Origin of the sequence: Streptomyces sp. HM190 (assembly GCF_009857135.1) — a bacterium.
Taxonomy (GTDB): domain Bacteria; phylum Actinomycetota; class Actinomycetes; order Streptomycetales; family Streptomycetaceae; genus Streptomyces; species Streptomyces heilongjiangensis.
Genome location: NZ_CP047318.1, coordinates 804356 through 860189, shown reverse-complemented (window position 1 = coordinate 860189; position 55834 = coordinate 804356). Strand labels below are relative to the sequence as shown.

Annotated in this window: 54 protein-coding genes (1 of these 54 only partly in view); 28 read left to right on the top strand and 26 right to left on the bottom strand. The window is 72.9% G+C overall.

The genetic code is table 11. The features are described from left to right. Positions 1-126: 126 nt before the first annotated feature. A complete protein-coding gene (locus GSY65_RS03170; protein WP_201452439.1) occupies positions 127-4740 on the top strand; it encodes a cation-translocating P-type ATPase in 4614 nt (1537 codons plus the stop codon). Between the two features lie 32 nt (positions 4741-4772). Here GSY65_RS03170 and GSY65_RS03165 read toward each other — a convergent pair whose 3' ends face one another. Continuing rightward, positions 4773-5852: an NADH:flavin oxidoreductase/NADH oxidase gene (locus tag GSY65_RS03165; protein WP_159765843.1), complete on the bottom strand. Its 1080-nt coding sequence runs from the start codon at positions 5850-5852 to the stop codon at positions 4773-4775. Positions 5853-5996: 144 nt separating this feature from the next. Here GSY65_RS03165 and GSY65_RS03160 point away from each other — a divergent pair, with 144 nt between their 5' ends. Then, a complete protein-coding gene (locus GSY65_RS03160; protein WP_201452438.1) occupies positions 5997-6353 on the top strand; it encodes an ArsR/SmtB family transcription factor in 357 nt (118 codons plus the stop codon). 12 nt (positions 6354-6365) lie between these two features. On the opposite strand, the gene GSY65_RS03155 is transcribed toward GSY65_RS03160, so the two are convergent. Then, positions 6366-7718 (bottom strand): FAD-dependent oxidoreductase, encoded by a 1353-nt coding sequence (locus GSY65_RS03155; protein WP_159765841.1) that lies wholly within the window; start codon positions 7716-7718, stop codon positions 6366-6368. A 124-nt stretch (positions 7719-7842) separates the two neighbouring features. Here GSY65_RS03155 and GSY65_RS03150 point away from each other — a divergent pair, with 124 nt between their 5' ends. Further along, positions 7843-8373: a DUF6214 family protein gene (locus GSY65_RS03150; RefSeq protein ID WP_159765840.1), complete on the top strand. Its 531-nt coding sequence runs from the start codon at positions 7843-7845 to the stop codon at positions 8371-8373. A 62-nt stretch (positions 8374-8435) separates the two neighbouring features. On the opposite strand, the gene GSY65_RS03145 is transcribed toward GSY65_RS03150, so the two are convergent. Further along, the gene (locus GSY65_RS03145) at positions 8436-9101 is read right to left on the bottom strand and encodes a DUF305 domain-containing protein (protein ID WP_236579683.1); all 666 of its coding nucleotides are present in this window, start codon (positions 9099-9101) and stop codon (positions 8436-8438) included. A 193-nt stretch (positions 9102-9294) separates the two neighbouring features. Here GSY65_RS03145 and GSY65_RS03140 point away from each other — a divergent pair, with 193 nt between their 5' ends. Then, on the top strand, positions 9295-10806 hold the full coding sequence (locus GSY65_RS03140) for an LVIVD repeat-containing protein (RefSeq protein WP_159765838.1): 1512 nt from the start codon (positions 9295-9297) through the stop codon (positions 10804-10806). 34 nt (positions 10807-10840) lie between these two features. On the opposite strand, the gene GSY65_RS03135 is transcribed toward GSY65_RS03140, so the two are convergent. The 5 genes from GSY65_RS03135 to GSY65_RS03115 all read right to left on the bottom strand — a co-directional run bounded on the left by GSY65_RS03135 (position 10841) and on the right by GSY65_RS03115 (position 14827). After that, the gene (locus GSY65_RS03135; RefSeq protein WP_159765837.1) at positions 10841-11491 is read right to left on the bottom strand and encodes a TetR/AcrR family transcriptional regulator; all 651 of its coding nucleotides are present in this window, start codon (positions 11489-11491) and stop codon (positions 10841-10843) included. Between the two features lie 224 nt (positions 11492-11715). Beyond that, entirely contained in the window at positions 11716-12414 is a 699-nt protein-coding gene (locus GSY65_RS03130; RefSeq protein ID WP_159765836.1) for an HAD family hydrolase, read from the bottom strand. Positions 12415-12446: 32 nt separating this feature from the next. Beyond that, positions 12447-13130, bottom strand: a complete 684-nt coding sequence (locus GSY65_RS03125; protein WP_159765835.1) for a phosphatase PAP2 family protein — start codon at positions 13128-13130, stop codon at positions 12447-12449. Positions 13131-13270: 140 nt separating this feature from the next. Then, the gene (locus tag GSY65_RS03120) at positions 13271-14206 is read right to left on the bottom strand and encodes a M56 family metallopeptidase (protein WP_159765834.1); all 936 of its coding nucleotides are present in this window, start codon (positions 14204-14206) and stop codon (positions 13271-13273) included. A 75-nt stretch (positions 14207-14281) separates the two neighbouring features. Continuing rightward, positions 14282-14827, bottom strand: a complete 546-nt coding sequence (locus GSY65_RS03115) for a DUF5134 domain-containing protein (protein ID WP_159765833.1) — start codon at positions 14825-14827, stop codon at positions 14282-14284. Positions 14828-15115: 288 nt separating this feature from the next. Here GSY65_RS03115 and GSY65_RS03110 point away from each other — a divergent pair, with 288 nt between their 5' ends. Beyond that, positions 15116-15664, top strand: coding sequence for a MarR family winged helix-turn-helix transcriptional regulator (locus GSY65_RS03110; protein WP_159765832.1), 549 nt, complete (start codon positions 15116-15118; stop codon positions 15662-15664). 39 nt (positions 15665-15703) lie between these two features. On the opposite strand, the gene GSY65_RS03105 is transcribed toward GSY65_RS03110, so the two are convergent. Together GSY65_RS03105 and GSY65_RS03100 are read right to left on the bottom strand one after the other, a co-directional pair. Beyond that, positions 15704-16468: a VOC family protein gene (locus GSY65_RS03105; protein ID WP_159765831.1), complete on the bottom strand. Its 765-nt coding sequence runs from the start codon at positions 16466-16468 to the stop codon at positions 15704-15706. Between the two features lie 173 nt (positions 16469-16641). Further along, positions 16642-17034: a VOC family protein gene (locus tag GSY65_RS03100; RefSeq protein ID WP_159765830.1), complete on the bottom strand. Its 393-nt coding sequence runs from the start codon at positions 17032-17034 to the stop codon at positions 16642-16644. Between the two features lie 237 nt (positions 17035-17271). Here GSY65_RS03100 and GSY65_RS03095 point away from each other — a divergent pair, with 237 nt between their 5' ends. Beyond that, positions 17272-17823, top strand: a complete 552-nt coding sequence (locus GSY65_RS03095; RefSeq protein WP_159765829.1) for a GNAT family N-acetyltransferase — start codon at positions 17272-17274, stop codon at positions 17821-17823. On the opposite strand, the gene GSY65_RS03090 is transcribed toward GSY65_RS03095, so the two are convergent. Next, positions 17813-18496, bottom strand: a complete 684-nt coding sequence (locus tag GSY65_RS03090) for a glycerophosphodiester phosphodiesterase (RefSeq protein WP_159765828.1) — start codon at positions 18494-18496, stop codon at positions 17813-17815. The genes GSY65_RS03095 and GSY65_RS03090 overlap by 11 nt on opposite strands. Before the next feature lie 409 nt (positions 18497-18905). On the opposite strand from GSY65_RS03090, the gene GSY65_RS03085 reads away from it, so the two are divergent. The 4 genes from GSY65_RS03085 to GSY65_RS03070 all read left to right on the top strand — a co-directional run bounded on the left by GSY65_RS03085 (position 18906) and on the right by GSY65_RS03070 (position 22854). Further along, positions 18906-20303 (top strand): DUF6421 family protein, encoded by a 1398-nt coding sequence (locus GSY65_RS03085; protein WP_159765827.1) that lies wholly within the window; start codon positions 18906-18908, stop codon positions 20301-20303. 47 nt (positions 20304-20350) lie between these two features. Next, positions 20351-21103 (top strand): SDR family NAD(P)-dependent oxidoreductase, encoded by a 753-nt coding sequence (locus GSY65_RS03080; RefSeq protein ID WP_159765826.1) that lies wholly within the window; start codon positions 20351-20353, stop codon positions 21101-21103. Next, entirely contained in the window at positions 21100-22170 is a 1071-nt protein-coding gene (locus GSY65_RS03075; RefSeq protein WP_159765825.1) for a threonine aldolase family protein, read from the top strand. The genes GSY65_RS03080 and GSY65_RS03075 overlap by 4 nt, the downstream gene beginning before the upstream one ends. Positions 22171-22260: 90 nt before the next feature. Next, complete coding sequence (locus GSY65_RS03070) at positions 22261-22854, top strand: transglutaminase-like domain-containing protein (RefSeq protein WP_159765824.1); 594 nt, start codon at positions 22261-22263, stop codon at positions 22852-22854. A 6-nt stretch (positions 22855-22860) separates the two neighbouring features. On the opposite strand, the gene GSY65_RS03065 is transcribed toward GSY65_RS03070, so the two are convergent. After that, positions 22861-23589, bottom strand: a complete 729-nt coding sequence (locus GSY65_RS03065; protein WP_159765823.1) for a lysophospholipid acyltransferase family protein — start codon at positions 23587-23589, stop codon at positions 22861-22863. Positions 23590-23776: 187 nt separating this feature from the next. Beyond that, positions 23777-24193 carry a DUF4395 domain-containing protein gene (locus GSY65_RS03060; RefSeq protein ID WP_159765822.1) on the bottom strand — a complete coding sequence of 139 codons (417 nt, stop codon included), beginning with the start codon at positions 24191-24193 and terminating at the stop codon, positions 23777-23779. A 75-nt stretch (positions 24194-24268) separates the two neighbouring features. Between GSY65_RS03060 and GSY65_RS03055 the strand changes: the two genes are divergently transcribed. From GSY65_RS03055 to GSY65_RS03040, 4 genes are all read left to right on the top strand, one after another. Beyond that, on the top strand, positions 24269-24682 hold the full coding sequence (locus GSY65_RS03055; RefSeq protein ID WP_159765821.1) for a thioredoxin family protein: 414 nt from the start codon (positions 24269-24271) through the stop codon (positions 24680-24682). Positions 24683-24889: 207 nt separating this feature from the next. Next, positions 24890-25399, top strand: coding sequence for a flavin reductase family protein (locus GSY65_RS03050; RefSeq protein WP_159765820.1), 510 nt, complete (start codon positions 24890-24892; stop codon positions 25397-25399). A gap of 244 nt (positions 25400-25643) precedes the next feature. Further along, positions 25644-26429, top strand: a complete 786-nt coding sequence (locus GSY65_RS03045) for an electron transfer flavoprotein subunit beta/FixA family protein (RefSeq protein WP_159765819.1) — start codon at positions 25644-25646, stop codon at positions 26427-26429. A 52-nt stretch (positions 26430-26481) separates the two neighbouring features. Continuing rightward, positions 26482-27444 carry an electron transfer flavoprotein subunit alpha/FixB family protein gene (locus tag GSY65_RS03040; RefSeq protein ID WP_159765818.1) on the top strand — a complete coding sequence of 321 codons (963 nt, stop codon included), beginning with the start codon at positions 26482-26484 and terminating at the stop codon, positions 27442-27444. Between the two features lie 55 nt (positions 27445-27499). Here GSY65_RS03040 and GSY65_RS03035 read toward each other — a convergent pair whose 3' ends face one another. Then, on the bottom strand, positions 27500-28405 hold the full coding sequence (locus tag GSY65_RS03035) for an endonuclease/exonuclease/phosphatase family protein (RefSeq protein ID WP_159765817.1): 906 nt from the start codon (positions 28403-28405) through the stop codon (positions 27500-27502). A 189-nt stretch (positions 28406-28594) separates the two neighbouring features. On the opposite strand from GSY65_RS03035, the gene GSY65_RS03030 reads away from it, so the two are divergent. Further along, positions 28595-29899 (top strand): DUF6986 family protein, encoded by a 1305-nt coding sequence (locus tag GSY65_RS03030; protein ID WP_159765816.1) that lies wholly within the window; start codon positions 28595-28597, stop codon positions 29897-29899. A gap of 115 nt (positions 29900-30014) precedes the next feature. Then, positions 30015-31868 carry a serine/threonine-protein kinase gene (locus GSY65_RS03025; protein ID WP_159765815.1) on the top strand — a complete coding sequence of 618 codons (1854 nt, stop codon included), beginning with the start codon at positions 30015-30017 and terminating at the stop codon, positions 31866-31868. Here the strand turns inward: GSY65_RS03025 and GSY65_RS03020 are convergent. Beyond that, on the bottom strand, positions 31814-32650 hold the full coding sequence (locus GSY65_RS03020) for a hypothetical protein (RefSeq protein WP_159765814.1): 837 nt from the start codon (positions 32648-32650) through the stop codon (positions 31814-31816). The genes GSY65_RS03025 and GSY65_RS03020 overlap by 55 nt on opposite strands. Before the next feature lie 3 nt (positions 32651-32653). Next, the gene (locus GSY65_RS03015; RefSeq protein ID WP_443043285.1) at positions 32654-33640 is read right to left on the bottom strand and encodes a LacI family DNA-binding transcriptional regulator; all 987 of its coding nucleotides are present in this window, start codon (positions 33638-33640) and stop codon (positions 32654-32656) included. Between the two features lie 545 nt (positions 33641-34185). Between GSY65_RS03015 and GSY65_RS03010 the strand changes: the two genes are divergently transcribed. From GSY65_RS03010 to GSY65_RS03000, 3 genes are all read left to right on the top strand, one after another. Next, positions 34186-35118, top strand: a complete 933-nt coding sequence (locus tag GSY65_RS03010) for an ROK family protein (RefSeq protein WP_159765812.1) — start codon at positions 34186-34188, stop codon at positions 35116-35118. Between the two features lie 248 nt (positions 35119-35366). Beyond that, positions 35367-35609: a hypothetical protein gene (locus tag GSY65_RS03005; protein ID WP_159765811.1), complete on the top strand. Its 243-nt coding sequence runs from the start codon at positions 35367-35369 to the stop codon at positions 35607-35609. A gap of 166 nt (positions 35610-35775) precedes the next feature. Then, positions 35776-36813 (top strand): NUDIX hydrolase, encoded by a 1038-nt coding sequence (locus GSY65_RS03000; RefSeq protein ID WP_159765810.1) that lies wholly within the window; start codon positions 35776-35778, stop codon positions 36811-36813. Positions 36814-36896: 83 nt separating this feature from the next. On the opposite strand, the gene GSY65_RS02995 is transcribed toward GSY65_RS03000, so the two are convergent. Further along, positions 36897-38252 carry a dipeptidase gene (locus GSY65_RS02995; protein WP_159765809.1) on the bottom strand — a complete coding sequence of 452 codons (1356 nt, stop codon included), beginning with the start codon at positions 38250-38252 and terminating at the stop codon, positions 36897-36899. 182 nt (positions 38253-38434) lie between these two features. Between GSY65_RS02995 and GSY65_RS02990 the strand changes: the two genes are divergently transcribed. Further along, on the top strand, positions 38435-39640 hold the full coding sequence (locus tag GSY65_RS02990; protein WP_159765808.1) for a geranylgeranyl reductase family protein: 1206 nt from the start codon (positions 38435-38437) through the stop codon (positions 39638-39640). Positions 39641-39755: 115 nt separating this feature from the next. On the opposite strand, the gene GSY65_RS02985 is transcribed toward GSY65_RS02990, so the two are convergent. Next, positions 39756-40205 (bottom strand): nitroreductase family deazaflavin-dependent oxidoreductase, encoded by a 450-nt coding sequence (locus GSY65_RS02985; RefSeq protein WP_159765807.1) that lies wholly within the window; start codon positions 40203-40205, stop codon positions 39756-39758. 199 nt (positions 40206-40404) lie between these two features. On the opposite strand from GSY65_RS02985, the gene GSY65_RS02980 reads away from it, so the two are divergent. Beyond that, positions 40405-41118, top strand: a complete 714-nt coding sequence (locus GSY65_RS02980) for a TetR/AcrR family transcriptional regulator (protein WP_159765806.1) — start codon at positions 40405-40407, stop codon at positions 41116-41118. Positions 41119-41317: 199 nt separating this feature from the next. Here GSY65_RS02980 and tgmB read toward each other — a convergent pair whose 3' ends face one another. From tgmB to GSY65_RS02960, 4 genes are all read right to left on the bottom strand, one after another. Beyond that, on the bottom strand, positions 41318-42301 hold the full coding sequence (gene tgmB, locus GSY65_RS02975; protein ID WP_159765805.1) for an ATP-grasp ribosomal peptide maturase: 984 nt from the start codon (positions 42299-42301) through the stop codon (positions 41318-41320). A gap of 17 nt (positions 42302-42318) precedes the next feature. Beyond that, a complete protein-coding gene (tgmA, locus tag GSY65_RS02970; RefSeq protein WP_055517641.1) occupies positions 42319-42510 on the bottom strand; it encodes a putative ATP-grasp-modified RiPP in 192 nt (63 codons plus the stop codon). Positions 42511-42688: 178 nt separating this feature from the next. Next, complete coding sequence (locus tag GSY65_RS02965) at positions 42689-43894, bottom strand: MFS transporter (protein WP_159765804.1); 1206 nt, start codon at positions 43892-43894, stop codon at positions 42689-42691. An 846-nt stretch (positions 43895-44740) separates the two neighbouring features. Further along, on the bottom strand, positions 44741-45424 hold the full coding sequence (locus GSY65_RS02960) for an alpha/beta fold hydrolase (protein ID WP_159765803.1): 684 nt from the start codon (positions 45422-45424) through the stop codon (positions 44741-44743). Between the two features lie 610 nt (positions 45425-46034). On the opposite strand from GSY65_RS02960, the gene GSY65_RS02955 reads away from it, so the two are divergent. Further along, complete coding sequence (locus GSY65_RS02955; RefSeq protein WP_159765802.1) at positions 46035-47018, top strand: hypothetical protein; 984 nt, start codon at positions 46035-46037, stop codon at positions 47016-47018. A gap of 60 nt (positions 47019-47078) precedes the next feature. On the opposite strand, the gene GSY65_RS02950 is transcribed toward GSY65_RS02955, so the two are convergent. After that, complete coding sequence (locus GSY65_RS02950) at positions 47079-47858, bottom strand: DeoR/GlpR family DNA-binding transcription regulator (RefSeq protein WP_159765801.1); 780 nt, start codon at positions 47856-47858, stop codon at positions 47079-47081. A 156-nt stretch (positions 47859-48014) separates the two neighbouring features. Here GSY65_RS02950 and GSY65_RS02945 point away from each other — a divergent pair, with 156 nt between their 5' ends. From GSY65_RS02945 to GSY65_RS02935, 3 genes are all read left to right on the top strand, one after another. Beyond that, positions 48015-48902, top strand: coding sequence for an SIS domain-containing protein (locus tag GSY65_RS02945; protein ID WP_159765800.1), 888 nt, complete (start codon positions 48015-48017; stop codon positions 48900-48902). Between the two features lie 96 nt (positions 48903-48998). Continuing rightward, positions 48999-49859 (top strand): class II fructose-bisphosphate aldolase, encoded by an 861-nt coding sequence (locus tag GSY65_RS02940; protein WP_159765799.1) that lies wholly within the window; start codon positions 48999-49001, stop codon positions 49857-49859. 171 nt (positions 49860-50030) lie between these two features. Further along, positions 50031-50804 carry an AraC family transcriptional regulator gene (locus GSY65_RS02935; protein ID WP_159765798.1) on the top strand — a complete coding sequence of 258 codons (774 nt, stop codon included), beginning with the start codon at positions 50031-50033 and terminating at the stop codon, positions 50802-50804. 75 nt (positions 50805-50879) lie between these two features. Here the strand turns inward: GSY65_RS02935 and GSY65_RS02930 are convergent, their stop codons facing one another. Further along, a complete protein-coding gene (locus GSY65_RS02930) occupies positions 50880-52034 on the bottom strand; it encodes a methyltransferase (protein ID WP_201452437.1) in 1155 nt (384 codons plus the stop codon). Between the two features lie 66 nt (positions 52035-52100). Between GSY65_RS02930 and GSY65_RS02925 the strand changes: the two genes are divergently transcribed. From GSY65_RS02925 to GSY65_RS34445, 3 genes are all read left to right on the top strand, one after another. After that, complete coding sequence (locus GSY65_RS02925; protein WP_159765797.1) at positions 52101-52823, top strand: alpha-ketoglutarate-dependent dioxygenase AlkB family protein; 723 nt, start codon at positions 52101-52103, stop codon at positions 52821-52823. Positions 52824-52874: 51 nt separating this feature from the next. Next, entirely contained in the window at positions 52875-54122 is a 1248-nt protein-coding gene (locus GSY65_RS02920) for an ROK family protein (protein ID WP_159765796.1), read from the top strand. A 343-nt stretch (positions 54123-54465) separates the two neighbouring features. Continuing rightward, the gene (locus GSY65_RS34445; protein WP_328707480.1) at positions 54466-54627 is read left to right on the top strand and encodes a hypothetical protein; all 162 of its coding nucleotides are present in this window, start codon (positions 54466-54468) and stop codon (positions 54625-54627) included. 95 nt (positions 54628-54722) lie between these two features. Here the strand turns inward: GSY65_RS34445 and GSY65_RS02910 are convergent, their stop codons facing one another. Both GSY65_RS02910 and GSY65_RS02905 read right to left on the bottom strand, forming a co-directional pair. Continuing rightward, entirely contained in the window at positions 54723-55256 is a 534-nt protein-coding gene (locus GSY65_RS02910; RefSeq protein WP_201452436.1) for an ATP-binding protein, read from the bottom strand. A gap of 272 nt (positions 55257-55528) precedes the next feature. Continuing rightward, positions 55529-55834 carry the 3' portion of a hypothetical protein gene (locus tag GSY65_RS02905; protein WP_159765795.1) on the bottom strand. 18 nt of this gene lie beyond the right edge of the window, so the window shows 306 of its 324 coding nt (coding positions 19-324); its start codon lies beyond the right edge, outside the window; it ends in the stop codon at positions 55529-55531.

Genomic DNA, 55834 nt, shown 5'->3' with positions numbered 1-55834 from the left:
CCCGTACCCCGTACTGCGCCCCATCCGTCCCATCCGTCCCTTCTGTCGCAGACGCATGGGTGACGGGCCGATTCGCGGGAACCCGGCTTCCCCGGAAGCGCATCACGCGTGAGGTGAGGGAAAGCCATGGCACGAGGTGGCCGGTGGGGTGATGCACAGGCGGAGCGGGGGAGCAGCGGGCGGTCGGGGTTGCTGACGCTTACGACGGCCGCCGCCACCGGGCTCGCGCTGGCCGGGCCCCGGCTCCTCGCCCGGGGAGCCGGCCCCGCCGTGGGCCTGGCCGCGGGAGCGGTGGCCGGAACGGCACGGGCGGGAGTCCGGAGCGCGGACAGCGCGGTGCGCGTCGCCCGCACCGCGCTGCCCCGTGACGCGCGCCCCTGGCGCTCCGGCGCGCGGGCCCACCTCGCGCTACGGCCCGAGACACCCGAACGGGTTCACCGCGAGGGCGGCACGGAACACGCGGCCCGCAAGGTGGCGGCCGCACTGGCCGAGCGGCCGGACGTGGCGTTCGCCTACTGGGACCGGGGCCTGGCACGTCTGGTGGTGGCCGCCGCCGAGGATGCCCTCGGTGACACGGTGGTGGACGAGGCGGTCGACCTCGCCGCCCGGCACGGGCTGCGGCCGGCCGACGAGGACGCCGACGAGGGCGACGTGGGATACGCCCACCCCGGCGACCCGGCCGCCACTCGGGCCGCCGCGGCGGCCCTCGCCGCCGACACCCTCGGCGCCGGCGTCGCCCTGGCCGGCTCGTTCCTGCGGCTGCCGCGCTCACCGCGCCTGGTCACGGCGGTGGTGACGCTGCTGCGTGAGAACCCCCGCTTCCGGGCCTTTTTGCGCGACCGGCTCGGCCCGTCCCGCATGGACGTGCTGCTGGCCACGGCCAACGCCGCCGTCCACGGTGCGGGCCAGACCCCGATCGCCCTGCTGCTCGACGGGGCGCTGCGCGCCTGCCAGCTGGGAGAGACCCTGGCCCGTGCGACCGCCTTCGACACCGTCCACGACCAGGTGTGCACCCCGCGGCGGGTCGGCCCGCCCCCGCGCCCCGCCGTACGGCCGCCCCTGCGCTCCACCCCCGCCCAGGAGTACGCCTCCCACGCCTCGACCGGGAGTGTGCTGGGCGCCGCGGCGACCCTGCTCGTCAAGCACGACGGCAAGGAGGCCGCCGAGGCCGTCCTCTCGGGTTCGCCCAAGGCCGCACGTTACGGCCCCGCCGCCTTCCACCACGTCCTCGGCGGGGCCCTCGCCCGGGGCGGCGTCCTGGTCCGCGACCCCGAGCGGCTGCGGAGGCTGGAGACCGTCGACACGGTCGTGCTGCACTCCAGCGCGCTGCGGGACCCCGGCGCGGGCGCGGACCCCTGGGCCGAGACGGTGCTCGACGCGGCCCGCCGGGCCCGGCTCGCCGTCGTCATGGTGGACGACCCGGCGCTGCGCGACTTCACGGGGCTCGCCGACCAGGTCGTGACCGGGGACCGCCCGTTGCGCGAGGTGGTCCGGGGCCTGCGCGACGAGGGCGCCACCGTCCTGACGGTCGCCCGCTTCCCCTCCTCCGCCCCCGGGACGGGCGCCGAGGACACCCGTGTACGGGACGACGCCACCCTCGCCCCCGACGACGGCGCCCCTGCCGGGGACGATGGCACGGACGTACGCGCCGGCGGCGCCCTCGACCAGGACCGGGACGGTGCCGTCCGGCCGGCCGCGCCCCCCGCGCCGGGCGGCACGGACCTCCTGGACGGTCTGCTCGCCGGGGATGTGGCCGTCGCCCTCACGGACCGGGACTCCGCCGTCGTCTGGGGTGCGGACGTCCTCGCCCTCAACGGTCCCGCCGACGTGTGGCGGCTGCTGACGGCCGTACCCGCGGCCCGTGCGGTGAGCCGGAGGTCGCAGACCCTCGCCCGGTCCGGCGCCGCCCTGTCCGGACTGCTCGTGGCCGTCGGCGAGACCCACGGGGCGCGCCGTCGCGCCCGCCTGCCCGGGCTGCGTCACGTCCCCGTCGACGTCGGCGCCGCGACGGCCCTGCTCAGCGGTGTGCGCGGTGCTCTCGGCGTGGCCCTGGCCCGGGCTCCGCACCCCCGGCCGCGGACGGCCTGGCACGCGCTCCCCCCGGACGACGTCCTCGACCGGCTCGACCACGCGGCCGACGAGGAGGAGAAGGACACCACCGTGGCCGAGCAGGCCGCCGGCCGGCTGCACGAGGTGGCCGAGACGGTGGGCCACACGCCCGCCGCGGCCCCCCTGCGCTGGACCGTCGATCTGGCCCGGGCCGTCCGGGGGGAGCTGGACGATCCGCTCACCCCCGTGCTGGCGGTCGGCTCGGCGGCCTCCGCGATCCTCGGCTCCGTCGTGGACGCCCTCCTTGTCTTCGGCGCGCTCGATCTGAACGCCCTGGTCGGCGGTCTGCAACGGCTGCGCGCCGAACGGGCGCTGTCCGGGCTGCTCGCCGACCAGCAGCGGAAGGCCCGTGTCGCGCCGCTGGGCCCGGAGGAGCCGACCAGCCCGCCCGCCGCCGACGCGTCGGCCGCGGCCGAGACCGTGGACGCCGCCGTGCTCGACCCCGGCGACGTGATCGAACTGGAGGCGGACGACGTGGTGCCCGCCGACGCCCGGCTGCTGTGGGAGGACGGCCTGGAGGTGGACGAGTCGGCGCTCACCGGGGAGTCCCTGCCGGTGGACAAGCAGACGGCGCCGACCCCCCGCGCGCCGGTCGCGGACCGGAGCTGCATGGTCTTCGAGGGCACCACTGTGGTGGCGGGCCAGGCCAGGGCCGTCGTCGTCGGAACCGGCGACCGCACCGAGGCGGCGCGCGCCGTCGCCCTGGCCGCGCGCACGCCCCCGTCCGCCGGTGTCCAGGCCAAGATCCATGAACTCACGCGCAAGGCACTGCCGTTGACCCTGGCCGGTGGCGCCGCCGTGACCGGTCTGTCGCTGCTGCGCGGTACCCCCATCCGGGAGGCGGTGAGCGGCGGTGTCGCGGTGGCCGTGGCCGCCGTCCCCGAAGGGCTGCCGCTGGTCGCCACGGTGGCACAGCTGTCGGCGGCCCGTCGGCTGAGCCGCCGCGGTGTCCTCGTGCGCACCCCGCGGACCCTGGAGGCACTGGGCCGCATGGACACCGTCTGCTTCGACAAGACGGGCACCCTCACCGAGAACCGCCTCCGCCTGGTCCGCGTCGGCGAGGCCGACGGCACGGTCCGCACCGTCGAGGACACCACCGCCGACGGGGCGGCCCGCACCCTGCGCGTCGCCGCCCGCGCCTGCCCCCGCCTGAACGGCGGCTCGAACCGCCCGGTGCACGCCACCGACGAGGCGGTGCTGGACGCGGCCGGCCCCGACCCGCGGTGGGCGCAGACCGAGGGCCGGCCCTTCGAGGCAGCCCGCGGCTACGCCGCCGCCGTCGGCGCGACCGGCGACGGCACCCCCGTGCTGGTGGTCAAGGGTGCCCCGGAGACGGTCCTGCCCGCCTGTCCCGAGCTCCCCGGCCACGCGTCCGGAACCGCGCAGTCGCTCGCCCGCGACGGTCTGCGCGTCCTCGCGGTCGCCGAACGCCCGCTGCGCGCGGGCGAGGAACCTTCGGCCGCCCTCGAAGCGCCGCTGGACGACCTGGAGTTCACCGGTCTGATCGCGCTGGCCGACGTACCGCGCGAGACGTCCACCGAGCTGGTGCGCGGGCTGCGCGAGGCGGGCGTACGACCGGTCATGCTCACCGGCGACCACCCGCAGACCGCCCGCGCGATCGCCGCCCAACTCGGTTGGCCCGAGGACACGACCGTCGTCACCGGCGACGAACTGGCCTGCGCCGACCGGTCCGTACGGGCGAGGCTGCTGCGGGACACCGGTGTCGTGGCGCGGGTCGCGCCGGAGCAGAAGCTCCAGGTCGTGGAGGCGCTGCGGGACGCGGGCCGGGTGGTCGGGATGGTCGGCGACGGCGCCAACGACGCCGCGGCCATCCGTGCCGCCGACATCGGTGTGGGCATCCAGGCCCGCGGCTCCGCCGCCGCCCGGAACGCGGCCGACCTGGTGCTGACCGACGACGACCTGTCGGTGCTGATCGAGGTGGTCGCCGAGGGCCGCTCCCTGTGGCACAGCGTCACCGACGCCGTCGCCATCCTCGTCGGTGGCAACGCGGGCGAGGTCGGTTTCGGCATCCTCGGCACGCTGCTCGCCGGACGTGCCCCGCTGTCCACCCGCCAGATGCTGCTGGTGAACCTGTTCACGGACCTGTTCCCGGCGATGGCGGTGGCGGTGACCCCCAAGGAGGAGCCGGGCACCGCGAACGGCGGCGGCACCGAGGGCGCCGCCCCGGGCACGGAGCCGCTGGGCACCGGCCTCCTCGGCGCGCCTCTCATGCGTCAGATCCGCCAGCGTGCCCTGACCACCTGTCTGGGTGCCACCCTCGCCTGGCTGGCCGGCCGCTTCACGCCGGGCACCGCGCGCCGGTCCACGACGATGGCCCTGTGCGGGGTGGTCGGCACCCAGCTGGCCCAGACCCTCGTCGACCGCCGGCACAGCCCGCTGGTCCGCACCACGGCCCTCGGCTCCGCCGCCGCCCTCGTCGTCCTCGTACAGATCCCGGGCGCCAGCCACTTCTTCGGCTGCACCCCGCTCGGCCCGCTCGCCTGGGCGGGCGTCGCCGCGGCGATCGCCCTCGCGGCCGCCGGCCAGCGGGCCCTGCCCGACCTGGAGAGGACGGTGCAGCGGCTGGTGCGGTCCCGGAGCCGCGCCGCGGCCGAGCCGAGCCCCGCCTGAGGCCCACCGCGTGCCTGCCGGGGCCGCGGAGGTCAGACCGACCGGTGGTACTGGTCGGGGACGTGCACCTCGCCGCCGAGTTCCCGGGCGGTCTGCCGGGCCCAGGAGGGGCTGCGCAGCAGCTCGCGGCCGAGCAGCACGGCGTCGGCCTCCCCGTTGGCGAGGATCTTCTCGGCCTGCTCGGGCTCGGTGATCAGGCCCACCGCCGCGACGGGCATCCCGGCCTCCTCCCGGACACGGGTGGCGAACGGCACCTGGTAGCCGGGGCCCACGGGGATGCGGACGCCGGAGGCGTTGCCGCCGGTGGAGACGTCGAGGAGGTCCACGCCGTGGGCCTTCAGCTCGGCCGCGAGCCGGACGGTGTCGTCCGCCGTCCAGCCGCCCTCCTCCAGCCACTCGGTGGCGGAGACCCGGAAGAACAGCGGCTTGTCCTGCGGCCACACCTCACGCACGGCGTCCACCACCTCCAGCGCGAAGCGGATCCGGTTCTCGTACGAGCCGCCGTAGGCGTCGGTCCGGCGGTTGGAGTGCGGGGACAGGAACTCGTTGATCAGGTAGCCGTGGGCGCCGTGGATCTCGACGACCTCGAAGCCGGCGGCGAGCGCACGGCGGGCCGCCTCCGCGAACTGCCCGACGACGGACCGGATCTGCTCGATCGTCAGCTCGTCCGGCACCGGGTGCTTCTCGTCGAACTGCACGGCGCTGGGCGCGACCGGCTGCCACCCGTGCGCGTCCGGGCCGACCGGGGCCCCGCCCCGCCAGGGCCGCTCGGTGGACGCCTTGCGTCCCGCGTGCGCCAACTGCACGGCCGGCACCGTCCCCTGCGTCTTCAGGAACCGGGTGATCCGGCGGAACGCCTCCACCTGCGTGTCGTTCCAGAGGCCGAGGTCGTAGGGGGAGATCCGGCCCTCGGGGGCCACGGCGGTCGCCTCGACGATGATCAGGCCCGTCCCGCCGGTGGCGCGCGCCGCGTAGTGCGCGAAGTGCCAGTCGCCCGGCGCACCCGTCCCGGGGCCCTCCGGCGCGGCCGAGTACTGGCACATCGGAGGCATCCACACCCGGTTCGGGATGGTCAGTTCACGCAGGCGGTAGGGCTCGAACAGCACGCTCACGGCGGACTCCGATCGTCAGGGATGCCGACACGGGTCGGGTAGGACTCGATGCTTCGTACGATAGCCATCGTAGTACGGTGAATGTCAAACTACGAGAGTTCTCGTACAATGGACCCCCCGAAGTACCGACGCAAGGGAGCCCTCGTGACCTCGCCCGCCGTCAGCAGTCGCGATCTCCCTCACCCGGAGGTCGCGGAGATCCGCCTGGAGTCCGTGCTGCACGCGCTCGCCGACCCCATGCGGCTGCGCATCGTGCGCGAGCTCGCCGCCGGCGGCGGCGAGCTGTCCTGTTCGTACTTCGACCTGCCGGTCACCAAGTCCACGACCACCCACCACTTCCGCGTGCTGCGCGAGAGCGGGGTGATCCGCCAGGTCTACCGGGGCACCGCCAAGATGAACGGCCTGCGCCGGGACGACCTCGACGGCCTCTTCCCCGGCCTGCTGGGCGCCCTCCTGGACGCCGCCGCCCGGCAGACCGCCCGGGACCTCGGCGACGGCTGAACCACTCAGCCCTCAAGGACTGTCCTGCGCCCCGCCCCGAGCGGCCGTCAACAGCGACTCCCAGTCCGGGAGTTTCACCACGCCGCGGCCCAGGGACGCCCCCAGGTCCGCCTCCGCCCGTTCGATCGCCTGCCAGCCCGACCACTCCACGGGGCGGACGCCCTCCGCGCGCAGTGCCGCCAGTGGATCTGCCGGGACCGTGCGGCGCAGGAGCACGGGCTTGTCCGCCAGCAGCGAGGTCACCGTCTCCTTGGCACAGGGACGGTTGGTGCCGATCACTCCGGTCGGGCCCCGCTTGATCCACCCGGCCACGTACTCGCCCGGAGCGGCCACGCCCTCCCGCAGGACCCGGCCCGCCGCATGGGGGACCGTGGCCCGCTCGGCGTCGAAGGGGAGCCCGTCCAGGGCCACGCCGCGGTAGCCGACCGAGCGGAGTACGAGCTGGGCCTCGATCTCCTCGTACCGGCCCGTGCCGACGAGACCGCCCCGGCCGTCCGGCCGCGTGCGCTCCAGCCGGACGCCGCAGACGTGGTCGCCGTCGGCGAGGAGCTCCACCGGGCGCAGGAAGAACCGCAGCCGGACGCGGTGGCGGCCGCCGGGCGCCGGCGCGGTGGCCCAGCCGCGCAGGACCTCGATGTTCCGGCGCTGCGCGGCGGGCAGCGCCGACGGGTCGACGTAGTGCGGGTCCATCTCCAGCTCCGCCGGGTTGACGGTGACCTGGGTGTCCGGGAGGGTGCCCAGCTCGCGCAGCTCCTTGGTGGTGAAGCGCGCCGCGGAGGGCCCGCGGCGGCCCACCATGTGGACGCGGGACACCTGGCTGGAGGCGAGCGAGGCGAGGGCGGACTGCGGCATGTCGGTCGGGCCGAGTTCGGCCGGGCCGCGCGCCAGCATGCGCGTCACGTCCACGGCGACGTTCCCGACGCCGATGACCACCGCGCTACGGGCGCCGTGGACGAAGCCGCCGGCCACGGCGTCCGGGTGCGCGCTGTACCAGGACACGAACTCGGTCGCCGACCAGCTGCCCCGCAGCTCCTCGCCCGGAATGCCGAGCCGGCGGTCCGTGGCGGCGCCCACGCAGTACACCACCGCGTGGTACAGCTCCCGCAGCCGCGCCACCGGAACGCCCCCCGGCCCCACCTGCACGCCGCCGAGGAAGCGCACCCGCTCGTCCTCCAGCACGGCGCGCAGGTTGTCCTGGAGCGATTTGATCTTCTCGTGGTCCGGCGCCACCCCGTACCGGACCAGTCCGTAGGGGCAGGGCAGCCGGTCGAGGACGTCGACCAGGACTCCGGGGTCCCGCTGGACGAGGCTCTGGGCGGTGTAGCACCCGCTCGGTCCCGAACCCACGACGGCGACACGCAGCACGGCGGAACTCCTTACGCGAGGAGATCGCTGATGCCTCCAGGATCGCACCGCGCGGGCCGCCGGGGGAGGGGGTGCTCGGCGTGGCTGCGCCGAACGATTGTGATCACTCCCTTACGTTTCGTGTGTGCTTGAAGCTTCCTTTCTCAACCTTTCTGATCGGCATTGGCAGGACGGTGCGGTCTCGGTGTGGCCCGCGTGGGAGGTGCAGGAAGGTGGGGGAGCCACCGCCTGGTTCAACGCCCGGCTGGACTTCCCGGACGGGGCCCGGGTGGACGTACTCGCCGTGGTGGCCGGGGGGCGGCTGTCCCTGGAGGACGTCCGGGCCCAGCCGCCGTTGTCCCTGGACGACCTGGCGGAACTGGCCGACTGGATCGAGGGCCCGCTCTTCGGGGCGTGCGGCACCGCGTCCGGCCCGGTCGAGGGCAGCGCGCCGGGCAGCCGGTACGCCGCCGCCCGCCGGGCCAGACCCGCCTGGCCGCGGGGCACGGAGGGGCGGCGGCTGGTCGCGGAGGAGTACCTCACCGCGCAGCGGGAGGGGTACGACCCGGTGCTCGCGGTGATGTGCGCGACCGGGCACAGCCGCCGCAAGTCGCTCCGCATGATCGCCGGCGCCCGGGACGCCGGCCTCCTGGCCCCCCGCCACGCCCGCCGCTGAGCCCGTCACGGCGAGAGCGCGTGCCGGGCGCCGCGAGGCGGGCGGGAGATCGACGGCACCCCCTAGGTCAGAAGGTCGCGCATCCTGCTGATCTCGGTCGTCTGCTGGGCGATCACGTCGTCGGCCATCTCCTCGACCAGGATGTTGTTGCCCTGGGTCTTCACGTCCGTGGCCATCGTGATCGCCCCCTCGTGGTGAGTGATCATCAGTTTCAGGAAGAGGCGGTCGAACTCCGCCCCGTCGAGCGTGCCGAGTTCCTCCAGTTGCGCCTCGGTCGCCATGCCGGGCATCTGCCCGTGCTCGTGCGACGCGCCCTTCCCGGCGCCGTCGTTGACCTCCAGCCAGCCCTCCATCGCCTCGATCTCCGGCTTCTGGGCGGCCGAGATGCGCTCCGCGATCCGCTTCACCTGTGTCGACTTCGCGTGCTTCGGGGCGAGTTCGGTCATCTTCAGGGCCTGGCCGTGGTGCACGATCATCATGCGTGCGTAGGCGAAGTCCGCCGAGTTCGGCGAGTCGTCCTCGGCGCGCCGCTTCTCCGCCTCCTCGGGGGACAGGGTGCGGGCCGCCTCGCCGGGTTTCCCGGGAGCGATCACCGCGGGGCCGCCGGACCGGGCGGAGGCGCCGTCGGGCTCGGTGTCCGACCCCGAGTCACAGGCCGCGAGCGCGAGGAGAGCGGCCGTCAACGAGGCCGTGACCAGCGACGCGCGGGATGTGCGGCGAACGAGCACAGTGACCTCCTGGGCAGAGCAACGGACGTACACCCAATGTGTGTTGGGATCTTCCCTCACACACATTCAGGTGCCGGTGATCAAATTAGTTTCGTTACACATACATGGCCACCTGTTGTTCTGTGCATGCTGAAGACGATACTTCGGAGGTGCCTGAACCGTTCGACTGCGAACGGCTACGAGGGAGGACACAGTGACCCTGTCGAACAACCTTCGGACGCGCCACAGACGGCTGGGGGTGGCCGCGACGGCGGCCGGACTCCTGGCCGCGCTGCTCACGGCCGGTCCCGCGGCCGCGACTCCCGACCCCGGGGACGGGCCCACCGTGCGCGAGAAGGTCTCCAAGAGCGACGCGGCCGAGGCGCGCGAGGCGATCGCCGCCGGCGAGATACCCGGCAAGGACGAGATCGTCCACTCCGCCAACATCGAGCACCTGACCAACATCCCGAAGGAGGCGCTGCCGGGCACCAACTCCGACCTCGCCTTCCAGGGGAAGTACGCCTTCGCCGGCAACTACGACGGCTTCCGCGTCTTCGACATCAGCAACCCCAAGGCCCCCAGGACGGTCGCCCAGGTCCTCTGCCCGGGCTCCCAGAACGACATCTCCGTCTCCGGCAACCTGCTCTTCCTGTCCACGGACTCCTCGCGCAGCGACAGTTCCTGCAACAGCACCACGCAGCCCGCGAGCGAGAAGTCGTCGTGGGAGGGCATGAAGATCTTCGACATCAGCGACAAGGCGAACCCGAAGTACGTCGCCGCCGTCGAGACCGCCTGCGGCTCGCACACCCACACGCTGCTGCCGAAGCGCAAGAACGTCTACATCTACGTCTCCTCGTACTCGCCGAACGCGGCGTTCCCCGACTGCCAGCCGCCGCACGACGGCATCTCGGTCATCAAGGTGCCGCGCCACGCCCCCGAGAAGGCGGCCGTGGTGGGCTTCCCCGTCCTCTTCCCCGGTGAGGGACCGGACGGCGGCGGCAACCCGGGCGGGCCCACGAACCCCGGCGTCTCCAAGACCACGGGCTGCCACGACATCACGGTCCTGCCGTCGAAGGACCTCGCGGCCGGCGCGTGCATGGGTGACGGCATCCTGTTCTCCATCGAGGACCCGGAGAACCCGAAGATCATCGACCAGGTCCAGGACAACGTGAACTTCGCGTTCTGGCACTCGGCGACCTTCAACCAGAAGGCCGACAAGGTCGTCTTCACCGACGAGCTGGGCGGCGGCGGCGCGGCCACCTGCAACGCGGAGATCGGCCCGAACCGCGGTGCCGACGGCATCTACGACATCGTCGGCCGGGGCGACCACCGCAAGCTCGTCTTCAAGAGCTACTACAAGATCCCCCGCCACCAGGCGAACACCGAGAACTGCGTCGCCCACAACGGCTCGCTGATCCCGGTCAAGGGCAAGGACATCATGGTCCAGGCCTGGTACCAGGGCGGTGTGTCCGTCTGGGACTTCACCGACTCCGCCAACCCCAAGGAGATCGCCTACTTCGAGCGCGGCCCCCTCTCCACCGACACGCTGGTCGGTGGCGGTTCGTGGTCGGCGTACTACTACAACGGCTACATCTACTCGAACGACATAGCCAAGGGATTCGACGTCCTGAAGATCGACGACCGGCGCACGAACCCCGCCCGCTGGGTCCACCAGCGTGAGCTGAACGTGCAGACGCAGCCGGACTACTTCGACTTCGGCTGGTAGCACGCCGGACCGACACCGCCGGGTACCGGCACCGTCAGGTGGCGAAGAAACGCGACAGATCCCGGTCGTGCGTCCCGCCGGTCCCCTCGGGGGCCGGCGGGACGCCCAGCTCCCCGTCGAGTCCGTACCGCCGGAACAGCTCCGCGCGCAGGGTGGCGACCGGCATCGGCGCGTTCGGCAGCACCATCGCGTACACCGCGCCCATCAACAGGGCCCGCAACAGCGGGTAGTCGGCGTCCGGGTCCGCAGAGCCGTGCCGGGCCACCGTGTCCCGCAGCAGCTCGCCCAGCCGCTGCTGCTCGGGGCACTGCACGAACCCCTCGGGCGCCTGGAGCAGCCCCGCCATGTGCTGGCGCATCAGCACCGGCCGGTCCAGGGCCAGTCGCAGGATCGCGTCGACCGCCCGAGCCATCCGCTCCCGCCCGTCCTCGCTGCGCGGCTCGCGCTCCAGCGCCTCCTCCAGCGTCCGGTGCATCAGCCGGTGCACCGCCGACTGGACCAACTGGCGCTTGCCGGGGAAGTAGTACGACACCAGGCCCCGGGCCGATCCCGCGCGGTCCGCGATGTCCCCGAGCGTCGTGGCCTCGTAGCCCCGTTCGTCGACCAACTCGACCGCGGCCTGCAGCAGTCGCTCGCGGGAACGCCGACGCAGCTCTTCATTGACCGAGGCGCTGCGCGGGGACATCCTGTAACTCCTGCGTTGACTGGCTGCCAGCCAACTATACTCAACGCTCCCGGGCGGCGACCCTGTGTGTCCCGTCCGGCCGCTGTCCGTCCCGGGCCGCACGGGGGACGGTCCGGGACGGACGGCGGGGGTGTAGGCGGACAGCGACCCGGGCGCCGGGAACCGGACGCCCGGCGTCGGGACGCACCCGACGGGACCGACGGACCCGCGACCGCACGCTGTCTTCAGTCCACCAGCCCCAGCACCGGGCGCAGCCCGTCCGGCCGGCTGTCCGCGGGCAGGTGGTCCACGAGGTGCACCGCGCAGCCCAGGGCCGCCGCGCCTCCGTCGGCGCGCCGGTCGTCACCGACCATCAGCGTGTCCCGCGGGTCGACGCCGAGCGCCGCGCAGGCCAGCGTGAACAGCCGCGGATCCGGCTTCTGGACGCCGTGCTCGTACGACAGCGCGTAGGTGCCCACGTACGGGTCGAGGCCGTGCGCGCGGAACACCGGCCGCAGGTCCCACCCGATGTTGCTCACCACGCCGACGGCCACCCCCCGCTGCCGCAGACCGGCGAGCACCTCGGCGGCGTCCGGGTACGGGCGCCACGCGGACGGCGTCATATGGCGCTCGTAGAGCGCGTCGTGGAGCGCGGGGTCGGGCAGGGAGACCCGCCGGGACAGGCCTGTGTAGGCCGCCCGGTGCTGCTCGGCGCTGCGGTCCCGGACGGTCCACAGCGCACCCAGCTCGCCGGTCGGCGGCTCCACGGGGGCGGGCCCGCCGGGCAGCGCGCCCGCCCGCTCCAGCGCCTCGGCGGCCCGCACCACCTCCGGCTCGGGCAGGTCGACACCGGTGTCCGCGAGCACCGCCCGCAGCCAGGACTCACCGGACTCGACACGGAAGAGGGTCCCGGAGAAGTCGAACAGCACGCCTTTGATCGTCATGGCCGCGATCCTTCGTGGTGGCCCGTGCCCGGTCAAGTACGCCTCGGCGCACCCCACTTCTCATACGCCAGTACGGCCAGCGCCACGGTCAGCGCGCCCAGCAGCCAGCCGCCCACCACGTCCGACGCCCAGTGCACGCCCAGCCAGATCCTGGTCAGGCCCACCCCGAGGACCGACACCACGGACACCGCCAGCGCGATCCGTGTGACGACGCGTTCGGCGCCGTACAGATGGAGGAGCCACAGCAGCAGCCCGCACACCACGGTCGCCGTCATGGCGTGACCCGACGGGAAGGCGGCGTAGTGGGCGGAGTCCACGGGATCGGGCCACGCGGGCCGCTCCCGGCCGACGGCGGCCTTCAGGCCCTGCTGGACCGCCGTGCCCACCGCGCAGGTGACGACCAGCCAGATCGCGAGCCACCACTCCCGGTACCGCCACACCAGCCAGGCCGCCGCGGCCACGCAGAGGAGGCGCATCGTCATCGGATCCCACACCCAGTCGGTCAGGATGCGGAAGGCATGGGTGGTCCCGGAGTCGGCGACGGCCCAGCGGTGGGTGGTGTCCGCGATGCCCCGGTCCAGGGACATCAGCGGCGCCCAGGAGATCGCGACCAGGACGAGCAGCAGGACGGTGGGCGCCGCGAGGGCCGCGGCGACGCGCACGGTGCGGGTGTTCGGCGGCCGGTGGGGCGGCGCGCCGACGGTGGGGGTGTGCATGCGGCGATCCTCGCCCACCCGTGGGGCTCCGTGCCAATGCCGCGGAGTGAGATCACCGTCACGCGCCGCGACCGGAGCGCAGGCCGTGCCTCGCGCGTTGTTCTTGGGTTCGCCTTGGTCTGTTCTTTGGCGGGTCATGGTCAACCGAGTGCCCGTAACCCCGGTACGAAAGCCACCAGAACCGGCAGGGCGGGCAGCAGGGCCGCGCACGCGGTGAGCCGCAGCCGACGCGCGGGCGTGAGCCGGTCAGGGGGAGCGAGCAACCGGTGGACGCGCAGCGGCACATGGTCCTCGGGGGCCGGGCACGGCCCGAACACGCCCCGGTCCTCGTTAAGCCCTACCAGCGCGAGGGCGGTCGTCAGGCGGCCGTGGCGACGGGAGGCGGTGTCGTCGGCGGCGAGTTCGACCAGGCGGTGCATCTCGGCGCGGAACGCGGCGAACACCGGCACCCTCGGGAAACCGCCCGCCAGCGCCGCCGAGCAGCGCAGCAGCCAGTCGTGCCGGGCCCGCGCGTGCCCCTGCTCGTGGGCGACCACCGCGTCCACCTGCCGCCCCTTCAGCCGGCGCAACGCCGCGGTGGTGATGACCAGCCGGGGCGCCGAGCCCGGCAACCACCAGGCGTCCGGCCGCTCGCCCTCCACCACCACGAGCCGGTCCGCCCCCGGCGCCTCGCCGGGCAACAGCGGGGCGCGGCGCAGGATCTCCGCCTCCCGCCGTCTCCGCTGCCGCCGGGCCAGCGCGATCTCGGCGGCCAGCATCGCCCCGGTCCACGCGCCGCCGCACGCGAGCGCGACCGCGGTGACCGCCGCCCACGAACCACCGGCGCCCAGCGCGTACGCCTCGACCACCCCGCGCGGCGCCGGCGCGAAGAGCGGGCCGCGCACCGCCGTCCAGGCGGCGGCCGCGCTCAGCGCCATCGACAGCGCGCAGCACAGCAGGACGGCCGCCACGACGCACTGCCACACCCACAGCGCGACCACCGGTTCACGGTCCGCCCAGTCCGCCCGGGCCAGCAGTCGCGGAGCGAAGACAGCGGTCAGGGCGCCGAGCAGCAACAACGCCGCGGGGACCATCATGGGCGAAGCCTATGAGCCGGACGGGCCGTGACGACATGGGCCGGGCGGCCCAAGTGACGCAGACCACGGTGTGGATCACACGGTGAGCAGCATGGCGAACATCCCGATGCCCATCGACAGCCGGCAGGCCCGCGCCACCTCGGGCCGGTCGCCCCAGCCGGTCCCGCCCCGTGCGACGTTCACGCTCCCCGGACCGGCCACCGGCATCAGCCGCACGCCCGCCCACAGGACATAGCCGGCGAAGTACAGCAGGAGCGTCCCGGTCAGCACCGGCGAGCCGCCGCCGTGGCTGCCGGGGGAGGCCGCCATCACCACCGCCATGTAGACCATGGCGACCGCGCCCACCAGATGGTGCAGATGGTGCGCGCTCGTACGGGCCGTCCACAGCGCGCGCAGCGCGGCGGCGCCGAACACGACGACGTAGGCCACCCAGGCCCAGCGCGGGGGCACCGCCACAGCGGCGGGCACGGCCATCGCGGCCATGCCGAACCCCATGAGCGCCTCACCGCCCGCGGCCCTGCGCTGCTCCTCGACGGCGCTGCGCATCCGCAGCAGGCAGTACCCACCGGTCAGCGCGCACAGCGCGACCAGCAGCCAGCCGGGCGAAGCCGGTCCGTGCACCGTGCACCTCCACGCTCGACGGCGTCGGACAGTGATGACCGCCAGGTCGACCGGTCGGTCAGGGCATGCCCCTGCCCGGTGGCGCGCAGACACGCGCACGGGTGTACGCGGGGGAGCGCGCGGGGTGCATCGGGCGTGTGCCGGTCTCCCCCGGGCAGGGGCGCGACTGATCAGGGCAGCGGCACGCCCCACCGTCGGGGTGGGTGACCGTGTCCGACCGGCCGGACGCCGTACGCTCACGGCGGCGGCACGACAGCACCGATCCCACGCTTCGGAGGGCGCACCGGCATGACGGCAGGCAACGGGCGGACGGCGGCGGACAGCGGCGCGGCTCTCGGGGACACGGTTGCCCAGGTGGTGCGCCAGTGGCAGACGGTGCACCCCGGTCTCGACACCGGCCCCATGGAGATCATCGGCCGGGTGAACCGCTGCGCCGCCCTCCTCCAGCAGGTGGAGGACGCGCCGCTGCGCCGCGCCGGACTCACCCGCCCCGAGTTCGACGTCCTCGGCTCCCTGCGCCGCACCGGTCACGAGCTGACGCCCAGTGAGATCGCCCGCGAGACGTTCGCCTCCGGCGCTGCCGTCACCAAGCGCCTCAAGGTGCTCGGCGAGCGCGGGCTGGTGGAGCGGCGCGGCGACGCCCGGGACCGGCGCGTCGCCCATGTCCGCCTCACCGACACCGGCCGTGACCTCGTGGACAGCGTCCTGCCGGAGCAACTGGCCTACGAGACGACGGTGCTGTCCGGTGTCGGCACCGACCATCGCCGTGAACTGGCCGGTCTGCTCGGCGAGTTGCTGATCCAGCTGGAGGACCGGCTGGGCCTGCCGCGCCCCTGAGACGCCTGCGCGCGCACGGCCGGCGGCGACGGCGGCGGCTCAGCGCTCCTCGTCCACCGGGTACACGCCGAACAGGGCGCCCTGGGGGTCGCGGAGCACGGCGATGCGCGGGCCGTCCGGCACCGTGGTCGGCTCCGTCAGGACGGTGCCCCCGGCGTCGACGGCGATCCGGGCGGTGTCGTCCACGTCCTCGACGGCGAAGTAGGAGAGCCAGTGCGAGGGCACCTCGTGCGGGAACGTCTCGTCCATGGTGACCATGCCGCCGAACTCGGCGCCCCCGATGCCCCACTGCGTGTAGTGCGCGGAGGCGTGCACGGTCCAGCCGAACACGCTCGTGTAGAAGCTCTCGGCCCCCTCCGGCGCACGGGTCAGCAGTTCCACCCAGCCGAGCGTGCCAGGGGCGTTGAACAGACCGGCACCGGGGAAGGCGCGGGCCTGCCAGAGCTGGAAGGCCGCGCCGCCCGGGTCGAACGCGACCGCGAACCGCCCCCTGTCGAGGACGTCCACGGGCTCCAGGACGATCGATCCGCCGGCCGCCCGCACCGTCTCGGCCGCGGCGTCCGCGTCGGCCACCGCGAACGAGACGTTCCAGGCGACCGGCTGCGACTCCTGGAACAGCGGCGCGAGGGCGGCGACGGCGGCGTCGCCGAGGCGCGCCACCGTGTACCCGCCGGCCTCCTGGCGCGGGTCGGTCTCCGGGCGCCATCCGAACAGTTCGGTGTAGAACCCCTTGGCCGCCTCCAGATCGCCTGTCCCCAGCTCGGTCCAGCAGGGCCCGCCGGTCACCGGCCTGTCGAGCTTCATGGCGCTCCTCGTGGAAGGGACGGCCCCCACCAGCACGCTATGCCCGCACCCCGGCCCCCGGCCACCGGGGTCCCGGCGCACCGGTGGAACCGCGCGGCGCGAGGAAGGCCGGACACCGGACGGCGTCCGGCAGGCCGGGCCGGATGCCGGACAGGGTCGGACGCCTGGCCGGGTCAGATACCGGGCCTGTACCGCAGTGGATGGTCCGCGGGGATCTCCACCAGCACGATCTCCGTGCCGTCCGGGTCGGCGATCCACATCTCGATCAGCCCCCACGGCTCCCGCACCGGAGGCCGCCGCACCTCCACCCCGGCCGCCACCAGCTCCTCGTGCGCCGCCGTCACGTCCGCCACCTGGAGCCACAGTTTCAGCGCGGGCGAGGGCGGGATGTCCGAGCGCCCGGCGACCTCCAGGAAACCGCCGCCGAGGAAGTACACGACGCCCCGGTGGTCGCCCGTACCGAACTCGCGGTACACGGGGAGCGCCAGCTTCTCGCCGTAGAAGACGCGGGAACGCTCCGGGTCGGTGGGGCGCAGAAGGGTGCGGCTGCTCAGTACATGGACCATGCCGTCGGAGCCTAGTCCCGCGACCGGCAATTTGCCCCGTCGCGGCGCCCGGCACGCACTCTCGCCGCACCGGGCACGAGCCCGAGTACATCCAGCACGAGGACGTGCGCCCGGCATGCAGGGAGCACGCACCGGGCGCCGCTCCTCGACGGGCGATCGTTGCCTGCCGCGGCACTAGTGGGCGCAGGGCTAGGCTTCAGCGTGCCCGCGCCGCAGCAAGATCCGTCAGGAGTGCCCATGGACACCGCCACCGGCCTGACCTTCCGTGATGCCACCGACGCCGACGTGGACGTGCTCGTCGCGCTGATCGAGTCGGCGTACCGGGGAGACTCCAGCCGGGCCGGCTGGACCACGGAGGCGGACATCCTCGACGGGCAGCGCACCGACCCGCAAGGCGTGCTGGAGGCCATCAAGTCGCCCGGCAGCCGGCTGCTGACCGTGGAGCGGGACGGCACGGTCGTCGCCTGCTGTCAGCTCGAACACCGCGGCGACCACGTCTACTTCGGGATGTTCGCGGTGAGCCCGGCGCTCCAGGGCGCCGGCCTCGGCAAGACGATCATCGCCGAGGCCGAGCGGATCGCCGTCGAGACCTGGGCCGCCAGGGAGATGCACATGACCGTGATCTCCGTACGGGACGACCTCATCGCCTGGTACGAGCGGCGAGGCTACCGTCGTACGGGACGCATGACCCCCTTCCCGTACGGCGACGAGCGCTTCGGCGTCCCGCTCCGGGACGACCTGCGCTTCGAGCTGCTGGTGAAGGAGCTGGGCGGGCCGGTCACGCCGTGAAGCGGCCGGTGCGTTTGATGTCCGGGTAGTCCGTGGTCGCGCCGTCCAGTTGCAGCGCGCGGACCAGACGCAGGTGGTCCTGGGTGTTGACCACCCAGCCGATGACGCGCAGATTCGCCGTGCGGGCGCGCTCGACGACCTCCAGGGTGAGCCGCCGGATGTTCAGGACGAGGGTGGAGGCGCCCACGGCGACCGCCCGGTCCACGACGTCCAGGCCGTAGCGGCTTGCGACCAGGGCGGTGCGCACGCCGGGGACGAGCCGGGCGGTCTCGGCGACCGCCTCGTCGTGGAAGGACAGCACCTCGACCCGTCCCACCAGGTCGCGCCGGTGCATGACCTCGGCGAGGGCACGGGCCGCCGCCGTGTCCTTGATCTCGGCCTGCAGGGGTGCCCGGACGGCGTCGAGCACCTCCTCGAAGGTGGGGATCCGCTCGCCGCGGCCCGCGTCGAGGGCGCGCAGCTCGGCGAGGGTCTTCTCGGCGATGGGGCCCGTGCCGTCGGTCGTCCGGTCCACATCCGCGTCGTGCATGACGACGAGCGCGCCGTCCTTGCTCAGATGCAGATCGAGTTCGATGACGTCGAGGCCCGCGCGATCGGCGGCGACGAAGGAACGCAGGGTGTTCTCCGGTTCGACACCCATGACTCCGCGGTGACCGATGGTGAGGAAGTTCAAGGTGGACTCGCTTCCGTCGACGGCGGCTCGGGCCGCGCGACCGGGAGGGGACGGTACGCGGCTGGGCCGCAGCGTAGTCGTCCGGCCGAGCGATGCATCCGTACGTGCACAAGCCCTTTCGAGCCGTCTCAGGCCGTGTCACGTCGGAGAAAAAGACCGTTTCCTCGCGTGTCCACCCGAACCGGGTCATCCCTGAGTGGGCGAGTCCGGCACGCGTTGACCGTGACGACCCCAGTGGAGATGGGTCGCGTACAAACTGTGACCTGTGCCGCGTGTGGCGGGAGATTCAGCGGTTAGGTAGGGGGAGTGGCGGGAGGATTTTCGGCTTGGTCAGGTGATCGACCTTGCGGGAGACAAGCTTCCCTACATACGGTGTCCGTACGAAAGGTTCTTCCGTGGAGGATGGGTCATGACGGAAATTCTTGTGCAGGTGGGTGCGGAGGGCGACGTTCCTCCGGTCGCTAGGGTGGTGGAGCACCCGGCCTGGCCCGTGCTCAAGGATGCCGTGGAGCGGATCCGGCCATGGCAGTCCAAGGACGGTTCGATCGACTTCGACGCCGAGGGTGCCCCCGCCGCCGCGGAGGCCGAGCGGGCCGTACGCGACGTCATCGGTGCCGTGGAGGAGCTCTCCGCGCTGCTGCCGCACGACGCGGCGTACCACCAGGCGCTCGTCAAGGACCTGCGCCGGTGGGCCGAGAGCGGCTTCGAGGTGCCCGACTTCCTCGACTCGCTGCTGGCCTTCCAGCCGGCCGCCGACCGCCGGGACGGCCTGCAGCACCTGGTCGTCTTCCCGATGTACACACAGAACGGCAACCCCGACCGCAACCTCGAAGCGGTCGTGCTGCGCATGGTCTGGCCCGACTGGCTGGCCGAGCTGGAGCGCACCCGCTACGACAACCCGCTGTTCTGCGGCATCAAGTTCGAGGACTTCACGTCCGGGTACGACACCAACTCCGCCGTGCTCTTCCCCGAGACGATCGCCGTGCGCGAGGCGCCGGAACGTTTCTCCTGGGGTGGTATCTTCTGCGACCGCGAGGCCGCCCGCTTCCGCCGGGTCACCGACGCCGCCGTCGACATCCTGGGCCTGGAGCTGCCCGAGGACATCGCCGCGATGGTCCACGACCAGAAGCGCTGCGAGGAGGCCTTCGTCCTGTGGGACATGGTCCACGACCGCACCCACAGCCATGGCGACCTGCCCTTCGACCCCTTCATGATCAAGCAGCGCCAGCCGTTCTGGATGTACGGCCTGGAGGAGCTGCGCTGCGACCTCACCGCCTTCAAGGAGGCCGTGAAGCTGGAGTCCGACGGGGTGCCGCAGGCCCGTGACGTGCAGTACGCCGTGCTCTTCGACCGGATGTTCCGCTTCCCGGTCACCGGCGAGCGCGTACGCAACTACGACGGCCTCGGCGGCCAGCTCCTCTTCGCTTACCTGCACAAGCACGACGTCGTCCGCTGGACCGACAACAAGCTGTTCATCGACTGGCAGCGCGCCCCGCAGGTCACCAACGAGCTGTGCGCCGAGATCGAGAAGCTCTACCGCGACGGCATCGACCGCCCGAAGCTGGTCCACTGGTTCGCCGGTTACGAGCTGGTCTCCACCTACCTCGCCCCCCACCCCGGCTCCCGCTGGGCCAAGGGTCCCGACGCCCTGGATCTGACGCAGCCGCCGCGCAAGCTCGTCGACGACGTGCTTCCGGACGAGTTTCCGCTCAGCATGTTCTATGAGGCGCTCGCCAAGAAGCTCAAGAACGTGATCGCCTCCACCAAGGGCATCACCGCGGCGGACGCCGAGCGGGCCGCCGCGTGAGCGCCCGATCCGCAGAGGCCACAGTGGCTGCTCAGGAGGCGAAGACCATGGGGAACGGCAACGGAGCACTCAGCGGCGCGGTGATCGCGGTGGCGGGCGCGGGCGGGCCCGCGGGCCGGGCGGCGCTGCTGCGGCTCGCCGAGGCCGGCGCGATCGTCGTCGGCTCCGACAACGACCCGGAGCGTCTCTCCGAGGCGGTGGACGCGGCCCGCTACGCGCACGGCGGCGCCACCGTCGTCGGCGACACGGTCGATCTGCTGGACCTCAATTCGACCCGCGACTGGGCGCTGCGCGTCGAGAAGGACTTCGGCCGGGTCGACGGCCTCGTGCACCTCGTCGGCGGCTGGCGCGGCAGCGAGACCTTCACCAGGACCAGCCTCGACGACTGGGACTTCCTGGAGATGCTGCTCATCCGCACCGTGCAGCACACCTCCCTCGCCTTCCACGAGGCGCTCCAGCGCAGCGACCGCGGCCGGTACGTCCTGATCAGCGCGTCCGGCGCGAGCAAGCCCACCGCGGGCAACGCCGCCTACGCCTCCGCCAAGGCCGCCGCCGAGGCGTGGACGCTGGCCATGGCGGACTACTTCCGCAAGGCCGGGGGGCCGGAGGGGCCGACGTCCGCGGCTGCCATCCTGGTGGTCAAGGCATTGGTGCACGACGCGATGCGCGCTGACCGCCCCCACGCGAAGTTCGCGGGGTTCACCGACGTCAGGGACCTGGCCGAGGCCATCGTCGACGTCTGGGAGAAGTCCGCCGCCGAAGTGAACGGGAACCGTCTGTGGCTCACCGAGAAGCCGTGAATCCCCCCAGGACCGACGCACGACGTCATCACGACCCGGAGGTCCGCGGTTTCGCCAGCGACAACTACGCGGGGGTGCACCCCGAGGTGCTCGCCGCCCTGGCCCTGGCCAACGGCGGGCACCAGGTCGCGTACGGCGAGGACGACTACACCGAGAACCTCCAGCGGATCATCCGCAGCCACTTCGGCGCCACCGCCGAGGCGTTCCCGGTCTTCAACGGCACCGGCGCCAATGTCGTCGCGCTCCAGGCGGTCACCGACCGCTGGGGCGCGGTGATCTGCGCCGAGAGCGCCCACATCAACGTCGACGAGGGCGGCGCGCCCGAGCGCATGGGCGGCCTGAAGCTGCTCACCGTGCCCACCCCGGACGGCAAGCTCACCCCCGAGCTGATCGACCGGCAGGCGTACGGCTGGGAGGACGAGCACCGGGCGATGCCGCAGGTCGTCTCGATCACCCAGAGCACGGAACTGGGCACGCTCTACACGCCCGACGAGATCCGCGCCATCTGCGAGCACGCCCACGCGCACGGCATGAGGGTGCATCTGGACGGTTCCCGGATGGCCAACGCTGCCGCCTCGCTGGACGTGCCGATGCGCACCTTCACCGACGCCGTCGGCGTCGACATCCTGTCCCTGGGCGGCACCAAGAACGGTGCGATGTTCGGCGAGGCCGTCGTCGTCATCAACCAGGACGCCGTCCGGCGTATGAAGCATCTGCGGAAGCTGTCCATGCAGCTGGCCTCCAAGATGCGTTTCGTCTCGGTGCAGTTGGAGGCGCTGCTCGCCAGGGACCTGTGGCTGCGCAACGCCCGGCACTCCAACGAGATGGCCCAGCGCCTCGCCGAGGGCGTCCGCGCGGTCCACGGCGTCGAGGTGCTGTACCCGGTGCAGGCCAACGCGGTCTTCGCCCGGCTGCCGCACGACGTGAGCGAGCGGCTGCAGAAGCGGTTCCGCTTCTACTTCTGGGACGAGGCCGCGGGCGACGTCCGCTGGATGTGCTCCTTCGACACGACCGAGGAGGACGTCGACCGGTTCGTGGTGGCGCTGAAGGAGGAGATGGCCCGCTGAGGGGCGGCTCCCACCAGCCGGTTGCATAGATATGCGGTCGCCCGGAGATGTATTGACTCTCGGGTGATCGTATTTCTATGCTCCTCGGGCATGGAGCTCATCCAGGAAACCCCTGATCTGTCCGCCTACTTGGCCGCTGACGACGTCATCGACCATCACCATCCGGTGGTGCGCGAGACCGCCGCCCGGCTGGCCCGACGGGCGGCCGACTCGTATGACTACGCGCGAGTCGCCTTCGACTTCGTCCGCGACGCCGTCCCGCACTCGGCGGACGCCGGTGACCCGCGCGTCACCTGGCGCGCCTCGGACGTCCTGGGGCAGGGCACCGGCATCTGCCACGCCAAGGCGCACGCGCTGACCGCCCTGCTGCGTGCCGAGGACATCCCGACGGCCCTGTGCTATCAGCGGCTGGCGCACGACGACGGCGGGGGGCACGCCGTGCACGGCCTGGTCGCCGTGCGCTTCAACGGGGGCTGGCACCGGCAGGACCCCCGGGGCAACAAGCCGGGCGTGGGCGCCCGGTTCTCCCTCACCGGGGAGCGGCTGGCATGGGTACCCGACCCGGCGGCCGGCGAGCGGGACTGCCCCCTCCTCCACGCAGTGCCGCACCCGGCGGTCATCGACGCGCTGAGAGCCGCGCCCGACCGGACGCGGCTCTGGCAGACGCTCCCCGCGGCGCTGTAGCCCGGCTCAGCGGGCCTCGGCCTCGCGGACCTGCTCCGGGGTCGGGGCCGTGCCACCGAGGTGGGCCGGCATCCACCAGGTGTCGTCCGGACCCTTGGGGCGCACCGGGTAGGCGCGCTGCGCGGCCTCGAGCAACTCCTGGACGCGCTCGCGCAGTTGCCGGGTGATCGCACCGGCATACTTGTCCTTGGACGCCTCTATGGCCTCGCCGACCCGGATGGTGATCGGGATGTGGCTGCGCTTGAAGTTGCGCGGGTGCCCCTTGGTCCACAGCCGCTGAGTGCCCCACACCGCCATCGGGATCAGCGGGACGCCGGCCTCCTGCGCCAGCCGGGCGGCACCCGACTTGAAGCTCTTGAGGGTGAACGACTGCGAGATCGTGGCCTCGGGGAACACGCCGACGATCTCCCCGGAGCGCAGCGAGTCCAGTGCGTGCGCGTAGGCCGCCTCGCCCTGCGCCCGGTCCACCGGGATGTGCCGCATGTTCCGCATCAGCGGGCCGGAGATCTTGTGCCGGAACACCGACTCCTTGGCCATGAAGCGCACCAGCCGCTTCTGCGGCAGGGCGGCCAGCCCGTCGAAGATGAAGTCCAGGTAGCTGATGTGATTGCTCACCAGTACGGCGCCGCCCGAGCGCGGGATGTTCTCCGACCCCTTGCAGTCGATCTTCAGGTCCCAGGCCTTGAACAGGGTGAGGGCGAGACCGATCGCGGGACGGTAGACAAGCTCTGCCATGGACGGAGTGGACCCTTCTCTCTGCCTGGGACCGGGGGCTCCCGGCGGAAAAGTTACGCTGCCGTAGGTTTACGGCATGCCGCAGATCGTGCCCCAAGAACGCACGAGTAGCCAGCCCTGGTGCCGGTGAAGTGCGAGATTCTCGTCACGTCGGCCCCTTCGGCCCACTCCCGGCCCCCTGCTCCCCTCACCCGGCGCGTGCCGTCACCCGGCGGACGAGCAGGTACATCTCGCAGCCCAGGCAGTACGCGAACGCCGCGTTGAGGAAGGCCGCCGCGAGCGCCGCCCCGGTCGCCGCGAGTCCCAGCCACTCGGGGCCCAGCGTGAAACCGGCCAGCCCCACCAGGGCGAACACCAGCCCGACGGTCTGGGCGAACCGCGGCGGGCGGGGCGACTCGAACTCCGTCGGCGGCCCGAGCCGCGGCCGCACGACCCTGCGGAAGACCCAGCCGTACGGTGAACGGCCGACCCCGCCCGCCGCGCCGAGCGCGAAGACGAACGTCTGCCAGGCCAGCAGCCAGGCGCTGCCACTGATCAGCACGGCGGCCAGCACGACCGCCGTCACGGCCGCACCGAAGCGCGGTCCCCTCACATCTATGTCCATGCGTCAAGCATTCCTCAAGCCAATCTCGTCGGGGAGGCGGGAATCTTTGCGGTCTCATGAACGCTGAAGCACCCTGTGACCGGACTGGTGGTGTGCGTTCTGGTGCTCGCCGCGGCGAGCACCTACGGAGTGCTGCGACAGCGGCGGAGCGGGAGGGTCGCAGTGCGTGTGCGCGACGGCGGGAAGCGGCTCGACGCCGCCGAGTTGGGGCAGGGGCTCGGTGAACGGGCCACGCTCGTCCAGTTCTCCAGCGCCTTCTGCGCCCCCTGCCGGGCCACCCGCAGGGTGCTCGCCGAGGTCGCCGCCGTGGTGCCGGGCGTCGCCCATGTCGAGATCGACGCCGAGCACCACCTCGACCTGGTCCGCCGGCTCGACATCCTCAAGACCCCGACCGTGCTCGTCCTCGACGCGGACGGCCGGATCGTACGGCGTGCCGCGGGGCAGCCGCGCAAGGCGGATGTGATCGCCGCGCTCGGCGAAGCCGTATGAGGGAAGCGGCCTGTGGCGTGCCTTCCGGATGACGGGACGCGCTTGACTGTACGCGTCATCTATCGTCAATCTGACGGCATGCCCCGGGAACTGCTTCTCTTCGAGCGCGTTCATGTGGACCTGGTCCGCACGGTGAGTTCGTGCTGTCCGGGCTGCTGAGCAGCCACGGACCCCACGCTCGTCGACCCCACCCGAAGGACATCGCCCATGACGGCCGCCCACGGCCTCGGTACGCCCCGTCTCGCCTCCCCCGACCTGCTGCGCTCCGTCTTCCGGCGGCACGCCGCCGGGGTCGCGGTGATCACCGCCCGAGGGCTCACGGGCCCGGTCGGCTTCACCGCCACCTCCCTCACCTCGGTCTCCGCCGAGCCCCCGCTGCTCTCCTTCGGCATCGGCACCGGGGCCTCCAGCTGGCCCGCGATCGCCGAGGCGGAGTACGTGGGCGTACACATCCTCGGCGAGCACCAGCAGGAGCTGGCCGCCACCTTCGCCCGCAGCGGCGCCGACCGGTTCGGCGCGCCCACCGAATGGCGCAGCGGCCCGGAAGGGGTTCCCGTCCTCGACGACGTGCTCGCCTGGCTGGTGTGCCGGGTGGTGGCCCGGGTCCCGGCGGGCGATCACCGGATCGTCCTCGCCGAGGTCGTCCTCGGCGACCCGTCCGGGGCGGGTCGGCCCCTGCTCTACCACCAGGGGCGATTCAGCGGCCTGCGTGACTGATCCGCGCGGGCGAACGGGGGGCGCCGGGGCCGGTTTCGAGTCCTGGCCGATTACGCAGGGTTGCCTACCTCACAGTTCAAAGCGCTTGCTTAGCGGGGATGAGGTGCGGGACGGTAGGTGCCGTACTGGCGAGTAATATTCAGACCGGAGCGCAGGTCGCCCCGATCGGGATCGGCCGCTTCAGGCGCCTATGCTGCCTCCATAGCAGGCAGCCCAGAAATGACGATGCAGTAGGAGAGCCGGCGTGAGCTTGAGGATCGTTGTCACTGTGAAGTACGTGCCCGACGCCACTGGCGACCGGCACTTCGCCGATGACCTGACCGTCGACCGCGACGACGTGGACGGTCTGCTCTCCGAGCTGGACGAGTACGCCGTCGAGCAGGCGCTGCAGATCGCCGACGAGGCCGACGACGCCGAGATCACCGTTGTGACGGTGGGTCCGGAGGACGCCAAGGACGCGCTGCGCAAGGCGCTGTCGATGGGCGCGGACAAGGCGGTCCACGTCGAGGACGACGACCTGCACGGCACCGACGCGATCGGTACCTCCCTGGTGCTGGCCAAGGCGATCGAGAAGGCCGGCTACGACCTGGTGATCTCCGGCATGGCCTCCACCGACGGCACGATGGGTGTCGTCCCGGCGCTGGTCGCCGAGCGTCTGGGTGTGCCGCAGGTCACGCTGCTGTCCGAGGTGTCCGTCGAGGACGGCGTGGTCAAGGGCCGCCGTGACGGCGACGCCGCTTCCGAGCAGCTTCAGGCGTCCCTGCCGGCGGTCGTCTCCGTGACCGACCAGTCGGGCGAGGCGCGCTACCCCTCCTTCAAGGGCATCATGGCGGCGAAGAAGAAGCCGGTGGAGTCCTGGGACCTGTCCGACCTGGGCATCGAGGCCGAGGAAGTCGGCCTGGAGGGCGCCTGGACGGCCGTCGACTCCGCGGCCGCGCGTCCGGCCCGTACCGCGGGCACGATCGTGAAGGACGAGGGCGAGGGCGGCAAGCAGCTCGCTGAGTTCCTCGCGGGCCAGAAGTTCATCTGAGCCCGGCACCCGCCGACCGCCCCTCAACTTCGTTTCGCAGGAGAGCATTCCCATGGCTGAAGTTCTCGTCTACGTCGACCACGTGGACGGCGCCGTCCGCAAGCCCACCCTGGAGCTGCTGACCCTGGCCCGCCGCATCGGCGAGCCGGTCGCGGTCGCGCTCGGTGCCGGTGCCGCCGACACCGCCGCCGCGCTCGCCGAGCACGGCGCGGCCCGGGTCCTCACCCACGACGCCGCCGAGTACGCCGACTACCTCGTCGTGCCGAAGGTCGACGCGCTGCAGGCCGCCGTCGCCGCCGTCTCCCCGGCCGCCGTGCTGGTCCCCTCCTCCGCCGAGGGCAAGGAGATCGCCGCCCGCCTCGCGCTGCGCATCGGCTCGGGCATCATCACCGACGCCGTGGACCTGGAGGCCTCCGACGAGGGTCCGGTCGCGACGCAGTCGGTGTTCGCCGCGTCCTTCACCACCAAGTCCCGTGTCTCCAAGGGCACCCCGGTCATCACGGTGAAGCCGAACTCGGCCGCTGTGGAGGCCGCCCCGGCCGCCGGCAGCGTGGAGGCGCTGGAGGTCACCTTCTCCGCGCAGGCCACCGGTACCAAGGTCACCGGCCGCACCCCGCGCGAGTCGACCGGGCGTCCGGAGCTGACCGAGGCCGCGATCGTGGTCTCCGGCGGCCGTGGCGTCAACGGCGCGGAGAACTTCGCGCTGATCGAGGCCCTCGCCGACTCCCTCGGCGCGGCCGTCGGCGCCTCGCGTGCCGCGGTCGACGCCGGCTGGTACCCGCACACCAACCAGGTCGGCCAGACCGGCAAGTCCGTCTCGCCGCAGCTGTACATCGCCTCCGGCATCTCCGGCGCGATCCAGCACCGCGCCGGCATGCAGACCTCGAAGACCATCGTCGCCGTCAACAAGGACGCCGAGGCCCCGATCTTCGACCTCGTCGACTACGGCGTCGTGGGCGACCTCTTCGACGTCGTCCCGCAACTCACCGACGAGATCAAGAGCCGCAAGGGCTGACCTCCCGGAGCCGGCAGGCCCCCGCGACCGTGAGCACGGCCGCGGGGGCCTTCGCTCATCCCAGGGTCAGGGACGCCTGCACCGGCAGATGGTCGCTCGGGTACAGCCCGTCCACCGAGAAGGTGTTCATCGCGGCCCAGTTGGAGGTCACACCGGGCGAGGTGAGGATCCAGTCGATCCGCCGGCCGCCCGGTCTGAGGTCCCGGTAGCCGTGGTAGGTGCCGTACGCCTCGCCGCGCGAGCCCGCCGCGTCCCAGGCATCCACGAGCCCGATGTCCAGCATCCGGTCGTACACCCGGTTGTCGTGGGCGGCCGCGTTGAAGTCACCGGTGACGACGACCGGCAAGGACGGGTCCCACCCGGCCATCGTCTCGCCGATGAGCCCTACCGACCGCTCCCGGGCGTACTGACTGACGCTGTCGAGGTGGGTGTTCAGGGCGTAGAACTCCCGCCCCCCGTCGGCGAGATCGGCGAAGCGGACCCAGGTCACCATGCGCAGCCAGTCCGCGCCCCAGGTGTTGGACGCGATCGTGTACGGGGTGTCCGACAGCCAGAAGTGGTCGAACTCGATCGGCTCCAGTCGGCGGGTGTCGTAGAAGATCGCCATGAACTCGTCCTTGCTGCCGCCGCCACGTCCGGTGCCGATCCAGTCGTAGTGCCCGCCGAGATCCTTCTCGATCATCCGCAACTGCTGGTAGAGACCCTCCTGGGTGCCGAGGAGGTGGGGCCGCTCGCGGCGCAGCAACGCCCGCATCACCGGACGGCGGACCGACCAGCGGGGCGTCTCGTCGACGACGGTCGCGAAGCGCACATTGAACGTCATGACGTCCAGCGCCCCCGCGTACTCGCCGGCGGAGGCGGGCTGTGTGGAGCCAGCCGTGGTGAGCAATGGTGCGGCGATGGCGGCCACCGCCGCGGACTTGAGTCCCTGGCGGCGTGTCACTCCGGCCTCGTTCGGCACGCGATCTCCTCCCCTTGGGAGTCAGGATGAAGCTTGCCGTATGAATACGGAAGAAGGCGGTGGGATAGCGGTGACCAGCGGGGAAACATGGGGAAGCCCACGCCGGGACGGTGTTGACCCGGGCCGATGCCCCCGACTAGCTTCGTCATGCGGATCGTGGATTCCGTAGAGCGGAAGATGGAGGTCGGAATGGGGCAGGGTCGGCAGGAGAACGTGGCGACGAGTCTCGCGGGCGCCGTCAGCGAGGAGATCAGCGCCTCCCTCGCCCCCGTCGACGCGGAACTGGAGCGCCGCTACCCCGGTGACCCCGGCACCCGCCAGCCGGTGCACACCGTCTACGTCCCCGCAGACGCGTACGCCGCCGACACCCTCCGCACCTGGGGCGACCGTGCCCTGGCCGCCCTCGACGAGCACGCCCCCGACGCGGAGTCCTTCGCCGCCGTCCTCGACCTGCCCGACCACCTCGCCGGACCCGTCCATGACCGTGTCCGCGCCAAGCTGGAACGGGAACCGATCGAGGACCTCCGCGTCGACTTCGAGGACGGCTACGGGCCGCGCCCCGACGCAGAGGAGGACGAGACCGCGGCCCGCGCCGCCCGCCTGATCGCGGAGGCGTACGCGAACGGCACGGCCGCCCCGTACATGGGCATCCGCATGAAGTGCATGGAAGCACCGGTCCGCGACCGGGGCATCCGCACCCTCGACATCTTCCTCACCGGCCTGCTGGAGGCCGGCGGCCTGCCCGACGGCCTCGTCCTGACCCTGCCCAAGGTGACCTACCCCGAACAGGTCACCGCCATGGTCCGCCTGCTGGAGGCCTTCGAGAAGGCGCGTGGCCTGGAGCCCGGCCGGATCGGCTTCGAGATCCAGATCGAGACCAGCCAGGCCATCCTCGCCGCCGACGGCACCGCCACCGTCGCCCGCATGATCGGCGCCGCCGAGGGCCGCGCCACCGGACTGCACTACGGCACCTTCGACTACAGCGCCTGCCTCGGGGTCTCCGCCGCACACCAGGCCAGTGACCACCCCGCCGCCGACCACGCCAAGGCGATCATGCAGGTCGCCGCGGCGGGCACCGGCGTACGCGTCTCGGACGGTTCGACGAACGTCCTCCCGGTCGGTCCCACCGAGCAGGTCCACGACGCCTGGCGCCTCCACTACCGCCTCACCCGCCGCGCCCTGGCCCGCGCCTACTACCAGGGCTGGGACATGCACCCCGGCCACATCCCGACCCGCTACGCGGCCGTCTTCGCCTTCTACCGCGAGGGCTACGAGCAGGCCGCCGCCCGCCTGTCCCGCTACGTCCACCGCGCCGGCGGCGACGTCATGGACGAGCCCGCCACGGCCAAGGCCCTCAGCGGCTATCTGCTGCGCGGCCTCGACTGCGGCGCCCTCGACATCGACGAGGTCTCCGGGGCGACCGGACTGTCCCGCGCGGACCTGGAGGGCTTCGCCGAGCCCCGCCGGGCCGACCTGACTGTTTCCGGCCATTGAGACGGCCGTGCTTGTGGCGGTCCTGTGACAGCCGTCGTCGCCGGTCCGGAGCCGTCCCCGCGGCACCGTAGGCTGTACGCCCACTCAACGACGCGTGCAGAGGAACGGGGCACTGGTGTCTTCGGGGGCGAACGAACAGGCGGACGGCGCCGGACGGCTCCTCGCCGGGCGGTACCGGATCGTGCGGCAGCTCGGACGCGGTGGGATGGGCGTGGTCTGGCGGGCCGTGGACGAGGTGCTCCACCGTGAGGTCGCCCTCAAGGAACTGCGCACCTACACCGACGCCGACGCGCCCGAACTCGCCGACCTGGGCCTGCGGATGCAGCGTGAGGCCCGCGCCGCCGCCCGTGTCCGGCACCCCGGGGTCGTCGCCGTGCACGACGTCGCCGAGGTCGACGGCCGCCCGCTGATCGTGATGGAGCTGGTCGACGGCCCCTCCCTGGACGACGTCCTGCGCGACCGGGGCCTGCTCGACCCGCGCGAGGCCGCCGCCATCGGCGCCAAAGTGATGGACGCGCTGGCCGCGGCCCACCAGGTCGGGGTGCTCCACCGCGACGTCAAGCCCGGCAACATCCTCCTCGACCGCTCCGGCCGCGTCGTCCTCACCGACTTCGGCATCGCCACCATGGAGGACCCGAACGACGGCTCCGCCACCCATCTGACCCGCAGTGGTGAACTCGTCGGCTCCCTCGACTACCTCGCCCCCGAGCGGGCCCAGGGCAACGACCCCGGCCCCGCCTCCGACGTCTGGGCGCTCGGCGCCACCCTGTTCGCGGCCGTCGAGGGCACCTCCCCGTTCCGTCGCACCTCCACCTGGTCGACCCTGACCGCGATCGTGGCCGAACCGCTCCCGGACACCCGGCGCTCCGGCCCCCTCACGCCCGTTCTGCTCCAGCTCATGGACAAGCGCCCCGAGCACCGGCCCGACGCCTCCCGAGCCCGGGAACTGCTGGAGGCGGTGGCCTCCGGCGCGGCGCCCGCCGCGCCGGCGCCGGGCGCCGCGAGCCCCACGGCTCCGCGCGGACAGGAGACCGAGCGGAGCGTGCCCTCGGTGCCCCCGGGCTTCGGCCCGCCCACGGCGGGCGCGGCTGCGGCTGCGGGTGCGGGTACCGGGTTGGACGGGGGTGCGGTTGCCGGTCCTGATGCCGGTGCGGGCTTCGGTCCGCCGCAGCCGATCCCCGGATCCGCAACCGGGGCGTCCCCGTCGGTCGGCGCCCCCGGACCCGGCTCCGGGGCGCAGCCGCAGGTCCCCGCGCCGGGAGCCGTCACCACCGTGTCCACTCCCCACAGCCCCCGCCGCGGCAAGAGGGGCGTCCTGCTCGCCGCCGCGGCCGTCCTCGTGGTCCTCGCCGCGACCGGGGCCACGGTCGCCCTGGTGAACGGCGACGACGGCACCGGCACGGGCGCCCGGTCCGCGCCCACCGGCTCGGCCGACGCCACGCCGTCCAAGGGCACCGACAGGGACGCGGTCGACGTCTCGGACGACTCCGAGGACAGGAAGAAGGACGACGAGAAGGCGGACCCGAGCGAGAAGCCCGAGGAGGACGACGACGACAAGGAGACCGAGCCCTCCGCCTCCCCGTCGAAGACCGCCGGCGGTGGTGCGACGGACGGCGGTACGGGCGGCTCGGACACCTCGGGCGGCTCCACCGGCGGCGACACGACCGGAGGCGGTGCCACCGAGGAACCGGTCTGCCACGCGATCGGCGGCGGCAAGTACAACTGCACCGTCTGGGCCACCGCCAAGTCCTACGACGCCGCCGGCACCGAGGTCGGCGTCCTCAACACGGGCACCAACTACTTCTATTGCCAGCAGAACACGGGCCGCCGCGAGACCTCCGGCCGCTGGACCAACGTCTGGTGGGCCAAGACCGACGACGACAGTGGCAACACCGGTGTCTTCGTCAGCGTCGTCTACGTCAAGGGCGGCGACAACGACGCCCCGGTGCCCGGACTCCCGGTCTGCTGATGATCCGTCGGCCGCTGTGACCGGGGACGCGGCCGCATGTACGGCTCCAGGCCGGAGGCCGTCCGCCACCTCTTCTCCGCGAACAACTGCCGCCCCCGGGCACACAGGGCGCGGTCGCCGCGCGCCCGCGCGCAGAACTCGTCGGGCGTCGTGCCGAACAGCTCACGCAACTCGGCGGACGCCGCGAGGAGTTCGGTGAGCAGCGGGCGCTGCCGACCGGGGTGGGGGCGGGGTCCGGGCCCGCCGTCGCGCAGGACGCCCCACCGGTTGACGTAGATCCAGACGGTGTCCAGGACGTCGCCCGACTCCAACTCCACGCGGAAGTCGGCGGCGGGCAGGGCGGCCCGGTGGAAGTTCCCGGTCGGCGAGTCGGCGCCCTCGCTGGTGTCGATCACGGCGAGCTGCGCCTCGTCGAGCCAGGTGAGGAACAGGTCGTGGGTCGCACCGGGGGAGCGGAACGGTGACGCGGAGAGATAGCCCAGCAGGCTGACATGGGCGGAGACACCGATCCCGACGCCCGTCACCCTGGCCCTGGCCATGGGGATGCGGCACTCCACACCGTGCTCCGCCATCTTGTGCGCGAGCTGCGCGGGGCAGGCGTTGGAGCCGACCGAGAGCACGGGGACGCGGTCCTCGAAGCGCAGCCTGTCCAGCGGCAGCATGCGGTTGCCGTCCAGAAGGGCCGACTCCTCGGGCCAGGCGCCCGGGTAGCTGAGCGGGTCCTCGCGGGGCGCCACATGAAGGCCGAGCGCCTCCAGCGTACGGGTGTCGCGGGGCGTCAAGGCTCAGTCCTCGGGCGGAAGTTCGCCCGAACCACGGGCGATCAGCCGGGTCGGGAGCTCGATGCGCTCCGGGACGACGAGGGAACCGTCCAGCTGCTGGAACAGCCGCTCGGCGGCGGTCCGCCCCATCCCGGCGGGGTCCTGGGAGATCACCGTGATGCCCGGCTGGAGCAGATCGGCCAGCTCGAAGTCGTCGAACCCGACGAGGGCGACCCGCCGGGCGTGCTCGGCGATGACCCGCACGACCGTCACGGTGACGCGGTTGTTGCCGGCGAAGACCGCCGTCACCGGGGCCGGACCGGACAGCATCTCCTCGGCCGCCCTGCGCACCCGCTCGGGGTCGGTGACGCCCAGGGACATCCAGGTCTCCTCGACCGTTATGCCCGCGTCCTCCATGGCCGCCCGGTAGCCCCGCAGGCGCTCGGCGGCCGTGTGGATGCGCGGCATGTCGCCGATGAACCCGATCCGGCGGTGCCCGTGCGCGATGAGGTGGGCGACACCGTCACGGGCGCCGCCGAAACTGTCCGACAGCACGACGTCGGCGTCGATCCGCCCGGCGGGCCGGTCCACGAACACCGTGGCGACACCCGCCCTGATCTCGGGCTCCAGATAGCGGTGGTCGTCACCGGCCGGGATGATCACCAGCCCGTCGACGCGCCGCGCGCACAGCGCCAGCGCCAACTCCTGCTCCCGGTCCGGGTCCTCGGCGCTCGACCCGTTGATGAGGAGCGATCCGTGGGCGCGGGACACCTCTTCCACGGCCCGGCTTAGCGGGCCGTAGAACGGGTCGGCCAGGTCCTCCAGGACGAGGCCGATGCTCGACGTGCGGCCCTTGCGCAGCACCCGCGCGCTGTCGTTGCGCCGGAAGCCCAGCGCGTCGATCGCCTCCTGCACGCGGCGCTCGGTGTCCGGGGTGACGCCCGGCTCGCCGTTCACCACCCGGGAGACGGTCTTCAGGCCCACGCCGGCCCGGGCGGCGACGTCCTTCATCGTCGGGCGGTTTCCGTACCGGCTCTCCGGTCTGCGGGTGGTGCTGCGGGCGCTCTCGGGCACTCTGCGCTGTCCTGTCCTGTCGTCCCCGTGCGTGGCCGGTGGCGCCGTCTCCCGTGGTCCACGCCGTCGGCGTGGCACGGGTGCCGCGGCGCCCGGGTCCGGTCGGCTCGCACCGGTCTGCCTGCACGGGCCGGTGCTCACCGTTCCCCGGTCCCGGCCGTCGGCTTCGGGCACCGGCTGCGCTGTCCTGAGGTGGTGTCGGTGGATGAGTCCGCGGCCTCGGCTCTCGTCGGAGGTCCCCCTGGGGAGCGGTCCGCGGCGTCATGGGTGGTGTGGTTCGGATTAGTGCAGCTGTTGAGGATGTGGCGTCGAGCATAGAGCCTGGACAACGTTGTCACAGCCGGGGGAGACTGTCTATCGCATTCTCTGGCCGGCGCCCCCCATCAGGCGAGCGTCGTGCTGCCCGTTTTTCCGGCCGGAGATCCGGGCGCTGCAGGATCCGGGTGCCCGGGAGGAGACTCGGAGCGGGAGAACTGACACTGATGCAGACCGACCTCGTGGCCGCGCTCGACATAGGCGGCACCAAGATCGCCGGGGCGCTGGTGGACGACCACGGCCGGATCCTGGTGCGCGCGCAGCGCCCGACGCCCGCGCGGGAGGACGCCGACACCGTGATGCGGGCCGTCGAGGAGGTCCTCGGTGAGCTGACCGCCGCCCCGCGGTGGGATGCGGCCACGGCCGTCGGGATCGGCAGCGCGGGCCCGGTGGACGCCTCCGCCGGCACGGTCAGCCCCGTCAACGTCCCCGGCTGGCGCGGATTCCCCCTGGTCGACCGGGTACGGGCGGCCACGGACGGCCTGCCCGTGGAGCTGATCGGTGACGGCGTGGCCATCACCGCCGCCGAGCACTGGCAGGGCGCGGCGCGCGGCCATGACAACGCGCTGTGCATGGTGGTGTCGACGGGCGTCGGCGGCGGTCTCGTCCTCGGCGGCCGACTCCACGCCGGGCCCACCGGCAACGCCGGCCACATCGGCCACATCAGCGTCGACCTCGACGGCGACCCCTGCCCGTGCGGCGCCCGCGGCTGCGTCGAGCGGCTCGCGAGCGGTCCCAACATCGCCCGTCGCGCCCTGGAGAACGGCTGGCGGCCGGGCCCCGACGGCGACACCTCCGCCGCCGCCGTCGCCGTCGCGGCCCGTGCGGGCGACCCGGTCGCCGTCGCCTCCTTCGAACGGGCCGCGCAGGCCCTCGCCGCCGGGATCGCCGCCACCGCCACCCTCGTCGAGATCGACATCGCCGTCATCGGCGGGGGCGTCGCGAACGCCGGAGACGTCCTGTTCGCGCCCCTCCGGGCCGCCCTCAAGGACTACGCGACCCTGTCCTTCGTCCAGCACCTGACCATCGCCCCGGCCGAGATGGGCACGGACGCCGGCCTGGTGGGAGCGGCCGCGGCGGCGCTGGCGAGGGGGAAGTGAGGGCGGGCGGCTGTTCTGCCGCGCGGCGGCCGGCAGGCGCCCGGTCCGGGCCCGGCCCCTGAGCGGGGCGGACGCCCGTGTCGGTCGGGGCCCGGTGCGGCCGTGGTGTCCGTCGTGGCCGAGACGGGGCCGTCGTCGCGGGCCGGATCCGACACGCGGTACGGGGCGTTCGGTTCGATCATGGGTTCGGTGGGGCGAAACGGTGGGGTGGCCGTGACCCGGTGGGCCTCTGTCGCGTTGAGCGGGGCATGAAGAAGCGCAGCATGCTCGCCATCGCCTCCCTCGCCACCGGTTTCGTCGTCGCGGCCGTCACGCCGTCGCACGGTCTCGACGCGGACGCCCTCGGAAAGGCCGACGGGCTGAGCAAACTGGACGTCGAGGGAACCCTCGACAGCGTCGGCAGGACGGTCGCCGACGACAGCCTGGCGGTCGGCGACGACGCCCTGGGGAGCGTCACGGGCCCGCAGGGCAAGGCCGGCAAGAAGGGCTGACGCCCTCCGTCGGAATCGGCGGGTTCTCCCTTCCGCCTCGCACGACACGGTGGCGGGTTCCCCTCGGTGGGAACCCGCCACCGTGTATTTCACCTCCTCATCAGCGGCTGGTTTCCGCGTCGTAGTGGAGGGCAAGCCTCAGGGGGTCAACAGAAGAGGGGGAACCGTGATCGTCTGGATCAACGGTGCGTTCGGTGCGGGGAAGACCACCGCCGCACGGGAACTGATCGACCTGATCCCGAACAGCACGCTCTTCGACCCCGAGGTCATCGGCGGCGCACTGACGCACATGCTGCCGGCCAAACGCCTCGCCGAGGTCGCCGACTTCCAGGACCTGCCGAGCTGGCGACGGCTGGTGGTCGACACCGCCGCCGCGCTCCTCGCGGAGCTGGGCGGCACCCTCGTGGTCCCCATGACCCTGCTCCGCGAGGAGTACCGCGACGAGATCTTCGGCGGCCTCGCCGCCCGCCGCATCCCCGTACGGCATCTGCTCCTCGCACCGGCCGAAACGATCCTGCGGGAGCGAATAGCGGGGCGGGACATACCGCCGGACCTCCCCGACGGCGAGATGCGGATGCGTCAATGGGCGTACGACCGGATCGCGCCCTACCGGGCCGCGCTCGGCGGCTGGCTCACCGCCGACGCCCACCTCGTCGACACGAGCGCCCTCACCCCTTACGAGACCGCGCGGCGCATCGCCGACGCCGTACGCGACGGGAACGTACCCGTCTGCGACATCGTGCAGACCCCCGAGCCGACCGCGGAGACCGTGGCCGCCGGCGTGCTGATGTTCGACGACGACGACCGGGTCCTGCTCGTCGACCCGACCTACAAACCCGGCTGGGAGTTCCCCGGCGGAGTCGTGGAGCCCGGCGAGGCACCGGCCCGCGCGGGCATGCGCGAGGTCGTCGAGGAGACGGGGATCCACCTCGACGACGTACCCCGGCTGCTCGTCGTCGACTGGGAACCCCCCTCGCCCCCTGGCTACGGCGGACTGCGCCTCCTGTTCGACGGCGGCCGACTCGACGCGGCCGGATCCCAGCGCCCCGTACTGCCCGGTCCCGAGCTGCGCGGCTGGCGCTTCGTCACCGAGCAGGAGGCCGCGGACCTGCTGCCGCCGGTCCGCTACGAACGGCTGCGGTGGGCGCTGCGGGCCCGGGAACGGGGCGCCGCGTTCTACCTGGAGGCGGGCGCTCCCGTGTGACGGCGACCCCGCCACCCCCTGTGCGGGAGAAACACCCGGTGTCCCCGGTGGGCGGCGTGCCGCACCGGGGACACCTCGTCCGCTCAGCCCGCCGCGTAGTTCGTCAGGAACAGTGCCTCCGTCACCGCCATGCGCTCCAGTTCGTCCGGCGACACGCTCTCGTTCACCGCGTGGATCTGCGCCTCGGGCTCGCTGAGGCCGATGAGGAGGATCTCGGCCCGCGGGTAGAGGGCGGCGAGGGTGTTGCACAGCGGGATCGACCCGCCGTGGCCCGCGTACTGCATCTCCTGGCCCGGGTAGGCGACCGCCATGGCCGCGGCCATCGCCTCGTACGCCGGGCTGGAGGTGTCGGCGCGGAACGCCTGGCCGTGACCGATCGGCTCGCAGCTCACCCGGGCACCCCACGGGGTGCGCGCCACGAGATGCGCCTCCAGCAGCTTCTTCGCCTCCTGGACGTCCACGCCCGGCGGGACCCGCAGTCCGATCAGCGCGCGGGCGCTCGCCTGGATCGACGGGGTCGCCCCGACCACCGGAGGGGCGTCGATGCCGAGCACGGTGGCGGCGGGCCGCGCCCAGATCCGGTCGGCGACCGTGCCGGACCCGACCAGGTCGACACCGTCGAGCACCTTGGCGTCCTCACGGAACCGCTCGTCGTCGTACTGCAGACCGTCCCATGTGCCGTCGCCCGCGAGGCCGTCGACGGTCGTCGTGCCGTCGGCGGCGCGCAGCGAGTCGAGGACACGGATCAGCGCGGCCAGCGCGTCGGGCGCCGCGCCGCCGAACTGCCCGGAGTGCAGGTTGCCCTCCAGGGCGTCGATCCGCACCCGCATGAGGACCATGCCGCGCAGCGACGCGGTGACCGTGGGCAGTCCGGCGCGGAAGTTGCCGGCGTCGCCGATGACCACGGTGTCGGCCGCCAGCAGTTCGGGGTGCTGCTCCGCGTACTGCTGGAGCCCGCCCGTGCCCATCTCCTCCGAACCCTCGGCGATGAGTTTGACGGTGACGGGGACGCCGCCGTTCGCCTTCAGCGCGCGCAGCGCCAGCAGATGCATGATCACGCCGCCCTTGCAGTCGGCTGCACCGCGCCCGTACCAGCGCCCGTCCCGCTCCGTCAGCTCGAACGGCGGCGAGAGCCAGGCGGACTCGTCCAGCGGCGGCTGCACGTCGTAGTGCGCGTACAGCAGGACGGTCTTCGCGCCCTCGGGCCCCGGCAGGCAGCCGTACACGGACTGGGTGCCGTCGGGGGTGTCGAGCAGGGCCACGTCCTGGAAGCCCTCGGCGCGCAGCGCGTCGGCGACCCAGTTCGCGGCGCCCTCGCTCTCGCTCCTCGGGAACTGGTCGAAGTCCGCCACCGACTTGAAGGCCACCAGCTCGGTGAGCTCCTCCTTCGCCCTGGGCATCAGTGAGGCGACGGTCTCGGCGACCGGGTTCGACGACATGGGCACGCTCCTCGTGGGTGCGACGTTGTGCTTCTGTGGGTGTGCGTGCGTACGCGCGTACCCGGTGTTTCGGTGTAGGGCGCACGCGCTGCCGATCCTCCCACAGCGACTCTCGGTGACGACCGCCGTAGGATGCGTGGGAAAGGTGCGGCAGGCGGCTGGATCGGGAGCAGTAGACCATCGTGAGCAGCGAGAACTCTTCGGCGGACGACGTACAGCGGGTGTGGGACGTCGTCGTGGTGGGCGCGGGGCCCGCGGGGGCTTCGGCCGCCTACGCGGCGGCGGTCGCGGGACGCAGCGTCCTGTTGCTGGAGAAGGCCGAACTGCCCCGGTACAAGACCTGCGGCGGCGGCATCATCGGCCCCTCGCGGGACGCCCTGCCACCCGGCTTCGAACTGCCCTTCAAGGACCGCGTGCACGCCGTCACCTTCTCCCTCGACGGCCGCTACTCCCGCACGCGCAAGTCCAAGCAGATGCTCTTCGGCCTGATCAACCGGCCCGAGTTCGACCAGCAGCTCGTCGAACACGCCCAGAAGGCCGGCGCCGAACTGCGCACGGGCGTCACCGTCACCCGCGTCGAGCAGCACGGCTCGGCCGTACCGGACCGCCGCACGGTCGCCGTCGTCCTCCAGGGCGGTGAGACGCTGCTGGCGCGGGCCGTGGTCGGCGCGGACGGCAGCGCCAGCCGCATAGGAGCGCACGTCGGTGTGAAGCTCGACCAGGTCGACCTCGGTCTGGAGGCGGAGATCCCCGTCCCGGAGACCGTCGCCGAGGACTGGAAGGGACGCGTCCTCATCGACTGGGGCCCCATGCCCGGCAGTTACGGATGGGTCTTTCCCAAGGGGGACACGCTGACGGTGGGCGTCATCTCCGCGCGCGGCGAAGGCGCCGCCACCAAGCGGTACTTGGAGGACTTCATCGGGCGGCTCGGCCTCGCCGGCTTCGAACCGAGCGTCTCCTCCGGGCACTTGACGCGTTGCCGCGCCGACGACTCGCCGCTCTCCCGGGGGCGGGTCCTGGTGTGCGGGGACGCGGCGGGGCTGCTGGAGCCGTGGACGCGCGAGGGCATCTCGTTCGCGCTGCGCTCGGGGCGGCTCGCGGGGGAGTGGGCGGTCCGCATCGCCGAGGCGCACGACGCGGTGGACACCCGCCGCCAGGCCCTCAACTACGCGTTCGCGGTGAAGGCCGGCCTCGGCGTCGAGATGAGCGTCGGCAAGCGGCTGCTGATCGCCTTCGAGCGGCGGCCCGGCCTGTTCCACGCGGCGCTCACCGGTTTCCGGCCGGCGTGGCGCGCGTTCGTCGACATCACGCGCGGCTCGACGTCGCTGGGAGAGATCGTGCGCACCCACCCGATCGCCCAGCGCGCGCTGACGGCGTTCGACCGGTAGGCGGGCTGGGGCTGGGGGTGGGGCTGGGCCCCGGGCCAGGGGAGGGGACCGGTACCGGTGGCGCCGGGTCGGCTCGTCGTCCCGCAGGGCGTTGCGCTCCGGGTCCTGCGGCCGGTCACTTCTTGACGGTGATCCGGAAGACGGGGTGCTTCGGGGCCGCGGCGAGCAGTTCCTCGTCCGAGGAGTCGGCGTTGACGTCACCGAAGAAGCGGCCCACCTCCCAGCCCCACTTCTTGAGGTAGGTCCGCAGGATCGCCGGCTTCTCCTCGTCGGGCAGTTCGACCGCGGTGAACTCCTGTACGCGGCGGCCCACTTGGAGCCGCCCGCCGCCCGCGGCCCGCATGTTCCGGACCCACTCGGAGTGGCCGCGCGCCGAGATGAGGTAAGGGCCGCCCTCGTACGGCAGCGGGTTCACCGGCAGACGCCGCCACTCGCCGCTCTTGCGGCCGCGCACGGACAGTTCCGCCGTGCCGAGGAGGCTGACGCCTCGCCGGGCGAGCCAGCCGATGGCGTTGTTGACGGCGCGGTCGACGGCGCTGACCTTGATGTAGTGGGTCGACGACATGGTCCCCTCCGGGGGTGTGCGGTGAGCCAATCAGAGAGCGGTGCTCTCGCTTGAGAGCAGTGTGCATGAGACGGGTGCTCCAAAGCAAGAGCAGTGCTCTCTGTTGTGCTCGCCGCTCTTGCCTGCGATCTCCGCTCTTGTTTGTGATCGGTGCTCTCTATTGTGTGCAGTGCTCTGCCTCTGTGGCACACTGCTGCGCATGAGCACTGCACAAGGAGCCCGCGCCCGCGCCCGGACCGAGGTCACCGCCGCGATCAAGGACGAGGCGCGCAGACAGCTCGCCGCCGAGGGTGCCGCCAAACTGTCGCTGCGCGCCGTCGCCCGCGAGCTGGGCATGGTCTCCTCGGCGCTCTACCGCTACTTCCCGAGCCGTGACGAGCTGCTCACCGCGTTGATCATCGACGCGTACGACTCCCTGGGTGAGGCCGCCGAGGCGGCGTACGCGAAGGTGCGCGGGGAGAGTCCGGCGCGGCAGTGGGTCGTGGTGTGCGAGGCGGTGCGGGAGTGGGGACTGGCGCGGCCGCACGAGTACGCGTTGATCTACGGCTCGCCGGTCCCGGGCTACACCGCGCCCTCGACGACCGTGCCGGCCGCCGCGCGGGTCGGGCTGCTGCTGATCGGGATCGTGCGTGACGCCCACCAGGACAAGGGTGTCGCGCAGTGGAAGCTGCCCGCCGAGTTGCGGCCCGAGGCGCGGCGCATGGCGGAGGACCTCGCCCCCGATCTGCCCCCGGCGGTGGTCGTCGTGCTGATCGGGGTGTGGGCGCAGCTGTTCGGGCTGGTCAATTTCGAGGTGTTCGGGCAGTTCAACCGGGTGGTCGAGGACCGGGAGACGTTCTTCCGGCATGCGGCGGGCCAGCTCGCCCACCACGTTGGCCTGGTGTACCCGCGGTCCGGCGCGACGGAGCGCTGAAGCGCCCCGGGTCGCCCCTCACGGCAGAGCACGGCAGCACGGGGCCCGGCAGGGCGGGTCGGCGTACGTCCTGGGAGGAGGGGTGATCACCACGTTCGGGTGATGCCGGGGGGCGAGGCCGGCGTGCCGTCTGCCGTCCTGTCCGTGCGCCGTCCTGTCCGTGCGCCGTCAGGGTTCGCCCTGAGCCGGTCCTCCCTGCTCAGGGTGTCGCCCTGAGCCGGTCCTCCCGGTGGGTCTGCCGTTCCGGTTCGCGGTGGGTCAGCCAGTCGGCGACCGTCTGGGCGATCGGCTGGTCCGTGTCCATCTCCACGAAGCCGAACTGGCCCGACTGGTTGCACTCCAGGAACCACCAGATCCCGTCGGTGTCCTCCGCGAAGTCGAAGGCGCCGTAGGCGAGTCCCGCGTCACGGAGGTAGGCGCGTACGGCGGCGGCCGTACGCGCCGGAACGTCGACCGGACGCCAGGGCGCGTCGGAGGCGGTGTAGCGGACGTCGACCTCGTCGGGGTGGGCGTCCGGGTGCACCTCCTTGCGGGCGGCCAGCAAACGGTCGCCGACGGCGGTGAGACGGATGTCGGCTGTCTTGGCGATCCGGCGTTGCAGCAGCGTGGGCCCGAAGGCGACCGCGGCGAAGTCCGTGCCGGGCGCGATACGGCTGGTGGGGACCGTCCTGGGCGGCTCCTGCGGGTGGGTGCCGGAGACGGGCTTCACCACCAGGTCCGGGAAGCGCTCGGCGAATTCCCGGGCGGCCTGCGGGAACGTGGTGATGAGTGTGGCCGGCACGGGCAGCCCGATCTGCTGGGCGTGCCGCAGCTGCCAGGGCTTGTGCCGGGCGCGCCGGGCCGCGTCGGGGTCGTTCATCCAACGGGCCCCCGTGGCGCGCAGCATGCCGTACAGGGCCTGCGAGGACTCCTCGGTGAGCCAGCCGGACGGCTCGGCCGCCCGGCTGGCGGGAGTACCCGGCCTGCGCAGCCAGATGGACCGCAGCCCGCTCATGCTGACCAGGCGCCCCCCGGCGGACAGGTGCCCGCGGAAGGCGCCGTGGACGTACTCACCGGAGAGCGCGACCCCGCCGGGCAGGTCGGCGGGGTCGACGCGGACCACCGGTACGCCGGACCGGTTCAGTCGGGCCACCACCAGGTCTGCCGTCACATCCTGTTCGCACGTCAGGATCAGCACCGTCATCTGTCGTATATCCGCGTTCAGTCGTCGAAGTGGGTCTTCGAGCCCGCCGTGGACGTGGTGGCCCCCAATTCCCGCATCAGAGCCAGGTCGTGGGCGGCGATCCGCCCGTCGGGGAGCACGTTCAACTGCAGCCCGGAGTCGTAGGTGTACGGAGCGCTGAACTCCAACTGCTCAGTGGTGCGAGCGTAGTTGAGTACGAACAGTCGCATCGTTTCTCCTTGGTTCGGGACCATCCGGAAAAACGGATGGTGACGCTCCGGCCGCACTCTGTTGGGCCGGGTCGCTGTGCCTCCAGGGAGTTATACGAATCGAACGACTGAATGGTTGCCTCATCTTGTCGGCAGTTTCGACTTGCACCGCGAGGCGTCAAATGGCAACGGTGCGTGGTCATTTCGGCGCCGCGTGCCGAGTGGCGAACGCGATGGCGGAGGCGAACGCGGCGAGTGCTGCGACACTGGTGAGTGCGGTGGGAAGGGAGTGCCATTCGGCCAGGAAGCCGATCGTGGGCGGGCCGAGCAGCATGCCGAGGTAACCGAGCGTGGAGGCCGTTGCCACCCCGCCGGGGCCGGCGAGGGCGCCGGCGCGCTCGATGGCGACGGGGAAGATGTTGGCGAGCCCGAGACCGGTGACCGCGAAGCCGAGCAGCGTCGCCCACACCGACGGGGCGAGCGAGCCGAGCAGCATGCCGACCGTTGCGGTGGCGCCGCCGGCCACGAGCACGCGGGTCCTGCCCAGGCGCTCCAGCAGGGTCGTCCCGGTGAGCCGGCCGACGGTCATGGCGAGCGCGAAGCAGGAGTAGCCGATCGCCGCGACGCCGGGGGAGGCGTCCAGGTCCTCCTCCAGATGCAGGGCGCCCCAGTCGGCCAGCGCCCCTTCGCCGTACGCCGTGCACAGGGCGATCAGGCCGAAGGTGACCACCAGGGCGCGGGTGCCGCTGCCCGAACGGCCAGGACCGCCGACGCTGTCACGGGAGCCGTTCGGCTCGGCTGCCGCACCGTCCGCCGTAACGGGCAGGCGTTCCGGAGGCGCCGGGGGCGCGTGGCGCAGCATGGTGCGTCCCGCGACGACGGTGACCAGCAGGCCGATCACGGTGATGGAGCACAGATGGCGGGTGGCCGACAGGGAGCCCGCGACCAGGCCGCCGAGGCCCGCCCCGATCATCCCGCCGAGGCTGAAGGCGGCGTGGAAGCTCGACATGACGGGGCGTCGCAGCGCGGCCACCAGGTCGACGGCGGCGCTGTTGAAGGCCACGTTGATGCCGCCGAAGGCCGCGCCGAAGACCAGCAGGACGGCGCCCAGCGCGAGTGCCGAGTGGGTCAACGGCGGCAGTGCCACGCTGAGCGACAGCAGGACCGCGCAGGCGACCGTCACGGGATGGCTGCCGAACCGGCGGCACAGCCGTCCCGTCAGCATCATCGTGACCACCGCGCCGGCGGACACGCCCAGCAGGGCCAGGCCCAGTGCTCCGGGTGACGCGCCGGTCTGCTCCGTCACCGCGGGGATCCGTACGACCCATCCGGCGAAGACGAATCCGTCCAGGGCGAAGAAGGCGGTGATGGCGGCTCGGAGCCGGGTGAGGTCGCCACCCGGCACGACGCTGTGCGATCGGGTTTTGTTTATTTGCGGCACAAACGCAGGCTAGTTCGGACCGGGTGGATGGGCAAGCGTGTTTCTTCGGTTCGCGGTCGGCGGCTCGCGTTCTGCGGCTTGGGTGCGGCGTGCCTCGGTTTCCGGTCCTGAGGTGGGCGATCTCGATGGCGGCGCCGCGGGTGAACGGGGTTCGCAGCGACGTGGTCTCGGTCGCTGTGCGTCACCGGATCTTCCGAGGTGCCTTTGGTCGGCCGGGCCCGCGTCGCGTGTTTCGGAAGTGGCCCCACTCGGCGGTGAATTGTTTTTCGCTTTCCTGAGGGATATCCCGTGAGGTGAGTGACGAGCGGGAGTCGGCAACTCGCTGATGACGCGCGGGAATGGAGGGGCTGGGTTCCGTGCCGGTGAAAGGCGGCCTCGTCGTCGATGACGCTCGTCGGTCCGGTCCTTGTGTGTGATCGCACGACTTCCCCGCTGTGCAGGGGGAGTTGATCGGGGATGTGCTCGGTCCTTTCGCCGAGATATCAGGGCCGGGGCAGGGGATCGAGGGCGGCGATCGGCGCGGCTTTCGGTGAGGGGAGCCGAGCTGCGCCGTGTCGGTCGCGGCCTGGGCCACCCCTTTCCGGCTCAGTCGGCGCGGCGGCCCGCATGGCCGGAATTGCTCGGGCGTAACGTGCGCAGCCACCGGGGAATTGCCGACGACGAACACCGATGAGAACGCCATGGCCCCGCGCCGGGTCGCCCTGGGCCGAGCAGGGCCGACCCGATCGAGGCGCGCTTCGCGGCGCGAAGGGCGTCCACTGGGGCGGCGGACCGCGATCGACCACGGTCTGCCCGCCCCGCCCGCCACCGTCAGGAGGCGGCGGCCTCCGCCAGGACGCGGGCGAGTTCCTGGGGGCGGGTGGCCATCGGCCAGTGGCCCGAGTCGACGTCCATGTACTCAAGGTCGGTGGCGCGAGCGAGCTCAGGACTGTCACCGGCGCCGATCCACTCCTTGGCCTGGGCGGCGGTGAACTCGGGGCAGACGACGACAACGGGGACGTCGAAGCGGCGCTCGTCGGACAGGCGCACGATGCCCTTGGCCACCGCCTCCGGGACGGGGACGGCGGCGGACGCGATGCGGTCCCGGGTCTGCTGGTCCAGGTCGGCGGTGTCCGCGCCCTCGAAGGGATCCCAGCCCGGGAACGGCATGGTGCCGTCCTCGATCGCGAAGTGATCGGCGTAGGTCCGCCCGTCGGCGGCGGGGAAGCCGCCGATCAGGGCGACCCTGGCCACCTTCTCCGGTCGTGCGTCGGCGGCCAGCCAGGCCAGGGTCGCCGCCGCCGAGTGCCCTACCACCAGAGGCTTCCCGGGCGCCGCGTCGACCGCGGCCAGCACTGCTGCCAGCTGGTCGTCGAGCGTCGCCGCTGCGGAGCCGTCGCCCTGGCCGGGGAGGGTGAGCGGCACGGGGCGGTGGCCGAGCGCGGTGAGTTCGGGCACGACGTCGTCCCATGCGGATCCGTCGAGCCACAGGCCGGCGATGAGCAGGATGTCCACGGTGGTTCTCCCTGAGAGGAGTCGGATCGGCTGGTGGCCGGCACGCTACCGGGAGGCTCTGACAACGGGCTCCGGCCAGTGTGCGAACCACGAAATCCGCAGCTCGACCCCATCCACCCCGGAGAACGGGCGCGGTCTCGGCACCGGCTGTCCCGCGCGACCGCGACAGTCGTACGCTCTGCCGCCTCGGCCTCCCTTCCCCGGGCCCACCGGAGGTCCGCAGGCCGCTCCAGTGCCACCCGGTCGGCAGTCGTTCCCCGCCGACGAGGACGGCGCGGCCGGTCGACGACTCCCCGGACGTCGAAGCCGGGTGCGTCCGCGAAGTCCTCCCCGGATCGGCGGTGAGCCGGGCTTCTCCGGCGCCAACCGCTGCCTCGCCGACCGCAGTTCGTCGAGGGCCGGCTCCCGCTCCCTCCCCTTCAGGTCGCACGGGGGCGGCCTGGTGGAGGGCCTTGGAGCGTAGACCGCAGATACGGGTCGGGGGTCTTCGCGCTAGACTCCATATACCCCTTAGGGGTATGTGTGCAAGTTCTGTGCAGCGCCTTGACTCGATACCCCCAGGGGGTATGGTGGGCCCTATGGAAACCCTCCGACCTCCGAGGAGATGGCCATGAACACCGGACTGAGGATCACCGCGTTCGCCGCCGCGCTGGCCGCGACCTTCGGCACCGCCTACGGGGTGGGCAAGGGTGTCGAGCCCGTCGTCGCGGACAGCGCGCCCCCGCGCCACGACAGTCACGCGCGGACGTCACCGGAGCCCGACGAGGGCGGCGGTCACACAGAGGGGCACGAGACACCGCCGGCCGGGGGCCTGCAGATCTCCGAGGGTGGCTACACCCTCGACCTGCGCACCACGACCGTCACCGCGGGTGAGCGCGCCGACCTGCGCTTCGTCATCCGCGACGACGAGGGCCGCGCCGTCACCGCGTACCAGCGCGAGCACGACAAGGAACTGCACCTCATCGTCGCCTCACGCGACCTGGTCACCTACCGCCACCTCCATCCCACCCGCGAGGCCGACGGCACCTGGAGCACCCCCGTCGACCTGCCCGGCGCGGGCGGCTACCGCGTCTTCGCCGACTTCACCCCCGCACGGAAGGGCGCCGAGAACCTCACGCTCGGCGCCGACCTCGCCGCCTCGGGCGCCTACGAACCGCAGCGGCTCCCCGAGCCGGACGCCACCGCGCAGGTCGACGGCTACGAGGTCGAACTGGACGGCGGGCTGCGCCCGGGCACCGCGAGCGAGCTGAAGCTGACGGTCTCCCGTGACGGTCGCCCGGTCACCGACCTCCAGCCCTACCTCGGCGCCTACGGCCACCTGGTCGCCCTGCGCGCCGGTGACCTCGCCTACCTGCACGTCCACCCGAACGGCGAACCCGGCGACGGTGTGACCGAACCCGGCCCCGGCATCTCCTTCACGGCCACCGCGCCCAGCGCCGGCGCCTACCGCCTCTTCCTCGACTTCAAGCACGAGGGGACGGTCCGCACCGCCGCGTTCACGGTCCGTGCCGGGGGCCCGGCGGCCACGCCCACCCCGGAGGAGCCGAAGGACGCGGAGGGAACGCACGACACGTCCACCGGACACGGTCACTGAGAGGGAGCGGGGGCGCATGCGTGGCCGTCCCGCACCTCGGTCCACTCGGCCGGTCCCTCCTCAGGCCACGACGACCCGAACCCCCGCCTCCTCGAACCGCCCCACTGTCTCCGGCTCCGCCGCCGCGTCCGTGACCAGCGTGTCCACCGAGTCGGCCGCGCAGATCCACGCGAACGCCCGCCGCCCCAGCTTGCTGGAGTCGGCCGCGACGACGACCCGCTCCGCGCGCTCGCACAACAGCCGGTTCACCGCGGCCTCCGCCTCGTCGTGCGCCGCCGCGCCGTGCACGACGTCGAACGCGACCACGCCGAGCACCGCCACATCCAGGGTGATCTGCCCGAGCACCCCGTCCGCGAGCGGCCCGACCAGCTCGTACGACTGCGCGCGGGCCACCCCGCCCGTCACCACGATCTTGAACTGGGGTCGCACGGCGAGTTCGCTCGCGATGTTCAGCGCGTTGGTGACCACGGTCAGCGCGGGCGCCCCGGACGCCAGATCGCCCCGCACCGCCAGCGCCCGCGCGACCTCCGTGGTGGTCGTGCCACCCGTCAGGCCCACCGCCTCACCGGGGGCGACGAGGTCCGCCACCGCCTTCGCCACCCGCTGCTTCTCGGTGGCCCGCCGGGCGGTCTTGTAGCGCAGCGGCAGCTCGTACGAGACCCCGTGCACGACCGCGCCGCCCCGTGTCCGGACGAGCATCTGCTGCTCGGCCAACTGGTCGAAGTCACGCCGGATCGTCGCCGCCGACACCGCCAGCTCGGCCGCGGCCTCCTCGACGTCGAGCCGCCCCCGCTCCACGAGCAGTTCCAGCAGCGCCTGCCAGCGGGCGTCGCGCGACATGGGCACCCCACCTCTCCGTCCGTACGTGATCCCCGGACGACCCTAGCGACCCTGACGCCGACAGCGGCACCACCGTCATGCTTGAAGATGTTTGAAATCAGGCTCTATCTTGCATGTGCGAGCATGAAGTTGTCGTCTGCTGGGGAGGCTGACCGCATGACCCACGTCGAGGACGAACTGAACAGCCAGCCCGAGTGCTGGTCCCGCGCCGTCGCCGATGCTGCGGCCCACGCCAGGTCCCTGCCCGCGGCGGGGGAGCGGGTGGCCCTCGTCGGCTGTGGCACGTCGTACTTCATGGCCCAGGCCGCCGCCCTCCTGCGCGAACGTGCGCGGCAGGGCGAGACGGACGCCTTCGCGGCCTCCGAGTTCCCCTACGGCCGCGCCTACGACCGGGTCGTCGCCCTCACCCGCTCCGGCACCACCACCGAGGTGCTCGACCTGCTGGGCGCGCTCCGGGGCCGTATGCGCACCACCGCGATCACGGCCGACCCGGACACACCGGTGATGTCGGCCGCCGACGACCTCGTCGTGCTCGACTTCGCCGACGAGAGGTCCGTCGTCCAGACCCGCTTCGCCACCACCGCGCTCACCCTGCTCCGCGCCCATCTGGGCCTGCCCGTCGACGGGGCCGTGGCCGACGCCCGCACCGCGCTGGAGGCACCGCTGCCCGAAGGCGTCGTCGGCAGTGACCAGTTCACCTTCCTCGGACGCGGCTGGACCGTGGGTCTCGCGCACGAGGCCGCGCTCAAGATGCGGGAGGCCGCGCTGGCATGGAGCGAGGGATACCCGGCGATGGAGTACCGGCACGGCCCCATCAGCGTCACCACGCGCGGAACGGTGACATGGATGTTCGGCAGGGCGCCCGACGGGCTGGCGGAGCAGGTCCGCGGGACCGGCGCGACCTGGGTGGCCGGCCGGCTCGACCCCCTCGCCGAACTCGTCCGCGTCCAACGCCTCGCCGTCGCCGTGGCCGCCGCCCGCGGCCTCGACCCGGACCGGCCACGCCACCTCACCCGCTCGGTGATCCTCGACCCGACCCCCTGACGAGCCCGACCCGCGCTACGCCGCCCGACGCCCCGTGCCCGCGCGACCACCCCCGTCGCGCGCGGATCCTCGACCCCCCAGCCCTCAGGAGGAGTTGTGCCCCTCACCTCGACCGGTGAGCTGATCACGGCAGCCGCCGCCGCGCACTCCGCCGTGGCCGCGTTCAACATCATCACCCTGGAGCACGCCGAGGCCGTCGTCGCGGGCGCCGAGACCGTCGGCAAGCCCGTCGTCCTCCAGGTCAGCGAGAACGCGGTCGAGTACCACGACGGGCAACTGCTCCCACTGGCCCGCGCCGCCACCGCCGCCGCCGAGCGGGCGACCGTGCCCGTCGCGCTCCACCTCGACCACATCCAGAGCGACGACCTGCTGCGCCGGGCAGCCGACGCCGGGTTCAGCTCCGTGATGTACGACGCCTCGCGCCTGCCGTACGCCGAGAACCTCGCCGCCACGCGGGCCGCGGTGGACTGGGCGCACGCCCGAGGGCTGTGGATCGAGGCCGAGTTGGGCCAGGTCGGCGGCAAGAACGGGCTGCCGCCCCTGGACGCGCACGCCCCCGGCGCCCGTACCGACCCCGACGAGGCCCGCGCCTTCGTGGCCGACTCCGGGGTGGACGCCCTCGCCGTGGCCGTCGGCAGTGCGCACGCCATGACCACCCGGACCGCCACCCTCGACCACACCCTCCTCAAGCGGCTCGCCACCGCCCTCGACGTCCCCCTCGTCCTGCACGGCTCCTCCGGCGTCCCCGACGACGAACTCCGGGCGGCCGTCACCGGCGGTATCGCCAAGGTCAACATCGGTACCGCCCTCAACATCGCCCTGACCGGCGCGATCCGCGACCTCCTGACCGCCCGCCCCGAGGCGGTCGACCCCCGCGCCTACCTGGCGGTCGGCCGCACGGCGATGACGGAGACGGTGACCCGGCTGATCGGCGTCCTGGCCACCCCGTCGCCATGAGGCGTCGGGCCACGGGATGATGCCCGCCGCCCGGTGGGCAGGTACGTCCGGGCGACCTGCCCGGCGGACGGCCCGCACGGAACGGGCGCGCCGGCCGCTGCCGTGTAAAAGTCCTGCTAACGGAGCCGTCCGGGCGGGAAATGTGACGGCCGTCACTGGTACTTTTCCGTCATGCGGGAGACGGAGATCCACCTCGGTGAGCCGCCCGTCGTCGCGGGCATCGGAGTCGGCGTGCACGGGGTGGCCGGACGGACGGACGTGTTCCGGCTCCCGGAGCTCTGGCAGCTCCATCTCTACCAGTACGAGGCCGAGTTGACGGTCGACGGCTCCGTGCACACCATCCGCCCCGGCCGTGTCAGCCTCGTCCCGCCCGGCACCACGGTCCGCTACCGCTACCGGGGCCGCTCGGAACACCTCTACGCCCACCTGCGCATCGCCCCGACCGGCACGCTCCGCACCGTCCCCGTCGTCCAGGACGCCGGCCCCGAACTCCCCGCCCTGACCGACCTGTTGCTCCATGCGGTGGCCGCCGCCCCCAGCGAGCCCGAGCGCACCAGGGCCGAGATCTGGACCACCCTGTGGCGGGTCGCCCACCTCACCCCGCCCGCCGCGGCGGACCCGGGCCCGCACCCTGCGGTCATCACGGCCATCGCCCACATCGAGGCCCACCTCGCGGCCCCGCTGTCCGTCCCGGACGTGGCCCAGGCCGCCGGGGTCTCCCACAACCACCTCACCCGGTTGTTCCGGACGGAGACGGGCAGCACGGTCGTCGGCTACATCCGCCGCCGCAGACTCGAACGCGCCCACCACCTGCTGCGCGCCACGACGCTCTCCATCCCCGCCGTCGCGGCCTCCGTGGGCATCCCGGACCTCCAGGCATTCAACAAGGCGTGCCGCCGCGAGCTGGGCGCCTCCCCGAGAGCCCTGCGCGGCGTCGCTCCCTGACCCTCCGCCGCACACCGGCGTCCCGAACCCCACCCCGGACTCCCCGCGTCACGACCCCGTCCCGCACCCTCGGCGTCACGACCCCCGCTTGACCGCCCGCAGCACCACGAACTTCGCGTCGCCGGCGACGAGTCGGCTGTTGCCGAAGATCCGCCGCAGCTTCACGTGATACCCGAGATGGCGGTTCCCGACCACCCACAGCTCGCCCCCCGGCCGCAGCGCCCGCCGCGCCCCGGTGAACATCCGCCAGGCCGTGGCGTCGGTCGTCGCCTGGTGGGAGTGGAACGGCGGGTTGTTGAGGACGAGATCGACGCTCCCCGGCGCGAACCCCGCCATCCCGTCGCCCACACGGAACTCGGCCCTGCCGTCCGTGTTCGCCCGGTACGTCGCCTCCGCCGAGGCCACCGCCTGGTACGACTCGTCCACGAACACCACCTCGGCGTCCGGGTCGTCCAGCGCGACCGCCGTGCCGACCACGCCGTTGCCGCACCCCAGGTCCACCACGCGCCCGCCACCGCTGCCCCGCGGCAGGTGCCGGAGAAAGAACCGGGTGCCGATGTCGAGCCGGTCGGCGCAGAACACCCCCGCGTGGTTGACCACGGTGCGCCCGGCCAACGTCCCGATGCCGTCCGGCAGTTCATAGGTGTACGGCCACGGATCGGCCTCGCGGTCCCGCACGACGTCCGCGTCCGGTGTGCAGTGGATCAGCCGTGCCTTCTGCTCGGCGAGCGAGGTGCGGGTCGGCCCGAGGATCCGCTCGAACAGCTTCAGCGTCGAGGTGTGGATCTCCTTCACCATCCCGGTGCCGACGACGACCGTCCCCTCGTGCACGGCGGGCGCCAGCCGGTGCAGCTGGTTCTCCAGGAGGGCGAGGCTCTTGGGCACCCGGACGAGCAGCACGTCGACCCGCTCCGGAGGCGGGTCCTGGGTGGTGAGCAGCCGCACCGTGTCCGGGTCGGTGCCGTTGCGCGCCAGGTTCGCCCGCGTGGCCTCCCGGGTGAGGAAGGAGTCGGTGATCTGGGTCGGCCGGTGCCCGGCGAGGGCCGTGGTCAGCGCGCCCCAGCGGTCACCGACCACCACGACCGTCCCCTCCAGCGGTGTCCCGCTCGCCGCGAGGTGGCGCAGCAGATACGCGTCGGACGCGTCCCAGGCGCGCAGCCGGTCACGGGGGTCGTCGGGGTGGCGGGCCAGGGCGTAATCGCCCCAGGGCGCGGTCATACGGTCGCTCATCGTGTGCCCAGGCTAGCCGAGCCGCAGCTCAGGACCGTTCCCCGTGGGGTGCGTGATGATGGGGGCATGGACGCCGAGCTGTTCCCCCGCAGCCGCACGGAGATCGCGCCGGGCGCGGTCCACGTTCCCGACTGGCTGGACCTGGAGTGGCAGCGGCGGCTCCTGGCGGCCTGCCGCGCGTGGGCCCGCCCACCCGCCGGGCTCCGCACGGTCCACACCCCCGGCGGCGGCACGATGACCGCCCGCCAGGTCTGCCTCGGCCACCACTGGTACCCCTACGGGTACGCCCGCACGGTGGTCGACGGCGACGGCGCCCCCGTGAAGCCGTTCCCGGCCTGGCTGGACGCCCTGGCCCGGCGCGCGGTCGCGGACGCCGCCGGCAGCGCCCCGGAGAAGGCCCTCTCCCCCGTGGCGGCGTCCGGCACGGCAGCCGACCTCGCGCCGGACCCACGCGGGATGACGGACCCGTACGACATCGCCCTGATCAACTTCTACGACGGGGACGCCCGCATGGGCATGCACCGCGACAGCGACGAGAAGTCGGACGCGCCGGTCGTGTCGCTGAGCCTCGGCGACACCTGTGTCTTCCGCTTCGGCAACCCGCGGTCGCGGGCCCGGCCGTACACGGACGTGGAGCTGCGCAGCGGTGACCTCTTCGTGTTCGGCGGGCCGTCCCGGCAGGCGTACCACGGGGTGCCCCGCGTGTACGCGGGGACGGCGCCGCCCGAGTTGGGCCTGACCGGGCGGCTGAACGTCACGCTGCGGGTGAGCGGCTTCGGCGGTGGCTGAGGCCGACTCGGCGTGACCCGAGCCGGTACGGATCATGGGAGACTCGCCCTCATGGACGGCAAGGCGGCCCCCAAGGCGGCGGGCGAAGGGACAGCGACCACGACACGCACCCGGCTGGACCGGGGCAGGGGCGCGCTCGGTCCGGCGCTCGAACTCGTGCACACCGGGCGGGCGCCCACCCGGGCCGTCCTCACCGCCGAGCTGGGCGTCACCCGGGCCACGGCGGGTGCCGTGGCAGCCGAGCTGGAGGCGCTGGGGCTGATCCGGGTCGACGCGCACCCCAGCGCGGCCGCCGGTTCCCAGGGCCGTCCCTCGCACCGGCTGGAGGTCGCCGAGGAGGGTCCCGTCGCGCTCGCCGCCCAGGTGCACGCCGACGGATGGCGGGCCGCGCTGGTCGGGCTCGGCGGGCGGATCGTGGCGACCGCCCCCGGCTGCGAGACCGTCGACGCCGACCCCGCGAAGGTGCTCGGGTCGGTCGTCGAGGCGGGCGCCGACCTGCTCCGCGAGACGGGCCGGCGGTGTGTGGGCGCGGGCCTCGCCGTGCCGTCGGCCGTGGCCGAACCGGCGGGTCTCGCCCTGAACCCGCTCCACCTGGCCTGGCCCGCGGGTGCTCCGGTCCGCGAGATCTTCTCCGAGCGGGTGCGGGCGGCCGGCATCCAGGGCCCGGCGTTCGCGGCCAACGACGTGAACCTCGCCGCGCTCGCCGAACACCGGCACGGCGCCGGCCGGGGCGCCCGCGACCTCCTCTGCGTGGCCACCGGGCACCGGGGCGTCGGCGGCGCACTCGTCCTCGACGGCCGTCTGCACACCGGCAGTTCCGGGCTCGCCCTCGAAGTCGGCCACCTCACCGTCAACCCCGAGGGCCGCCCCTGCCACTGCGGCAGCCGCGGCTGCCTGGACGTGGAGGCCGACCCCCTGGCCTTCCTCACCGCGGCCGGCCGCGATCCCGGCCCCGAGGTGTCCCTGCTCCAGCAGGCCAACGACCTGATCCGCACCAAGTACGCCGATCCGGCCGTCCGCACCGCCACCGAGTCCCTCATCGACCGGCTGGGCCTGGGTCTCGCCGGCCTCGTCAACATCCTCAACCCCGACCGGATCATCCTCGGCGGTCTGCACCGCACCCTCCTGGACGCCGACCCCGACCGGCTGCGCAGCGTGGTCGCCGACCGCAGCCTCTGGGGCCGCCGGAGCGGGGTCGTCCCCGTCCTCCCCTGCACCCTCGACCACAACAGCCTGGTCGGCGCCGCCGAACTGGCCTGGCAGCCCGTACTGGACGACCCGCTGGCGGCCCTGACCTGACGGTGTCGGCGGTCGACGGAGCGGTGTCCGGCGGCTCTCGCGGTGACGACGTGAGCGGGAGCCCCGTCCCGGCATGGCTCCCGTACTCCGCGGGAGGTACGCGCACTGCCGCTGCCCGTACGACGACCGCACGCCCTTGCGGCGGGAAACTCGACCCATCGACCACCGGCGTGTCCCGAGGTGATGAGTTCGAGATGCGGGCCCTCGCGCACTGTGGCGGCGGCGGCGGACCCGGCCCCTGGCTCCTCCTGTTCCCCCTGATCGGGGCGGCGGTCGTCGCCGGAGCCGTCAGCTCCTGCGCCACAGCGCCCGGCGCGGGCACCGGGCCCCGTGGTGGCCGTCGGTGGCCGGCCGCGCCCGGAACGGCGACAGCCGTCCCACCGGTGACCCACCGATCGCGACGCCCGGCCGCCGCTTCGCCTCCGGCGCGACCGACGCGGACGAGTGCGGGCGCCGACTGCCCGTCCTCGACGAGCAGTTCGGACGGTCCGGCGGGGACGTATGAGACACCGGCCGGACCGCCGTCGGGACCCATCGATCGGGACCACCGGCCGGCACGCGGACGAGCCGAGCCGTACGGCGAAGGTGGTCACCGCCCGGTCAGCCTGCGACGGCCGACCGGGCGGGAGCGTGTTCGGGCCTGCGCCCGCGCGCGGCGGGCCGGATCCCGGTGTCGCACGGCTGCATCTGCGGCTGGGGCTGCCCGACGTCGTACGGCGAGATCTTCGGCACCGCGGCCGAGGAGGCGGGCAGCGTGAACCACACGACCTTCCCCGTCCGGCCGTGCGGACGGACACCCCAGCTCTCGCTCACCGCGGCGACCATGGCGAGCCCGCGCCCACTGGTGGCGAAGAGCTCCGCGTCCTGGACGACCGGGAGACGGGGGTCGTTGTCCTGCACCGAGACCGTGAGCCGGCCGAGGAGCAACTCCATCTCCACGGTGCACGACTTGTCCGGCTCCGCGTGCCGGTGGACGTTGGACAGCAACTCGGTCACACCGAGCGCGGCCCGCTCTATCAACGGATCCAGATGCCAGTAGCGCAATTGCGCAGATACGATTCTGCGGACCTGGCCGATCCGCGACGGCAGGGCTTGGAGCTCCACCGTGCAGTGCCTGCTTTGCTGGCTGATCACGGCTGCGACTCCCCGATGTGAGTCCGGAAGATCGGAGTACGGATCCAGCGAGGTGGCTGGGCGAAAAACGCCGCCTGCTGCGGGGCGGCCGCCGGTGACTGCCGCCTGGGGGACGGCCGCCGGGGGCTGCCGTCCGCTCGTGGGGTGGCTGCGTCCAGATCGCCGCCCGCTGTCGTGGCCGGCGGGCTGGTTCGCAGCGTTATCGCCGGTAAACCCAGAGTTACGTGAGACCAGCGTGACCCAGGGGGGCGGGTCCCGCAACTCGCGGTCCGTCAGCCACCGCGCCCCGCCGCCTTGCGCACCGCCTCGATGAACCGGCGCGCCGAGGGCGGGCCGGGCTTCCCCGGAGCGGGGTCGTGCTCGTTCAGGGTGAGCGTGTAACGGGTGCCGTTGACATCGGCCAACGCCCGGTCCTCATGGGCGAACCAGGGCTTCGAGGCACGCACCGCCTGCACCGGGGCGCTGTCGATCTCGCTGCCGTAGCTGGTCAGCAACTGCAGCCGGCCGTCCTCGATCCTGACCTGGCCCGCCCGGGTGAGCTGCCGCAGCCGCTTCCCGATCCGCACGCCCGTGGCCGT

What these genes read in the sequence shown, in the direction of transcription:
- GSY65_RS03170 (WP_201452439.1), top strand. Translation starts at nt 127, where the DNA reads ATGGCACGAGGTGGCCGGTGGGGTGATGCACAGGCGGAGCGGGGGAGC.
- GSY65_RS03135 (WP_159765837.1), bottom strand. Translation starts at nt 11,491, where the DNA reads ATGTCCCCGCGCAGCGCCTCGGTCAATGAAGAGCTGCGTCGGCGTTCC.
- GSY65_RS03130 (WP_159765836.1), bottom strand. Translation starts at nt 12,414, where the DNA reads ATGACGATCAAAGGCGTGCTGTTCGACTTCTCCGGGACCCTCTTCCGT.
- GSY65_RS03125 (WP_159765835.1), bottom strand. Translation starts at nt 13,130, where the DNA reads ATGCACACCCCCACCGTCGGCGCGCCGCCCCACCGGCCGCCGAACACC.
- GSY65_RS03120 (WP_159765834.1), bottom strand. Translation starts at nt 14,206, where the DNA reads ATGATGGTCCCCGCGGCGTTGTTGCTGCTCGGCGCCCTGACCGCTGTC.
- GSY65_RS03110 (WP_159765832.1), top strand. Translation starts at nt 15,116, where the DNA reads ATGACGGCAGGCAACGGGCGGACGGCGGCGGACAGCGGCGCGGCTCTC.
- GSY65_RS03105 (WP_159765831.1), bottom strand. Translation starts at nt 16,468, where the DNA reads ATGAAGCTCGACAGGCCGGTGACCGGCGGGCCCTGCTGGACCGAGCTG.
- GSY65_RS03100 (WP_159765830.1), bottom strand. Translation starts at nt 17,034, where the DNA reads ATGGTCCATGTACTGAGCAGCCGCACCCTTCTGCGCCCCACCGACCCG.
- GSY65_RS03095 (WP_159765829.1), top strand. Translation starts at nt 17,272, where the DNA reads ATGGACACCGCCACCGGCCTGACCTTCCGTGATGCCACCGACGCCGAC.
- GSY65_RS03085 (WP_159765827.1), top strand. Translation starts at nt 18,906, where the DNA reads ATGACGGAAATTCTTGTGCAGGTGGGTGCGGAGGGCGACGTTCCTCCG.
- GSY65_RS03080 (WP_159765826.1), top strand. Translation starts at nt 20,351, where the DNA reads ATGGGGAACGGCAACGGAGCACTCAGCGGCGCGGTGATCGCGGTGGCG.
- GSY65_RS03070 (WP_159765824.1), top strand. Translation starts at nt 22,261, where the DNA reads ATGGAGCTCATCCAGGAAACCCCTGATCTGTCCGCCTACTTGGCCGCT.
- GSY65_RS03065 (WP_159765823.1), bottom strand. Translation starts at nt 23,589, where the DNA reads ATGGCAGAGCTTGTCTACCGTCCCGCGATCGGTCTCGCCCTCACCCTG.
- GSY65_RS03060 (WP_159765822.1), bottom strand. Translation starts at nt 24,193, where the DNA reads ATGGACATAGATGTGAGGGGACCGCGCTTCGGTGCGGCCGTGACGGCG.
- GSY65_RS03050 (WP_159765820.1), top strand. Translation starts at nt 24,890, where the DNA reads ATGACGGCCGCCCACGGCCTCGGTACGCCCCGTCTCGCCTCCCCCGAC.
- GSY65_RS03040 (WP_159765818.1), top strand. Translation starts at nt 26,482, where the DNA reads ATGGCTGAAGTTCTCGTCTACGTCGACCACGTGGACGGCGCCGTCCGC.
- GSY65_RS03030 (WP_159765816.1), top strand. Translation starts at nt 28,595, where the DNA reads ATGGGGCAGGGTCGGCAGGAGAACGTGGCGACGAGTCTCGCGGGCGCC.
- GSY65_RS03015 (WP_443043285.1), bottom strand. Translation starts at nt 33,640, where the DNA reads ATGAAGGACGTCGCCGCCCGGGCCGGCGTGGGCCTGAAGACCGTCTCC.
- GSY65_RS03010 (WP_159765812.1), top strand. Translation starts at nt 34,186, where the DNA reads ATGCAGACCGACCTCGTGGCCGCGCTCGACATAGGCGGCACCAAGATC.
- GSY65_RS03005 (WP_159765811.1), top strand. Translation starts at nt 35,367, where the DNA reads ATGAAGAAGCGCAGCATGCTCGCCATCGCCTCCCTCGCCACCGGTTTC.
- GSY65_RS02995 (WP_159765809.1), bottom strand. Translation starts at nt 38,252, where the DNA reads ATGTCGTCGAACCCGGTCGCCGAGACCGTCGCCTCACTGATGCCCAGG.
- GSY65_RS02985 (WP_159765807.1), bottom strand. Translation starts at nt 40,205, where the DNA reads ATGTCGTCGACCCACTACATCAAGGTCAGCGCCGTCGACCGCGCCGTC.
- GSY65_RS02980 (WP_159765806.1), top strand. Translation starts at nt 40,405, where the DNA reads ATGAGCACTGCACAAGGAGCCCGCGCCCGCGCCCGGACCGAGGTCACC.
- tgmB (WP_159765805.1), bottom strand. Translation starts at nt 42,301, where the DNA reads ATGACGGTGCTGATCCTGACGTGCGAACAGGATGTGACGGCAGACCTG.
- tgmA (WP_055517641.1), bottom strand. Translation starts at nt 42,510, where the DNA reads ATGCGACTGTTCGTACTCAACTACGCTCGCACCACTGAGCAGTTGGAG.
- GSY65_RS02955 (WP_159765802.1), top strand. Translation starts at nt 46,035, where the DNA reads ATGAACACCGGACTGAGGATCACCGCGTTCGCCGCCGCGCTGGCCGCG.
- GSY65_RS02950 (WP_159765801.1), bottom strand. Translation starts at nt 47,858, where the DNA reads ATGTCGCGCGACGCCCGCTGGCAGGCGCTGCTGGAACTGCTCGTGGAG.
- GSY65_RS02945 (WP_159765800.1), top strand. Translation starts at nt 48,015, where the DNA reads ATGACCCACGTCGAGGACGAACTGAACAGCCAGCCCGAGTGCTGGTCC.
- GSY65_RS02935 (WP_159765798.1), top strand. Translation starts at nt 50,031, where the DNA reads ATGCGGGAGACGGAGATCCACCTCGGTGAGCCGCCCGTCGTCGCGGGC.
- GSY65_RS02930 (WP_201452437.1), bottom strand. Translation starts at nt 52,034, where the DNA reads ATGAGCGACCGTATGACCGCGCCCTGGGGCGATTACGCCCTGGCCCGC.
- GSY65_RS02925 (WP_159765797.1), top strand. Translation starts at nt 52,101, where the DNA reads ATGGACGCCGAGCTGTTCCCCCGCAGCCGCACGGAGATCGCGCCGGGC.
- GSY65_RS02920 (WP_159765796.1), top strand. Translation starts at nt 52,875, where the DNA reads ATGGACGGCAAGGCGGCCCCCAAGGCGGCGGGCGAAGGGACAGCGACC.